Below are 57671 nucleotides of genomic sequence, written 5' to 3' on the forward strand. Positions count from 1 at the left end.
CTCTCGGAGCCGAGGGCGAGGGCGGCGGGTTCGATGACCTCGCCGAGCACCTCGGCTGCCTGCGCGAACCGCTCCTCCTCCAGCAGAGCGTCGGAATGCGCGTACGCCTCCTTGATGTCGTCGCGCAGCCGGGCGGGGACGGGTACCGGCGGAGCCCCCGGGAGGACGGCCGTCGGCGCCGGACCGCCGGGCGCCGGGGCCTGGGCGCGGGCGCGGGGCGCGAAGGGGTGACGGAACACGCCTGTCGGGTCGGGCGCGCCGGCCGGCCCGGCGTCCGCCGTGCCGGGCTCCTGGCCCGTCGGCGGGAGGAACGGCAGGAGCCGCGCGTACACCTCCTGCGTGTCGGCGGGCCGCGCCTCGGGCGCCTTGCGCAGCAGGTGCAGGACCAGCTCCTCCAGCGCCTCGGGGACGTCGGGCCGCAGCTTTCGCAGCGGGGTGGGGCCGGCGTTGACGTGCTGGTACATCAGCAGGTACTCGCTCTCCGCCTCGAACACGAGCCGCCCACTGAGGAGTTCGTGCAGCACACAGCCGAGCGCGTACAGGTCGGTCTGCGGGGTGATGCGTCCGCCGCGGACCTGCTCGGGCGACATGTACTGGTGAGTGCCGATGGGGCTACCGGTGGCGGTCAGCTTGGTGACGTCGGTCCGCAGCATCGCCGCGATACCGAAGTCGAGGACCTTCACTGTGCCGTCGCGGGCGACGAGGATATTGCCCGGCTTGAGATCGCGGTGGATCACCGGCACGTCGTGCGCGTACGACAGCACGGTCGTGACCTGCGCGGCGACGGCGGCTGCCCAGCTGACCGGCAGTGGCCGGTCGGGGTCGAGGTAGGCGGACAGCGGTACGCCGTCGACCAGCTCCATCACGAGGAACAGCCGCTCGTACGACGCGTCGAGCACCGCGTCGTACACCTGCGGCACGCCGGGGTGTTGGATACGCGCGGTGATACGGGCCTCGCGACGGAAGCGCTTGGCGAACTCCTCGGCCAGCTGCGGGGAGGTGACCGCCGCCTGCCGGATGAGCTTCACGGCGACGGGCCGGTCGAGGACGGCGTCGTAGCCGCGCCACACGTCGCCCATGCCGCCGTGGCTGAGCTCCTCCAGGAGTTCGTAACGGTCGGAGATCGCCTCCTGCGGCACCTTGCCCCCGGTGTGCGTGATGAACAGTCACGGTCAGGGGTCAAGTGTGACCGCTGCGTCAGGATGTCGTCCAGCGTCCGCGGTGCGATATGTGTATGGGCCGGCGGTGGGCGAAGGGCAGGAGGGTGCGGCGGCCGGCCTCCGGCCGCAAGAACAGTCCCGTGCTGCGGTCGGTGGATGGTGGGTGCCCAGGAGGAACCCCGGGCACCCACGGCACGACCGGCCCTGCGGCCGAATTGCCTCTACGTCGTCACTCCCTGTCCGCCGCCATGATGCCGACGCATTCTTCGAGCGCGGCGTACAACGGCGTTACGAAGGCGGCGAGTTCGGCGTCCGACGCCTTCCCCACCTCCAGTACGGCGCCGACGACCGTCACCAGGACAGCGGCGGCCTTCAGCGCGTGCGCGTCGGCCAACTCCTCAAGACGGCCGCCGGGGTGCGTGACCGCCAGGGCCTCCTTGCCGGTGGCCGGGTCGAGGCCGAGACTGCGCAGACGCGGCGTACTCGTGCTCATGCGGCGGCCTCCCACGGAACCGGAACGTAGTCCTGCCCCAGCGTCGCCAGGACCGCCGCCCTGCGCCGCTCGCGCTGAAGGCGGCGCCGGTCATGTTCGTCCCGCTCGCGCTCCCATTCGACGACGTACGGGCGGACCAGTGGCATGCCGTCGGCGGTGATGACGTCCGCCGGGTGCGGACACGTGATCACGAGCGGGGGTTCCGGGGCGGGCGGGCAGGAGATGGGGGGCAGTGGCGGCGGCGCTGCGGCGCGATGGGTACCCCGGGCGGGCAGGAACAGGGCCAGAATCGCGGCCAGTAGGCTGCGCATAGGTCGACTCCCAATCAGTCGGCTCAGCCCCGGCATGGAAGCTCTCACCCTTCCAGCCGGGGCGTTTCTTTGGGTCATGGTATCGCCTTGTATCGATTCGTCGCGAGACGTATCTCAAAGAGCGTGCATCAGTCGGCTTGCCTAGCGTCAAGTCCATGAACCCTGATGCTGAGATCGACCATGGCGCGCCGCTGACCCCGTACCGGCAACTGGCCGAGATCCTGCGTGGGCAGATTCAGCGCGGTGACTGGCAGCCCGGGCGGATGCTGCCGAGTGAGGCTCAGCTTGTGCAGCGTTACGGGATCGCGCGTACAACCGTGCGGCGAGGGCTCGGCCTGCTGGCCGACGAAGGCTGGGTGTACGCCGTGCCCCAGCGGGGGTGGTTTGTCACCGACCCCCTGCCGCCCTCCCCTGAGACCCCGGCCTAGCCCGAGCCGCAGCCACCCAGCTGAGCCGTACGTTTGTAACGCCCATGGGTGTCCAGTCGTACAGGCAGCTGGGCACCCACATCTTGCGCGAGCGGCAGAGACTTGAGGGAGTAGTCGGGCTGCGCACGTGGCAGAAGGACGGCGCCCCACCTCAGCCTTCCCTGTCGCGTGTCTCATCGTCCCCGCTCCGACGGCGCGCCAGCTCGGTGATCCCGCTGGAGATCTTGCCCTTTACCGAGCTGGCCCGATCCAGGGTCTCGTTGCCGAGATTCTTGGCGGCATTCACGCCCTTCGCTCCGGTCACGAGCGCCTTGTCTCTCGCCTCCGCGGCCGCATCTATCCATCGCTTCGCATCCGATGACTGGCGGCCGGTCTCAATCCCGAGCCGCCCATGGAAGTCAGAGATGCCGGCCGCGACATGGTTGCTCGCGTGGACCACAGCCGGGGACTTGGTCGGGTGCAGAAGCACCTTCGCGTTGGCTGTGTCAGCAGCCGCATTCATCCGGGCCACCAGACGCTCGGTGCTCCGCGCAATGAGAACCAGCCGGTTCTGTCGGGCAGCCCGAAGCCCGAGGCGATGCCGGTCCAGCTCCTCCGGAGCCGCGTCCAGCACTCGGTCGAGTTCGAGTACGGCGATCGCGTCCTGCAGTTGGAAACAACGGGCCAGAACAGCGAGCCACTCCTGAGCCTGGGCCTCTGCTTCAGCGGCCGCAGTCGCGAGATCGCCGATCTTGGACTTGCTCTTGCGCTCCACCTTCTCCGCGAGTGCGTCGAGCTGACGCAACGCGTACGCCTGGGTGTCTGCGATCGTTGCTGGTGCGGCCTGCACCTTCGACCACGTGACCTCGGAGACCCGGCCCACCTGCTCTCGGATGGTCATGGTCTCCTCGATCACGAGGTCCACTCCGATCATGCGGGCCACCACACCGTCTTTCTGGGCGCGGAGCACGTCGTCGACCTTCTCGTCGATCGTGGCGAGATAGTCGGTGATCTCGTCCATGGTCTGCTGCATCGCGAGCTGCGCCATGACCCCGGCGGCACCGGCCAACCGCGCCGGGTTGGTCAGAAAGGAGCCGGCCCCCTTCTCGATCTGGAGCCATGACCTGATCGATCCAGGTTTGCCCAGCATCACGTGGCTGACGCCCGGCGTCTTGCTTTCCATCAGCCCGAACTTCTTGACGCGCTGCGCGGACTCCTGGGTCAGTTTCACCCAGCGACCGGAGTTGGCGGCGATCTCTGAACCCGCCTGCGCTGCTGCGGCCCCGGTGCCCAAGGCCGACTTGAGCCGTTGCAGTCCGAGGTCCTTCGACGACAGCCCCTCCGACGCCAGGAAGCGTTCGACATCTGTCGCATTCCCGATGACCGCCAGCCCATCACCGTCACAGATCAGCTCGATCTCATTGTCCATCGCCCGCTCCTGAAGTGACTTTTCGCAGTTGAGAAGTAGTGGGGTGCGCACGGCGATCGCCGGGTCAGTCAGAGGCCGGTGTCTTCCTCCGAAGGACGCCCCGGCCGGCATGTCCGGCCAGGGCGTACGCATCAGACGTCGTCGTCCAGCCCCTCCTCGCGGCGGATCATCCGCCAGGCCGCCTTGCGGGCGCTGCGGTCCAGGCTGGACTTGAAGCTGTTGTCCGGGCCGAAGTACTGGCGGCCCATGCCCGCGATGGTGTCGATGTGGTCGGCCATCTTGTCCGCGAAGACGTTGTCGAAGACGAGGCCGAAGTTCTCCTCGTCGTTGACGACGGCAGCCGCCCGCACCTTCGGGTCGGCCTTGGCCTCCTCGAACGGGCGGATGACGTCCTGCTCGGTGAACTCGGTGCCGAACCGTTCGTTGAACTTCTCGATCAACTCGGAGAGCAGCGACTTCTCCGCTTCCTTCGCGCCGCCCGACCCGTCGCCGAAGCCCGGCATAGTCGCCGGCCCCTCAGGGGTCAGGGAGACGTCGTACTCGCCGGTCTTCTCCACCCGTAGATGGCTGAGGTCGACCTCGCCTATGTCCACCCCGCCGTCCGCGCGGCGCGGCAGCCGATTGAGGAGGTAACGGCCGTAGAGGTGCAGCCGTTCCAGCTCGGCGTCCCGGTAGGGGACGATCTGCGCGAGGAAGCCGTACTTCCTGACGTAGTCGTTGAGGTCGGCGCGGAAGCCTTCCGCCGTCTCTTGGTCGTCCTCGTCCTCGCTCTCGAGCAGAGCGGTGAAGCGGGCGACGGCGGGGGAGAGCAGCCGGTAGAGCTCGGCGTGCAGCTTCTCCCACTTGGACTGTGAGCCTGCCGCCTTCTCCTTGGCGGCGAAGTACGCGGCGGCGAACTCGTCCATCTCCTGCCCGGACAGGATTGCCGCCTGCATGACCCGGCTCTGCGCGGTGTAGAGCAGGTTGGGGTCGGAGGGGAGGGTGTTCGCCTCCTCGAAGTACGGGCGGAAGGACTCCTGTATGTCCTCGGCGTCGTTGACGAAGTCGAGGACCGCCAGGTCGGCCTGGGTCTTGCGCTCGGCGGTGCGGTTGAGCCGGGACAGGGTCTGGACGGCGGAGATGCCGGTCAGCGTCTTGTTGACGTACATCGTCGTGAGGAGCGGCTGGTCGAAGCCGGTCTGGTACTTCTCCGCCACGACCAGGATCTTGTACTCGCGCTGGCCCGGACCGCCAGCTCGGGCGGCCTTGTCGTCGGCGCGCGTGTACGCGAACGCCTTCGGCAGCGCGCTCTCCGACAGCCCGCCGTTCTCCTTAGGCTCGGTGGTCTCCTCGCCGTCGATGGTGAGCGATCCGGAGAAGGCTACGAGGACACCCAGGTCGGGGTACTTGGTGTCGTAGTCCCGGTCCTTGATGTAGCTCTTGATGGCGCGTGCCATCTGTACGGCGGACTGCCGCGAGGCCGTCACCACCATCGACTTGGCCCGCCCGCCGAGACGGCCCCGGCTGTGCGCCACGAAGTGCTCCACGATCACCTGGGCGTGCTGGGCGACCGTCGAGTCATGGGTCAGCGCGTACCGGGCGAGCAGGCTGTTCGCCTTCGACGGGTCGACCTCCCGCTCTTCGGGGTTTTGGTTCACCAGCTTCCAGTACGTGTTGTACGTGACGTAGTTGCGCAGCGGGTCGAGGATGAAGCCCTCCTCGATCGCCTGGCGCATGGAGTACGTGTGGAAGGGCCGGTAGGTCGCCTTGCCGTCGATGTCCTGGAGCGTGCCGAAGAGTTCGAGGGTCTTGGCCTTCGGCGTGGCGGTGAACGCGAAGTAGGAGAGGTTCGCGGCGCGGGAACGCTGCTCGGCCCGCTTCTTGAGCTGTTCGTCGAGGGTGGCGCCTTCGGCCTTGACCGTGGTCGCGCCCGCGTCGTCCGAGTCGGAGTCCAGGCCGAGGTCGCGCAGGGCGGACCGTACGGCGGTGGCGGCGTCGCCGGACTGCGAGGAGTGCGCCTCGTCCACGATGATCGCGAAGTGGCTGCCCTGAATCTCGGTGGGGTTGCGCTGGAGGTAGTCGAGCAGCGCCGGGAAGGAGTGCAGGGTGACCGTGACGATCTTCCCGGTGTCGCGGGAGAGGGCCTTGGCGAGCTGCTCGCCCTTCGCCCCGTGCTTCTCGTCGATCTTCACGACGAGGCCTGCGGTCTGCTCGAAACTGCCGATCGTTTCCCGGAGTTGGGCGTCCAGGTTGCGGCGGTCGGTGATGACGATGACCTTGTCGAAGACCGGCACGCCCGGCTTGAGACCCTTGGCGACGGCCTCGGGGTCGAGTTCGCGCGGATCGATGGGGGTGTGCAGGTCGCTGAGGCGGTGCGCGAGCCAGCCGATGGTGTTCGACTTGCCCGAGCCGGCCGAGGCCATGACCAGGTAGTCGTGTCCTGCACTGTGGGTGGCGGCGTGCATGGTGAGCTTCTTGACCACGTCCCACTGGTGGAACCTGGGGAAGATCATCGCTTTGGTGGTGCCGCCGCCGGGCGTCTTGCTTTTGTGTAGGTGCACGAACCGCTGGAGCAGGTCCAGCCAGTTGTCCGGCTGCCAGACCTGCTCCCAGAGGTAGGAGGTCGCGTATGTGCCGTAGGCAGTCGGAGCCGGGTTGCCCGCGCCGCCCGGCTGACCGGGGCCATTGGAGCCGGTGTTGAACGGGAGGAAGCGGGTGTTCTTGCCCTTGAGCTGGGTGGCGACGAAGACCAGGTCCGGGTCGACGGCGAAGTTCGCGACGACGCGACGCGTGAAGATCAGCTCGGTGGGGTCGCGGTCCGTGCGGTACTGCTCCTTGGCCTGCTCCACCCCCTGCTTGGTGAGCGGGTTCTTCAACTCGGCCGTGGCGACGGGGATTCCGTTGAGCAAGAGGGCGAGGTCGAGCCGGTTGCCCCAGTCGGCCTGCTTCGTCGCGTATTCGAATTCGCGGACGACGGTGAGGCGGTTGGCCCGGTACCCGTCGAGCACGGAGTCGTGGGCGACGAGGTTCGGCTTGAAGTAGGCGACGCGGAGCAGGACGCCTCGGTCCTTGACGCCGTTACGGAGGACGTCGAGGGGGCCGTTGGTGGCGATGGCCTGGTCGAGGCGCCCGGCGAACCCGCGCTGAGCCTCGTTCGGGTCACCGCCGTAGAGGGTGAGCAGCTCGCTCCACTCGTCGGGCTGGGTCGCCCCGATGAAGGTGAACAACTCGTTGGTGTCCAGACCGAGATCGGCCCGGTAGTCCTGCGGCCGCGCCTCGCGCCAGCCGCGCTCGACCATGGCGGCAACGATGGCGTCACCGAAGGCGGACTCCGTGTGGATGGGGCTCATGGCTACGCGGTGACTCCGTCCGTTACGTTGCGCCCGCTGGCAGTGGAGACGTCGAACTGCCCGGTTACAGCGGCGGTGATCAGAGCTTGGCGGCGTTCGGCAAGTAGTTCCAGCAACTGCTCTGCTCGATGCTGCAGATTTCGCGACTTCGCCAGCTGTGAGTCTAGGATCGCCAGCGTCGAATCCTGCCTCTCCCTGTCAACGAGAGGGACGAGTAGATTCCCGTACTTCTCTGCATTGACGTTCTGAATTGTAGCCTGGATGGCGCCTTCGTTAACTTGTTGCCAGTACGCGGCGGTTTGGCAGAAATACCAAATTAGGCGAGGCAGGGTGAGATTTCTGTTTACGCGCGCCCTGATCAAATAGCCTGCATGTGCAGCCGGGCCATACTGTGACTCGTAGACGAAGCTCTTCCCTACAGTAGCCCCACTGCGCACGAAGAGCAGATCTCCGTCACTCAACATGTAGTTGCGAGCAGCATCGAGCGGCAGCGAAGCGAACGTCTCGTCGCGTAGCGTACCGTCGTTAGCAATGTCCGTCGTCCGAATATATCGAGGCCAGTCGCGCCGATCATGTTCAGTTGACTCATTTGCGCCGTACGACATTGGTGCGGTCAACATGCGCTTCAGGCGCACACTTCTAGAAGAGGCATTGGACAGCGTCAACTCAATGACCACTCCTGCGCGCTCTTTCAGGCGTTCAATCAGGAGAACCTGAGTTTTGGCCATGTCGTCCAGTCGCGAGGTCTCTGCGTCGAGGAAGTCGGTGATGCGGCGCTGCTCTCCCAGAGGTGGGAGTGGCAGAGGAAAGCTCTGGATCTTGTTGCTATTGGTGGAAGCCAGGTTCGTGGTTCTCGTGCCTGTGCTCTCGAAGTAGTGGCGTCCGTAATGTGACTGGGTCAAGTAGGCGAGAAACCGGCCGTTGAGGCGCTGTGGAAGGGGGCGAATTGCGAAAACGTGGTTCTGGTGCAGGCACCCTTCAAGTTCGCCCTGCCAGACCGTCCCACGGCCCAGCTTGTCCAAGTCCCCCCCTTCGGTCATCAGGACGTCGCCGGGGCGAAGTGTGCTGCGACGCGCCACGCTTCGTGGCACGGTGATCTCCGTGACCGATTCGAGGCTGAGGCTTCCCGCTTGGACGTTGGCGACACGCAAGTAGGGTCGTGTGACGACGTCGCCTGTAACGTCTCGTTTCGCGTCGACGGTCAGCCCGTTCTGCAGGCGGGCGACATAGCCGAGGCGCACCAATTCGTAGGTGTCGGGGAGCCTGAGAGTACGCGTGTCGAAGACTGAGGTGTTCAACGGGCCACTTCTCCGAGTAGAGCCTGAATCTCCGCCTCCAGCGACTTCAACTCCGCGTCGATCTCCGCCAGCGGCCTCGGCGGCTTGTACACGTAGAACTGCCGCGTGAACGGGATCTCGTAGCCGATCTTCGTCTTCGTGTGGTCGATCCACGCGTCCGGCACGTGCGGCAGCACCTCCCGCTTGAGGTACTCCTCGACGTCCTCGCCCAGCGGAACGTTCTCGAAGTCGCGCAGGTCCGTGTCCGGCTCCGCCGCACCCTTGACCCTCTGGACCTCGCCCTCCGGGTCACGGACGCCGATCGCCTCCCGTACCGCCTTCGCGAACGGCGCCCCCGTGGGCCACGTCAGGCCGGCCGCGACCACCGCGTCCTTGAGCGCGATGAAAGCGACGGACTTCGTCGTCCAGGACGAGCCAAGCAGCGTACGCACCGCCGCCACGAACTCCTCACTCCGCTCCAGCTTCGCCACCGGCTTGGCCTCCTCCAGCGCCGCCAGCGTCTCCTCCGTCACCTCGAAGCGGAGCTTCAACGGCCGCTCCACCGTGATGCGCTGGTAGCCGAAGTCCTCGTTGGCGAAGACCTTGACCTTGCAGTGCAGCGGGTGCTCCGTGTCACCCGCGACCTGCAGCGCCTCCGCGTACAGCCGGGTGATGTCACCGATGTGGTCCGGGCGGCCGTTCGTCCCGTCGCCCAGCTCCTTGCGCTTGTCGCCGAGCGACTTGCGCATCTTCACCCACTGGTCGCGCGCGTCGAGCAGGACGACCTTGCCCTTGTGGTCCTTGTCCTTACGGTTCGTCAGGATCCAGAAGTACGTGGAGATGCCCGTGTTGTAGAAGAGCTGGTCAGGGAGGGCGACGATCGCCTCCAGCCAGTCGTTCTCCAGGATCCAGCGGCGGATGTTCGACTCGCCGGACTCGGCCGCGCCCGTGAAGAGGGGGGAGCCGTTGAAGACGATGGCGATGCGGGAGCCGCCCCCGCCGTTCACGTCCACCGGCTTCATCTTCGAGATCATGTGCTGGAGGAAGAGCAGCGAGCCGTCGTTGATGCGCGGCAGGCCCGCGCCGAAGCGGCCGGCGTCGCCGAGCGACTTGTGCTCGTACTCGACCTCCTCCTTGACCTTCTTCCACTCCACGCCGAACGGCGGATTGGCGAGGATGTAGTCGAACTTGCGGCGGGCGTGGCCGTCGTCGGAGAAGGAGTTGCCGAAGCGGATGTTCTCCGGGTCCTGGCCCTTGATCATGAGGTCGGACCGGCAGATCGCCCAGGACTCGGGGTTGAGCTCCTGCCCGTACACCTCGACCGTCGCGTCCGGGTTGAGGGCCTTGATGCGGTCGTCGGCGGCGCTGAGCATGCCTCCCGTGCCGCAGGCGGGGTCCATGACCGTGCGGACGACACCCGGCACGGTGAGGGCGTCCGCGTCGGGGGCGACCAGCAGGTTGACCATCAGCTTGATGACCTCGCGCGGGGTGAAGTGCTCACCCGCGGTCTCGTTCGACTGCTCGGCGAAGCGGCGGATCAACTCCTCGAAGATGTAGCCCATGTTGTGGTTGGGCACGACATCGGGATGCAGGTCGAGGTCGGTGAACCTGCCGATGACCTGGTAGAGCAGGTTCGCGCCGTCGAGCTTCCTGACCTGCTGGTTGAACTCGTACTTGTCGAGGACCTCGCGGGCGTTGTCGGAGAAGGCGCCGACGTAGATCTGCAGGTTCTTCGCCGCGTTCTGCGGGTCGGCCGCGATCTTCCGCAGCGTGAGGTCGCTCTTGTTGTAGAAGGAGTGGCCCGAGGCTTTGCGCAGGAAGTGGCCGGCGTCGATGTCCTGGCCCGCGAACCTGGCGACGGTCTCGACGACCTTGTCGCGCGTCGGCTCCAGGACGCACTCCAGGCGGCGCAGCACGGTGAACGGCAGGATGACCTTGCCGTAGTCGGACTGCTTGTAGTCGCCGCGCAGGAGATCGGCGACGGACCAGGCGTGGTTCGCCAACTCCGTGTGCTTGCTGCTGTTCAAGAGGTCCCGGCTTCCTTCCGAAGAGCGCCGTCCGGGTGGGGGACGGCAGGGATCCAGTGTGGTCGTACGCCGTGGGACGCGTGGGGCGTTTCAGACAGAACGGCTGTCCGGGGCGCCCGACGTATCCGGGCTGCCCGGGGGGCCCGGTGGCAGGAGTACGCCGGCGGTGAGGCCGGTGGTCAGGCTGGCCGCGGTGTCGGCGGCGAGGTCGGCCGTTCGGCGGACGGTCGCGCGCAACTCGTACACGCGGCGGAACGCCTCCCCGTAGCGCCGCTGTTTCTCCAGCGGCAGCAGCGGTACGCGCAGGCGGCCCGGTGTGACGTGCACGAGGGTGGAGCCGGTGGACGCGGAGGCGATGTTGTCGTCGGCACCGAGGAACCCGGCCAGGAACCACGGGTCGAGGCGGGCCGGGTCGGGGCGCAGGAGGTGGACGTGCTGTCCGAGCAGGGCTCCGGCGTCCCGGTCGTCCGCGACCCGGGTCATCACGGGCTCGCTGCCGCTGCCCGCGACGGCGCGTACCAGGACGTCCCCGGTGGCGACGGGCTGCGCGGCGTCGGCGTGGAGGTCCACGGCCCTACCGGACGGGGGGTTTCCCGTGGAGACGTCCTGGGCGGTGAGGACCGGCCGGTCCACGGCGGGGGCGGCGGAGCCCTTGGAGCCGCGGGTGCCGGGCGGCGCCGCCCGTAGCACGGTCAGGGCGCCGCCGCGCGCCAGGTCGGAGACCGTCGCCGTACGCCACTCGCGGGCCGAGGCTCCGGACGGCTGCCAGCCGCCGGACGCGGAGGCGGATGCCAGGGCGGCGACCTGCTCGGCCAGTTGGTCGTGCAGGTCGTGGACGCGCCGCGCTAGGGCCGCCGGGTCGATGTCGGCCGCGGTCGCCCGGACGTGGCGGGCCGGCGTGACGTCGACGACATCGTCGAGGAGGTCGACGACCGGCACCGCACGGGCGACACCGGGCTCATCGGCGTATGTGTCGGGGGCGGTGGTGAACGCGGCCCACTGGCCGAGGACCCGCTCCGACAGCCCCGCCCAGTCGAAGGTGGCGGCGGAGGCCGAAGAGGTGGTGGCGGAGGCTGCGGAGGAGGAAGGGCCGGACCGGCGGGAGCGCGAGCCGCCGCGGGAGCCGGCACCCGCCGTCGCCGTACCGATGGCGGACGGTGTGCCCGTGGCGCCGTCCCGCTGCTCGCCCTCCCCGTCGACGAACAGCACCGTCGTACGGTCTGCGCCGCCCGGCTCGGGGCGTTGCAACATCCAGATCTGCAGGCCGATGTGGAGCGGATACGCGGCACGCGCAGGAAGAGAGACGACGGCGCGCAGGGCCCCGCCGCGGATGAGTTCCGCGCGGACTCGGCGGCCGGAGGAGCGGAAGGCCAGCGCGGGCGGCAGCAGCATGACCGCGTGGCCGCCAGGCTCCAGGTGGGCGAGCGCGTGCTGCACCCACGCCAGTTCGGACTCGAAGCGCGGCGGGACCCCGTAGGCCCACCTCGGGTCGTACGCCAGCTCGTCGTGCCCCCAGTCGCGGTCGGCGAACGGCGGGTTGCACAGGACGGCGTCCACGGTCACGTCGGGGAAGGCGTCGGCGCGCAGGCTGTCTCCGACGCGGATCGTTGTCTCGGCCTCGGGTGCGGCGATCAGTAGCCGGACCGCGGTGCGTTGACCCTGGACGGGGAGTGAGTCCTGCCCGAACAGCTCCCGCGCGCCCTGCCGTGCGGCTGCGGCGAGGAGCGTTCCACTGCCGCAGGCGGGGTCGAGGACGCGGGACACGGCGGCGGGCAGGAGCTGTGCCATGAGCCGGGCCAGATCCTCCGGGGTCTGGTAGACGCCGCTGGCGGCGCCCTCGTCCAGTTCGCGTTCGGCGAGGACGTCGAGGGCGGCCTGGGCCCCCGCCTCACGGACGCAGCCCAGCAGCGCGCGGACCGCGCCCGCGTCGTCCGGGCCGTAGTGGACCGGCTCAGCCTCGGGCACGGTGGCCGGGAGCCCGCCCGCGGCCTTCTCCGCTCGGGCGATCAGCTGGTCGTCGGGCAAGGCGGCGAGTTCGGCCAGCTCCTCCTGCGTGCGGCGGGACGTGGCAGCCACCAGGGGGAACAGCCGCGCGGCCACACCCGAGCCGGGTCCCAGCAGCCGTAGCGCCGTACGCAGTTCCTCGGTCGGCGAGGCGGTGGCGGTGTGCCCGCGTCCCCGCAGCCATGCCTGGACGGCCGACAGGTCGTAGAGCGGACTGGCCTCCGTGCCTGCGCTGGGCGCGGGGAAATCGTCGTGGCGGCGGCGCCAGTTGCTGACGGTGGCGCGTGTGACGCCTGCGATGCGGGAGATCTCGGCGGCTGTCACGTGTGCGGAGGGCGCCGGTCGGGCTGGTGGCTGGGGCATGGCGTGGAGTTCAGCACCTCTCGGGCCAGGCGGACAGGGACAGTTAACAGGTTACAACAGCCGTCAAGCTCGTCAATCTGTTTGACAGTGCTTTCACGGCTATGCTTGTCTGGTCACGCTTCCGGATGGAAGCATGACGGTGACTCCGCAGCCTCACCGTGAAGCGTCCTGGCGCCGTACCGCGCCACGCATCCGATCTCTCCCGGTCCCTTCTCGTCGCAACGCCATACCTCGGGGCCGTGTCCACTCCGCGTCCATTCCGCACCGCAGTCGCCACCCACCGCACACACGGGAGGAACCCGCATGACCGTGACGGAACAGCCCCGGCAGAACCCACACCACCCCACAGACCCCGCCCGTCCGGCCCCGTCCGACCAGCCCGTGCCCGTGGCCGGTCTGGTGGAGGCCCGCCTGGCGGAGGAGGCGCTCACCGAGCCCGTGAAGGTGCTCCTGAAGGAGGCCTTGGGCGACGGCGAGCCCCGGGGGACCTCCCCTGTCCGCCGGATCTACCTCGAGTCCGTCGCCGTCGCCCGGTTCCGTGGCATCGGACCGCGCGCCTGGCTGAAGCTCAGCCCCAGACCCGGCGTGAACCTGGTCGTGGGTCGCAACGGCTCCGGCAAGTCCAGCATCGCCGAGGGCATCGAGACAGCCTTCACCGGCGTGAACATGCGCTGGCAGGGGCAGCACGCGATGCGCAGCAGCAACTGGCGCAACCTCCACGACACCGATGGCAGGCCGGAGATCGAGGTCAAGCTCGCCATCGAGGGCGACACCGGCCGCAGCACCCTTACCCGCACCTGGGAGGGGGACGACTTCGACGCCTCCCAGGCCGAGCTCAAGCGACCCGGGCACGGCCGCGTCCCCGTCGACCAGGCGGACTGGACGCAGGCCCTGCGGGACTTCCGGCCCTTCCTGTCGTACGTCGACCTCGACCGCATGATCAGTGGCAAGCCCTCCGAGATGTACGACGCCATCGCCACCATCCTCGGCCTGGGGCAGCTCAGCGCCGCCGACGGCCGGCTCCGCCAGGAGGCCAAGGCGCTCGAAGACGCGGACAAGGCGGCGAAGGCGGAGCTGCCGGGCCTCAAGGAGGCGCTGTACGAGTTGGAGGACGACGAGCGCGCGGTCCAGGCACTCGTCGCCGTCGACACGGCGGGAACCCCCGACTTCGCGACCGTCGAAGCCCTGGTCGCCGGTCTGCCCACCGACACGGACGATGGCGCGCTCGCCGGGCTGCGCGCCGAGGCAGAGGTGCAGGGACCCGAGATGGCGCAGGTCCACGCGGCCCTGGACCACCTGCGCAATGCTCTCGCCGATGCCGAGGACCTGCGCGGCACCGGCACCGAGGACGCCCTGCGGCGTGCGGAACTCCTCGAACGGGCTGTGGCGCACCACGACCGTCACCCCGACGCGGCCGCCTGCCCCGTGTGCGGGACCGACGGGATGCTGGACACGACATGGGCCGCGGACGCCATCGCCCAGATCGCCGCACTGCGGCAGGAGGCGGAGGCAGCCGCGGGCGCGGGCAGCGAACTCCGGTCGGCCGCGCGGGCCGTGCAGGACCTCGTCCACACGCCCCGACAGATCCCCGCCGCCCTGGCTGACCCGTGGCGCGCCTGGACCGCCTGCCGGACGATCAGTGATCCCGGCGAGCTCGCCCAGCACGCCCACAAGGCCGCCGCGACCCTGGCCGATGCCTGCGCCGCGGTCAAGGAGAACGCCGTCAGGGAACTGGAGAAGCGGGACGAACGCTGGCGCGGCCTCGTCACCCGCCTGGCGGGCTGGGCGGAGAGGGCCCGTGCCGTGGAGGCGAACAAGCCCCGGCTGCGGGACATCAGGAAGGCGAGCACCTGGATCAAGGCGCTGGCCGCCGAGTTGCGGGAACAGCGGATGGAAGGCTTTGCCGACCAGTCGCAGCGCATCTGGGAGCGGCTCCGACAGGAGAGCAACATCGATCTCAAGGCCGTGAGCCTGAAGGGCAGCGAGAAGGCCAACGTCCGCAAGCTCGTCATGGATGTCACCGTCGACGGCCATGAGGCCTCGGCTCTTAGCGTCATGAGCCAGGGCGAGCAGCACTCCCTCGCGCTGTCTCTGTTCCTGCCTCGGGCCGCCACCGCCGACAGCCCGTTCGGCTTCATCGTCATCGACGACCCCGTGCAGTCCATGGACCCCGCCAAGGTCAACGGACTCGCCCAGGTCCTGCACGAGCTCGGCGAGCACCGGCAGGTCGTCGTGTTCACCCACGACACCCGGCTCCAGCGGGCGTTCACCAGCCAGGGTCTGCCCGTGACGGTGTTCGAGGTCGAGCGGGCCAAGTCGTCCAAGGTGAAGGTGAAGCCGGTGACCGACCCGGTACGGCAGGCACTCGACGACGCGAGGGCCATCGCCAGTACCAGTGACCTGCCGTCGGCGGCACGGACCCACGTGCTGCCCAGCCTGTGCCGTATCGCCCTAGAGAACGTCTTCCTCGAAGCCGCCTGGATCCGGCATCACCGCTCCGGCGCGCCCGAGGACGAACTGCAGGCCGCCGTCGGCAGCGCCGACAAGCTCATGAAGGTTGCGGCACTGGCCCTATTTGGCGATGCCGGCCGGACCGGCGACGTCTATCGGGAAGTGCGCACCCTTTGCGGACCGCGTGCGGTGGACCTCCTCAAGGAGTGCCAGAACGGCGCCCACGCCACGGGAGCGCAGATCGCCGACCCCCACCGCTTCGTGGACGACATCGAGATCATGGCGCAGAAGGTGCGCAGGCCGGGGGTGACTGCGTGATGAGCACTCCCACCACCTCGGTCGAGGAGCTCCTGCTGACGGCGGATCAGCTGCTTGCCGCCCGTACGGCCGCCACGGCCGCCGGCCGGCACCGTGGAGCCTCCCTCGCTCTGCGGACCGCCCTGGAGCTCTCCATCGACCGCGTGCTCGACGCCGCGGTGCCAGGGCTCGCCGACACCACGATGCGGGCCAAGATGCTGTGCCTCCACTGCTACACCGCAGCGGAGACCGCTCGCCGCACCAACGCCGTCTGGGCGCACCTCTGCCTGGGATGCCATTACCACCAGTACGAGATCGGCCCCACGCACGACCAGGTTCGCGCCTGGCGGACGGAGGTCGGCGAGCTGGTCGGGACCTTGACCACCTGACTGTTTGTTATCAGCAGGTCTCTGATAGTTATTTCGGCGGGGCCGGGCGTATGCCCGTCGCAGCGTCCTCCGGGGTGCTGCAAGGGGAGGGGATGTACATGGGCACCAACACGCGCAACGAGATCATCGCCATGGAGCAGAAGGCGGTGGACCGCGCCTACGACTGCTATGCCGCACGGCTGGCCGAAATGACCGCGGGGTCAGTCGCCATGGCCTCCGCCAGCGGCAAGGACAGCGTCGCCAACCGCATCGTGGCCGAGGAACTGGCCGCGGCATACGACGGACTCGGCAACGAGTCGCTGGTAATCAGCCACATCGATGTACAGGACGAGCACAGGCCCTGGTACGTGGGACGACGTGGCGTCAGCGACCCCGCGACCAGCGACCGTGTGGTCCTCTTGTGGACCAGCCTGCTGGCCAAGAAGTGGTTCGAGGCACTGCCTGATGCCCCGGGCGAGGTGCTCCTGCGGCGGCGACTGCGCTGTGTACAGCGTGACGTTAAGGACTACTTCGACGAGATCACTGCCACCGCCCCCGCCCCGCAGCCACGGCCGGCGGTAGACGGCGCTCAGCGGGAGCCCCAGCCCGCGGAGCCGGCCACCGTCACGCAGAAGGAGGGAGCACCGAGCTCGCCCGTCCCAACGCCCGCCGACATCGCCCGCGTCCAGCGTCAGAAGCCGCTTCAGCCCGACGACTTCCTCCTGCGCGAGCTTCAGCGCTCTCGCCGCGGCAGCATGCGGGACATCGTCGAGACTATCCGCCGCGACCAGATGGCCCTGGTCACCGGCTCGCCTTCCGACATCCTCGTAATCCAGGGCGGCCCGGGTACCGGCAAGTCGGCGGTCGGCCTGCACCGCGTGACCTGGCTCGTCAACAACGAGCACTTCAAAGCCCAGGACATTCTCGTCATCGGCCCCCATCAGCGGTTCCTGGACTACGTGAGCCAGGTGCTGCCCACGCTCGGCACCCGGAACGTCAACGCCGTGCAGGTGACGCGCCTGTGGGACGGCGAGATCCTCGGCACCGACACCCCCACGGCGCGGATGGTGAAGTCCCATGAAGGCATGGCGGCCGTCCTCCGGCGGCGCGTCGAGATCGAGTGCCGCCCCGAGGCCGTCGACGAGTTCACCACCACCCCCACCTACGAGGGGGCCAAGCCGGAGTTCACCGTCACCGTCGGTAGCACGACGCTGCGGATCCCGCGCTCCGAGGTGATCGCCCTCCTTGAGAACGTGCGCCAAGGCGACGGCTCCTACCGTGAGCGCCGCGACCGCTTCCGCGGGCTGCTCGTCGACCGCCTGCTGCGGGAACTCGTCGCCGTCGCCCCTCGCCGCAGCCGCGACGACACGATCCGCCGCGACCTGGAACGCAACCGTCAGGTCGAGCGCCTCATTGAACGTGTCTGGCCTTCGCCCGGCGCCAGGGAAGCCCTCCGCACCCTCTACGACTCCGAAGACCTCCTGCGTACCTGCGCCGAGGGCATTCTCGACGCCTCAGAGCAGGCAGCTGTGCGTCGTCCTCGGGCCGACACGGCCGACGCCGATCCTTGGACGCTCGACGACCGGGTCTGCCTCGAAGAACTGCGGTATCTCATCACTGGGGAGACCCCGCAGCGATACGGGCACATCGTGGTCGACGAAGCGCAGGACCTGACACCCATGCAGGCCCGCTCCCTGCGCCGGCGCTCCGCCGCGCAGGGCTCCATGACCATCCTCGGCGACCTCGCACAGGCCACCGGCCCCCAGGCCTACGCCGACTGGGACCGCCTCGGCACCCTCCTGTCCGACCACGGCGACTGGCGCGTGGCCGAATTGAACACCAGCTACCGCGTGCCCGCCGAAATCATGGAGTTCGTCGCCCCGCTGGCCCGTACCGTCGCCCCCGCGCTGCCGTACCCGCAGGCCGTGCGTGCGGCGGGAGAGGACGCTGTACGGACGGCCGCGACGGAGCCGTGGAAGCTCCTCGACGACACCGTGGCGGAAGCCATCCGCCTCATCGGCACCAGCGACGGACAGACCCTGCGCTCCGTGGCGGTCATCGTCCCCGACGACTCCGGCTGGCTCGACGAGATCAGCCGCCAGCTGGTCCTGGCCGAGGGCATCACCGAGCAGGGACGCGAGGCGGTGTCCGTGCTGGCTGCCGCCCAGGCCAAGGGCATGGAGTACGACCATGTGCTCGTCGTCGAACCCGCCACCATCGCAGACCGCGGCCCGGCCGGACTGCGCCAGCTGTACGTCGCGCTCACCCGCAGCACCCAGAGCTTGACCGTCCTGCACACGTCCCCGCTCCCGGAGGCACTCACGAGCACCGACGGCGGCGGTACCGAACGAGCACCCGCCGAAGGCGAACCGGGCATCGCGGACGGCGAAATCCCCGAGATCGGTACGGACGTCCGAGTCCGCGTGACCGGCCGGGCACCCGGCGGCCGGTACAAGGCCGAGGCCCTGTCTCCCAGGATCGACATCCCTCTGGTCCTGACCGTCCGCCACGGCTCGGTGCCCCCGCGCCCCGGCGACGAACTGGACTGCTGGGTGTTCGCCCACGAGACGAACCACTGCCTGCTCACCGCGGACCAGCGCGGTCGCCAGCCCATATCGCCGAGAATGGCGGAACGCTACCTGGCGGCGCTCAGCGTTCTCGACGAACTGACCAACGGTGACGGAACCGTTCCGGAGAACGCTCGTGATCGTCTGTCCGAGCTCAAGGGCATGGCCAACCGCGTCCTCCGCCGCGATCAGGCGGACTGGGTGGACGTGCGTCGCGTGCTCGGATCCCCGGACAAGCACCGTCTCAGCCTCCTGCGCGACCTCGCGGCGCAAGCCAACCGCATGCTCAAGGACGGCGACCCGGACCTGAGCCGCCTCCAGCCGGACCTGGCACGCGCCGGCTGGGCCCAGGCCCTGCACGAAGCCCGGGAAGCCCTCCAGCAGCGGGTCGCCACGGGCGAAACCGAAACCAACGACGCACCCGCCCCCGCTGAACAGCACTCCGAGCAGAAGGAATCCGAGCCTGTGACCTCCGTCGAAGACCTGCCAGCCACGCTCGCGCCAGCGCAGGGGCTTCTGCACTCGCTGGAGAGTGCGGCGACCGCCGACCGCACGTGCAGAAAGCACGAGGCGGTGCGGCATGCTCTCAAGGCCGCCCTGCTCTGGGAGGACCTGCAGCCGACCGACTCCCCGGTCGTCGACGTCAGCCGGATCGCAGACGACGGCCACTTCCTCTACGAGGTTCTCGGTGCTGGCCGCTCCACCTACGCTGACCTCCGCGCGGGAGCCACCCGCCTCCTGGAGATCAACCACACCCTGCCCGCTCCTGCCGACCGCCTCTACCTGGTGCTCTCCGAACCGCCCGCTGAGGACTGGTCGGCCGACACCGTGTTCGGTGTCTTCGGGGTTCAGGTCCTGTGGCGCACCCCCGACAGTTGGGGCGGCCACGAAGCGGAAACCGCCCTGGGCTCTGGAGAGGCGTAACCCCTCTCGGTGGAAGCGCGGTTCTTCCGTGCTTGCTCGTGCGCTCCTGGGTGCCTGGAGCGGAGCCAGAGCCCGATGGCCCGTAGAAGACCAGGCCGGAGTCCGCGCAGGAGGATGCTTATCCGCTGGAGAGAATTCGTGGATCGACTCTCCGTCCGCTCACGCAAACGGCCCCGGACAAGGAGTCCGAGGCCGAGCGGAGGCCTCCCTAGGGGAGAAGTCCCAGGTCGGAGCGAGCTTCCTTGGCGCTGGGGTGCTGGTGAGCACGCTGCAGTGGCGTTGCCGCTCACCAAGACATCCGTTTGCAGCCCCGGAGGCCCCGTGTCTCCTTAGAGGAGATCGGGGAACGCGCGGAGCCCATGAACGTGGCGCTGGAGTTTGCCTCTGGGACGCGGACATGGTCACGGTGGATCGACGATTTCCGCATCATGAGCCCGATGACCGATCACCCCGCATTCCGGCTACGACCGGACGATATTTGGTCTGCTATAACGACTTGGTCCTCGATTGAGTTTTGGGCGTGCTGGCCTGGCGGGTCGGCTGGTGGTTGATCAGCAGGCAGCCTGCCGGGCGAGCACGAGCTCTGTGCTCGGCTTGCAGTGGGTCGGTCGGCGAGCCGAATGGTCCGAAACCAGTGAAGCGATCCCATGGTGGGTCGCGGCATAGTCCTCGCGTGGGCCGGTGTAGCGCTGGAGCGGGCGCCACTGCCGCAATTCGGCGTTGGCGTGTTCGACGCAGATCCGCTGCGAGGACTGCCGTCGGCGCATCTCCCGCCAGGCGTACTGCTCGCTGAGCGGCGCGTCGTCCTTCGGCTTCTTCGGAGGGGCGCTGATCTGGTCAGGGAACTCGTTGGCCAGCCCCCGGTAGCCCTCGTCGACCTCGGCCGTCACCTTCGGGCGGAGCCGGAACTGCTCGGCGATACCCTCGGTGCGCATCGCGGTCTGGTCGTGCATGCGGCCCGGGCGGTCCGCACCCGACCACAGCAGACGGCCCTGGCCGTCGCTGATGGTGGTGGTCTTGATGGTGTTCTGCTTCTTCTTGCCAGAGATGAAGGCCCGCCGTCCGGGCCTGCCTGCCTTCGGGTGGCGAACCTGGGTCTCGGCGCCATCGATCCGCAACCGGATCCCCGCGGCCTCTGCGTAGGCGAACACGTCCGCCAGGGTCCGAAGCCGCGCGCCGGAGTGGTGGTCGGGGACTGTGAAGCCACGCATGGCCAGCAACGGGCGGGTCTCCCCGATGGCGCGGGAGATCGTGGAGCGGGCGATGCCGTACAGCGCGGCGTGCGGGAGCCCGGTGCGTAGGTGGACCAGGGTGACGAGCAGGCGGTCGGTGAAGACCAGGTTGTGCTTCGGGCCGGCACCGGCCTCCCGCTGCCGCTCGGCACCGCGCCGCTCACGAAGCTCCGACTCGCACCGTACGAGCCACAGATCGGCCAACTCTTCGATCAAATCGCCGAGATGCGCACGCGAGACGCCGCAGAAGGCAGGATGGGTCAAGGCCGCACGGGCCCACTTCTTGGTCACACTCGAAGAACCCGTGCGGCCACCGCCACGTCACGGCTGCCTGTCGATGATCGATGGGTGTGGCTCTTCTGCGGGAACTGTCCGAGCTGGGAACTTTCCTGCAGAAGAGCAAACGCAGCCGACGAAGCACCGAGCATCAGGGCCTCAGCAGTCCGCCCACCCACCAGTCGTGCGGCTTGCCATCGTTGGCGATGCCGCGATTGCGCAGTGTCCCTTCGACGGTGAAGCCGAGTTTCTCAGCGACGGCACGCGAGCCGGTGTTCCCGGCCATGGCCCACCACTCGATGCGGTGCACGTCGAGCGTGGCCCAGCCCCAGTCGCACAGGGACCGAGCGGCCTCCGCCGAGTACCCGCGTCCGCGCTGCTCCTTGACCGCCCAGTAACCGAGCTCCCAGACGCCACGGCTGATGAGGGTCAGGCAGTACGAGCCGACCAGGGCGCCGGTGTCCTTGCGGAACGCGCCGAGCGTGTAGTCCCTGTCCTCGGCCCACTGAGCAGGCAGCTTCTCGCCGACGAGCTTCTCCGCGTCCGCACGCCGGTACGGCACCGGCACCGGGGTGTAGAACTGGATGTCTTCGTCCTGGCAGGCTTCGTACACTGCATCCACGTCGGCAGGTGTGAAGGCCCGCAGCACCAGACGGTCCGTCTCAAGAGTCACTGGATCCATCGCGGCAGTATGGCCACCGTCAACAAGCGGCGACCAGCGAATATCCCGACCGAACACCGCCCATCGACACCCCAGATCAGCTGCCCCCGAGACGGAGCTACACCCACCATCAATCGCGGACCGAGCCGTAATTGTCCGCATCCGTCGCCTCGTCAGTGCCCGCTCCTGGTCGGACTTGGATCAGGAGCGGTGTTCGTGCCCTCACGCTGTTCCCCGCTCCTCCCAGCGGTCTCGGAACCACGTCAGAGTCCCGGCGAGCCGTTCCCGGTTGTGCTCCTGCTCCAGCACTGACAGACGGACGTTGGGGCGCAGGTCCAGCTTGCCCTCCGGGATGTCCACGCCCTCCAATTCGTTGAGGCGGGTGAGGAGTTCGGTGCGCAGCGCTCGGTCCGTGAACGGTTCCCGTGCGGCCATGTACTGGAAGACAACCTCCGCCGTGCCGCCCCGCCCGCCGCCCGGGTAGAGCGTCATCGGCCAGATACCGCGGCCCGGTGCGCCCGCCTCCCCGAGCATGAGGAACGCGCTCGTCGTGACCTGGCCCGCCCCGTGTCCGATCCAGCCTCCGAGCTTCTCCCAGTGGGCGAAGAGCGCGCGGACCGCCTCGACTGTCTCGGGGGAGTCGTCTGCCGCGAGCTGGCGGAAGAACCGGTCGGCGCGAGTCTCCTCGCCCTGGCTGCCGCCCGGTGGCCGCTGTGCGGGGACCTGGCCCTCTGTCCGGTCGTCGTCCTCGGCGACCAGCAGCGCGAGGTCGTCGGCGGTGAGGCGCTGAACCGGATCGGCGGAACCGGCCACCGTGAAACGGACGCCGTCGGTGGTCAGCCGGGAACGGACATCCCCGCCCTCGTCCTCGGACGGCCAGCGGAATCCCTCGGAGACCCTGCCCTCGGAGGTGAGCACTCGGTGCGCGTTGGCCACCCCTGGTGTTCCCGCGAGGTGGTTGCCCACGGCCTGGGCTCCCGAGCCGAGGAACGCGGCGAGGTCGCCGTACGACGTCCATGTGCCGTGGGGGAGTGCCGCGAGCACCTGGTGCGCCAGATGCCAGTCCCGACTGCGCTCCGCACGGCCGACTCCGCGCAGCGGGGCCGGCCACAACGCGACGGCACGGTCCGCGAGTTCGTCGGCGCGGGCGAGGATCTCCTTCGCGCCCCACCGCTCTGTGGCGGCGATGCGGCGGTTCATCTCCAGGTGGCTGCCTTGGAGAAGGCCCTGTTTGCGCTCGAAGGGGTGGTTCGACAGCTCCGAGTTGACGGCGGTGAGCGTCAGGTTGCCGAGGGTGTGCTGCAACCGAGCGTGCAGGTCCTCCGCCCGCTCCCCGTCGGCGACATCCTCGCTCAGCATCCGGAGCCAATCGTCACCGGGCGACTGCGGCATGACGTGCTCGATGGTGAGCTGCGCGGCGGCGAAGTCCACCGGTTCCGGATGCTCGTAGCTCTCCTCCAGTCGCCGTAGCACCATCTTGCGCTGCTGTGGGCGTCCGAACTGGTAGAAGGGGGCCTTCCGGATCTTGTCGCGCAGCTCGTCGTCGGACGGCCAGAACCGGTTGTCGGCGGAGAGCAGTTGGTGCAGGCCGTCCGCGACCGGCACGTCGAGAGGGAGCTGCCCGGGCACGGCCTGGAAGATCCGGCTGAGGCTGTTGGGCGGCACTCGGCAGATCATCCGGCGTACCAGGAAGCTCTCGATGTACGACATGGCGCGGGCCGTGTCCGACGAGTCGAGGGCCCCCCGCTCACGTCGGTCGAGCAGCAACATCAGTGCGGGATAGGTGACCTGGGCCTGCCAGACGTTCATGCGGTGCAAATGGGCGCGGACGGATGTGTCCGGCTCCTCCTCGGGGTGCAGCAGGCGGCGGAAGAGAGCAGCACTGCGGTGCAACTCCCTGATGTAGCCCTCGATGTCCTCCTCGGTCGCCTTGCCACGCTCGAAGCGGTGCTGCTGCGCTGCGTAGAGGTCCTGACGGCGCACCCGGTCGTCACCGTCGAGGACCAGTTGCAGCCACATGAGCTGTTCCAGCTCTTCGTTGCTCAAGCTGCCTTGCAGCGGCAGCCAGTAGGTCTCGTAGATGTCTTCACCGCGTGTGGGCAGCTTCATGAACAGGTAATTGCGCAGCAGGTCCGCCTGGCTGAGCTGGCGTCCGGTGTTGTTCAGCGACTCGAAGATGCGGTGCACGTTGTCACCGCGGTCGGCGGTCACCGCCACCAGCGTCAGACGAGAGGTGATGGCCTGCTCGATGCGGAACACGTCCTGTGGGGCGGCGGGATCGGCCGCCTCCACCAACTTGCGACGGAAGAAGCTGTAGGCAGCCCCGACACCGCTGCCGGCGGCCTGTTCCGTGAGCGGGCCGCGCACATGTGCCGCGAACTGTGGTCGGTCCGCTTGGGTCGGCAGCAGTCGGAGGTGGTCACTACCGGTCTGCCATTTGTTGATCAGGTACTGCTCGTCGATGCGCTCGGCGTCACGCGGACTGGCGTCCCTGATGTGATCGCGGATCGCGGCCAGGGCGAGGGAGAGTGTGGTCAGCCTCTGCTGGCCGTCCACGACGAGCCAGCGGGCGAACGTCACATCGTTCTGCGGTGACGGTGCGAGGACGACGGACCCCAGAAAATGCGTGTTCGCCTTCTCCCCACGCTCGATCAGCTCGGCCTGCTCCAGGATGTCGCTCCACAGCTGCCTGAGCTGCTTCTCCGTCCAGGAGTACGTCCGCTGGTAGAGCGGCACCTGGAACTGCTGGGCTTTCCCCTGCACAAGGTCGGCGAACAACGTCTCTTTGGCCTGCAACCTGGCCCCCCTTGACAGTTGATGGCTTCGTGCCGCGTCGGAACGACCATAGGGCCTCCCGCTGAGTGCGCCACGATCAGGTGAATCCGCCCGGTTTGCGAAACCGTGTGAGAGCCGGTGCGTGTCACACCCCTTGCACTGCACGTCACACGACTCAGGGGGACCATGAGCCAGCAACAGTATCCGCCCCAGCAGCCCGGATGGGGCGGACCCCAACAGCCCTTCGGGCAACCGCCGTTCGCGCCACGACCACCGAAGAAGGGCGGGGTGGGGAAGGTCATCGGGCTGGGGTGTCTCGGGCTTGTCGGGCTGTTCGTTCTGATCGCTCTCGTCGGTGCCGTCGTGAGTGGTGGCTCCAGCTCCGACGGGTCCAAGAGCGCCGACGACAGCAAGGCCGGGCACTCCACGTCGAAGGGTGACAACGCTGCCGACACCTCGCGAGACAGTGAGAAGAAGGCCGGCAAGAAGGTCGTTGTCTTCAAGGTGTGGGGCACCGCACCCGCCGGTGCCCTCGGATCGCTCAACATCACCTACGGGTCCGACTCCGACAACCGCGACGGCACCTTCAAGGACGGGGAGTTCAAGGCCACCCTGCCCCTCGACGAGGACGCCCTGTACTTCGACGTCACCGCTCAGCTCCAGGGGTCCGGCGACATTCACTGCTCCGTCACCGTGGGTGGGAAGACCGACAAGGGACACGCGGCCGGTGACTACAACATCTGTAGTGCCCAGCTCAGTGCCGGTCTGCTGGGTGGGTGGAGTTGACGATGGACGAGAACGTTGCTCGACCTCCCGCCGCCCCGCCGCCTCCCGCCTTCCCAGCACCCTGGCCTATCGAGCCACCACCTCTCCCGCCGAAGCAGCGCCGCACCAACGCTGTCATCATCGGTTCGGCCGTCGCCGTGATTGCCGCGATCGTCACCACGGGCATCGTGGTCGGGGCCACCAAAGGGTCCACCGACGACGGCAAACCGTCCTCCACCGCCGCCGCCTCCGGCGTCACGGACGACGACCCTGTCGTCCCCTTCGACGAACCGGACCCGGAGCCGACGTACCCCCAAGTCGACGCCGACAGCTTCTCCATCGACCTGCGCACCACCCAACGCCAGTGCTTCGGATCGGCCGGCTGCAATGTGACTGTCGAGCCGGAGCTCACCTATCTCGGCAGCAGCTCGGACCTCGACCCGGACGCCGTCTACGAGATCACTTACGAGATCCACGGTGACGAGTCCGGGCCGGTCATCCAGACTGCGGAGCTGACGAACCAGACCAGTCTGAGCTACAGGCCTTCTCTCATCAGCACCGCTTCGGCGAGTACTGAGCTCTCTGTGGAGATCACCGACGTCACGTCAGGGTGAGTTCCAGGACCGTGACCGACAGGGGCGGCAAGGTCGTGGTGAAGGTCCCTCCCGCTCCCGTCACCCCCGTAGTCCTCGGCACCAGCGTCATCGGCTCCGTCAGGGTGTTCGTCGCCGTCCCGGACGGCCCCGTCAGAACCGTTGCCGTCGCCGACTTCTTCACCCCCCTCGCCAAACCCCTCAACTCGATCGGCACAGCCAGCTTCGCCGTCCCGTAGTTCACCGCCGCCAAGTACACGTGCTTACCGGTGCGCGTCACCACCGTCGCCAAGCTTGGCAACGCCCTTGCCGTCGCCGGCAGTACCAACTCGCCCAGCTTGCTCGTCAGCATCTGCTGGGCCCAGTAGCTCGGCGAGACGTAACTCGTCAGGTTGTCGTAGGCGATCAGGTTCGTCGCCCAGACGTTGTTGTTGACGTTGGAGAAGAGTGGGGCGTAGCACTCCATCAACACCTGGTCGGAGTTGCGGATCAGGCCTGCCAGCCAGGACGCGTCGCCGAGTGCCGCGTTCAAGTCCGGGGTGGGGCGGCCCTCTTGAGCTGCCCATTCGCCTACGAAGACCTTCGTCGACGACCGGTCCCTGTTGTCGTACTTGTGGGTGGCCGCCTGGGCCGCCGACGGGGCCAGGTAGTAGTGCTCGTCTATCAGGTCCGGCGTGCGGCTCGTCACCGTCGTCGTCGCTATCAGCTTCAGGTGCGGGTACTTCGCCTTGATCGCGTCGTAGAACGCGGTGAAGCGCGCGTCGTACGAGCCCGAGCCGTCGAACCAGTCCTCGTTGCCGATCTCCACGAACTCCAGCGGGAACGGCTTCGGGTGGCCGTCCGCCGCGCGCTTCGCACCCCACGTGCTCGTCACCGGGCCCGTCACGTACTCGATCTCGTCCAACGCGTCCTGGACGAAGGGCTGGAGGGCGTCGCCCGTGACGTGGTCGCCCCTCAGGGTGTAGCCGGCGAACACTGCCAGGACCGGCTGGGCCTTCATGTCCTCGACCCACTCCAGGTACTCCAGCAGGCCCAGGCCGTCCGTCGACCAGTAGCCCCACGCGTCGTCCATGTGGCCTGGGCGTTCCCAGACCGGGCCGATCGTGTTCTTCCAGTTGAAGCGCGTCGCGATCGTGTTGCCCTCCAGGAAGTTGCCGCCCGGGAAGCGCAGGAACTTCGGCTTCAGGGCGATCAACTTGTCCATCAGGTCCACCCGGAGACCGTTCGGGCGGTTCTTGTGCGTGGGCGGGAAGAGAGAGACGTGCTGGAGCCACAGCGTCTCGCCCGCGGCCTTCGGGTCCGAAGTCGTCACCGTCAGTACCGCGTTGCCCGTCACCGGGGCACCCGCCCCCGTCCGCAGGGTCAGTTCGTACGGACGGTCCGGGAAGGTCGTACCGACAAAGGAGACCCGCGCCGACGCGTACACCGTCCCCCCGTCCGCCGATTCGATCGACACCGTCAGCGGGCCCAGCCTGCGCGACGCCTTCGCGAACAGGCGGGCCGTGTACGTCGTTCGGGGGCGGACCGGGATGCCCCAGAAGCCGTCGTTCGAGACGCCCGCCCGGCTCCCGGCGCCCGTGCCGCTCGGCAGCGCCACCTTCAGCGAGCGGTTCAGCGCCTCGTTCAGCGGCGTCGAAGTGTCCAGGGAAAGGGTCGACCCACCCACCGCCGACCAGTGCACCGGCGCCGTGTCGCTCGCCATCATCGAGCGGTTCTGGACCAGTTCGGCGTAGATGCCGCCCTCGCCCGAGTGGTTGATGTCCTCGAACATCAGGCCCGGGAGGATGGGGGAGACCGCGTGTGCGGGGGTCGACACGTCCACGCTGAGGAGGGGGGTCGTCGAGTCCACCGGGACGCCCGCCAGCGTGGCCACCTGGTCCGAGGTGAGGGCCGTGGGGAAGAGTTGTACGTCGTCGATCTGGCCGTGGAACTGGTCCACCTGGCCGCCGCCGTACAGGGCACGGCCGATCGCTGTGGCCCCCGTGCCGGCCCAGCCCGCCGCATACGCCGTCTCCCCTTCCAGTACGCCGTTCACGTACAGGCGGGTGACACCGGCCGAAGGGTCGTACACGCCGACCAGGTGGGTCCAGGTGCCCACTGCCGGGGCGGACGCGGCCGCCGCCACCGCCGCACCCTGCGTCGCGTCGGACGCCAGGCGGGCGAAGGCGAACGTGCCCGTGTCGTCGCGCAGGCCCAGGTAGAAGGCGCTGACCACCTTGCCGTCGATGCTCACGGCCGTCTGGTAGCCGCCCAGTTGGGCCAGGTTGACCCAGGCGGACACCGAGAATGCTGCGGAAGTGTCCACCACGGGGGCGGCGGTCGTTGCGTTGCCGCCCGCCGCCAGGTTCAGGCTGTGCGCGCCCACCTTGCCGGTGCCCCAGCCTGCTGCGCCCTGGAGGGTCGCCGTGTGGGCGTTGCCGGAGGTGTCGGCGGCCGTGGTGCCGCTGCCCTCGTCGAAGGTCCAGTGGGCCGAGGGGGTGGGGAGGGCGACGGGGGTGGCCGCCGCTGCGGGAGCGGCTACAGCTCCGGCCAACGTTCCGGCCAGGGACGCGACACCGATGGCGGTCAGGACTGTTCTGCGGGACGGCCCGGCTTCTGAGGGCATGCGCGGCTCCTTTGTTCGTGACGTCGAAGTTCGTGACGTCGAAGTTCGTGACGTCGAAGTTCGTGACATCGAATGAGGGGTGAGGTGGGGTGAGGGACTACGGCGCGATGTTCCACTGCTGGCACGTGTTGTCCAGCTGCTGCCACTGCCGTACGACCGTCCCGTTGGCCGTGCCGCAGTTCGTCACGTCCAGCGTCATACCGGTGTTGACGTTGGAGATCGTGTAGTGGCTGCCGACCCGCGTGACGTCCCACTGCTGGCAGGTGTTGCCCAGCGACGCCCACAACTGGACGGCCGTACCGTTGGACTGGCCGCAGTTCTTGTCGTCCAGGACCGTGCCGCTGTTGACGTTGGTGATCGTGTAGTGGCCGTTGCCCGCGCTCGCGAACTTCCACTGCTGGCAGGTGTTGCCGAGCGAGGCCCACAGGTCGATCGAAGTCCCGTTGCCCGTACCGCAGTTCACCGCGTCCAGCACCTTGCCGGAGTTGGTGTTGGTCAGGCGGTAGGCGGTGGCGGTGACCGGGAAGGTCGGGGTCGGGGTGGTGTAGCCGACCGAAGTGATGTCGGCCTGAACGGCGTTGTCGGCGGCGTCCGTCGGGTAGCCCGCGGTCATCACGCCCTCGAAGAAGGAGCCGTCCGAGCCGTTGCTGTTGTCCCCGCCGGTGCCGAGGACGATGGCGCCCTCCTTGTGCATCGGAGCGTATCCGCTGGTCGTGGGCAGCGCCCCGTTGTAGAAGGTGTTCAACGACCCCGACTGGGCGTTGCCTCCCTTGATCGCGTACGTCGACGTGCCGTTGTTCTTCTCCATCGCGGTGACGTACTCGCTGGAGATGCCCGTGTTGCCGGAGTAGGCGCCGTTCGCACCGAAGAACAGGCCGTTCTCCAGGTCCGCTTCGACCCACGGCCCGGAACCGGTGCACGAGAACCAGCACTCCGTACCGAAGTTGATCGCGTCCATGTGACCGTTGCCGGTGTCGTTGCCGGACGTCTCGGCGTTGCCGTAGTCGAAGCAGCAGCGGTTGTTCACGTGATGGCCGCTGGTCACCATGTACGCCCCCTCGGGGGAGCTGCCGGTGGCGATGCCCGTGGTGCTGTTGTCGCGGTAGCCGACGCCGGCCGACACGAAGACGCCGTACGCCGCGTGCCCGCCCACCGTGACCGGAAGGGCGTCGGCGATCGCGCCCACGTCCTGGCCGCCGTTGCCGCCGGGGCCCTCGATGGTCAGGTTGTTGTGGTTCGGACTCTGGTCGTAGATCTCGGTGATCGTGCAGGTCGTGCCGGAGCAGAAGGAGTCCTGGGCCGCCGCGTTGGCGTAGCCGCCGGTGCTGAGCACGCCGATGTTCGTGGTCGCGCCGTCCGAGGCGCGTTTGACCTGGTAGAGGGGGCCGCTGTACGAGGCGTAGAGCGCCCGGGTGGTGCTGTGGGCCGCGGCGCAGGGGGTCCCAGCCGAGGCGTAGATGTCACAGGGGAGGGACGAGGCGGCTGCTGCCGTGCCGGCCGTGCCCACCACTCCGGTCAGGATGCCGGCGAGGAGGGTGAGGGCCGCGCCGACCGTCAGCAGGAGCCCTCTCAGACGTCGGTGGGCTGTCACTCGTGTCACTCGACCTTTCACGGTGAACCTCTTCCGTCGTTCGTGCGGGTGCCGTGTGCTCCGGAGAACAGGGATGTGGGCGCTAACAAACCCGGGGCCCTCACGAGGCGTCGGTCGCGGCGCAGACGTGGGGGAGGGTGGGGGAAAGAGGGTGGGGAAGGGCTGACCTGCGCACACGCCGTCCACGTGTGATCGGTCAGGAGGGAGCGTTCGCTCTCGCGGCTCCGTCTTTTTACGGCCGTATGAATACCGGGTCAACACGGTGGCACGGTCAAGAGTCCGGAAACAAAAGCTGTGCCGTCTGTTTACCCGGGTTCACAGAATCGCCGCCAGTGATCTCTGGGTGGCCAATAATCGCTGCTCAGAGCCGACTTGACGAATTCGCGACGCGTGGCGATTTCGGTCCTCGCGGCGTTCGGATCGCCTTGACCCTCCAAGAATGTGTGCGCTAACAATTCGTCACGTCGTATCCAGCGCACGACGTATCCAGCACGACGTATCCGGCACAAGGGCGTGTGAGGAGGCAGGACGTGGACGGAGAGCGCGCCCCGGTGATGGCCGACGTGGCCCGGATCGCGGGTGTCTCGCACCAGACCGTCTCCCGGGTCCTCAACGACCACCCGAACGTACGGGACCGCACCCGGGAGCGGGTCCTCGCCGCCGTACGCGAACTCGGTTACCGGCCCAACGCCGCCGCCCGCACCCTGGCGACCCGCCGCACCCGCACCCTGGGTGTCATCAGCTTCAACACCACGCTCTACGGCCCGGCTTGCATGCTCTACGGCATCGAGCAGGCCGCGAGGGAGTACGACTACTTCGTCACCGTGGCGGCCGTCGGCACCCTCGACCGGCGTTCCGTCCTGGACGCCGTCGACCGGCTGCGGAACCAGGGCGTCGCCGGGATCGTCGTCATCGCACCGCAGACCGCCGCGGTCGGCGCACTGGCCAACGTGCCGAAGGACGTGCCCCTCGTCGCGGTCGGCTGCGGCGCCCACACCGCGCTGGTCTCGGTCGCCGTGGACAACGAGGCCGGTGCCGGACTCGCCACCTCCTACCTCCTCGACCTCGGCCATCGCACCGTGCACCACCTGCTCGGACCGCGCACCTGGCTTGACGCCCAGGAACGCGAGGCCGGTTGGCGGGCCGCCCTGGAGAAGCGGGGCGCTCCGGTGCCCGAACCCCTGGCCGGTGCCGACTGGACGGCCCGTACCGGATACGAGCACGGCCGCAGGATCGCCGACGACCCCGGGGTCACCGCGGTGTTCTGCGCCAACGACCACATGGCCCTCGGGCTGCTGCGGGCCCTCCAGCAGGCCGGGCGCCGGGTGCCGGAGGACATCAGCGTCGTCGGTTTCGACGACATGGCGGAGACCGAGTACTTCGGCCCCTCCCTCACCACCGTCCGCCAGGACTTCGACGAACTCGGCCGCCGTGCCCTGCACGCGCTCATCGAGATCGTCGGTGATCCGGACTCCGGGATCCCGGCGTCCGGCCGCAGACCCCACATCGTGATACCGCCCAGCCTTGTCGTGCGGGCCTCGGCGACCCGCCCGCGACACCGAACAGAGAGCCCGACATGACCGACGCCAAGTAGTCATCGGTTCAGCAAGTTCCTTACCAGCAGCACCTGTTGCGAGCGCGCGCCGCACGAAGCGCGGGACTCGCCCCCGGCCCACCGCTGCAAGCGGTCGGCGCCCACGCGGCCCTGACCTCGAGTCCGGCACGCCTCCCCGCCCACACCTGCACCGGTCTCCCGACATACCGGCATGCCCGGGCACGCACGCCTTGCGCCCCCGCCTCACCCATCCACCAACACCAAGTAACCGCCTCCAGAAGGGCGTTGATCAGTCATGCTCCGCACCAGAAGGTCCCGCACCCTGGCCACCGCGACCGCCGTACTCCTCTCCCTCGCCGCCACCGGCTGCTCCAAGAGCGCGGGCGGCTCCGACACCGCGGGTTCCGGCAGCGGCACCAAGGCCGCCGCCCCCATCACCCTGGCCGGTTCGGTCACCTTCAACCAGGCCAACCTCGCGAAGCTCGACGCGGCGCTGAAGTCCGCGCTGTCCGGCAAGGACCTGTCCAAGGTCGACATCGCGATGGTCGTCAACGTGGCCGCCGACTACTGGAAGGCCGGCCAGGTCGGCTTCCTCAAGGGCTGCTCCGACCTCGGGATCGCGAAGAGCAAGTGCACCTACTTCGCGCCGCCCAACGGCAAGCTCACCGAGCAGAACTCCGAGCTGGAGACGCTGCGTTCGCAGGGCGTCACCGGCTACTCGATCTCCGCGATCGACCCGACCTCGGCCGCCGGGACCATCCACACCGACGTCCAGAAGGGCATCAGCGTCCTCGCCATCGACTCCCCGCTGCCCGGCACCGACGCCGCCTCGCTCTACCTCGGCACCCCCAACTACACCGCCGGTTTCCAGGCGGGCACCGCGATGAAGCAGGTCCTCGGCGGCAAGGGCAAGGTGGCCATCCTGGTCGGCTCGCTCACCGCGTCCAACGCCACCCAGCGCATCGCCGGATTCGAGGCCGCCCTCAAGGGCACGAAGATCGCGGTCGCCCAGAAGGTCAACGACAACCTCCAGGCGAGCACGGCCACTTCGGACGCCGAGACCATCCTCGCCAACAACCCGGACGTCAACGGCCTCTACGGCGTCTACTCCTACGACGGCCCAGCACTGGCCCAGGCCGTCACCTCGGCCGGCAAGACGGCCTCCGTGCACATCGTCTCCGACGACTCCGACGCCCAGACGCTCAAGTTCATCAAGTCCGGGGTGATCTCCGGGACCGTCGTCCAGATGCCGTACCAGCAGGGCTACACCGGGGCGTACATCCTGGCCGCGGAGAAGGTGCTCGGCAAGGACAAGACGATGGCGCTCGTCAAGCCCTATCTGGAGAAGGACGGTTCGACCCTGAGCTCCGGCGTCGGCCTGGTCACCAAGTCCGACCTCGGCGCCTACCAGTCCCTCGAGTCGCAGCTCGGGATCGGCTGAGCATGACCGCCACCGATGAAACCCCGGACCGCGCGGTCACCGCGCGGCTGCGGGGCGTCCACAAGTCGTACGGCCCGGTGCGCGTCCTCGATCTGCCCGAACTCGACCTCTACGCCGGGCAGGTGATCGGCGTGGTCGGCGAGAACGGGGCCGGGAAGTCCACCCTGATGGGCACCCTGGCCGGATCGGTGCACCGGGACGGCGGCGAGATCCTCGTCGACGGGGAACCGCTGGCCCCCGGGTCCACCGAGGCCGCGGGACAGCTCGGCATCGCCATGGTCTCCCAGGAGTTCCCACTGGTCGGACAGCTCTCGGTGGCCGAGAACCTGCTTCTGGGCCGCCGCCCGCGCGAGTCGAAACGACGGCTCCTGGTGGACCGTACGGCACAACGGGCCGAGGCGAAGGCGATGCTCGCGGAGATCGGGCTGTCCGCCGAGACGATCCCGGTGCACCGGGAGGTCCGCACCCTCCCGGTACCGACCCGGCAGATGATCGAGATCGCCAAGGCCTGGGGCCGCGAACCCAAGCTGCTGATCCTGGACGAGCCGACGTCCTCGCTGGGCCCGGTCGAGGCCGGCATGGTGCTGGGCCTGGCCCGCCAACTCGCCGACCGCGGCGGCACCGTGCTGTTCATCGGGCACCGGCTCGACGAGGTGCGGGAGATCAGCGACCGTGTCCTGGTGCTGCGCAACGGCCGACTCGTCGCCGACCTCGAACCGGCCGAGGCCACCGAGGAACGGCTCATCCGGGAGATGGTCGGCGGCGAGGTCGCCCAGGGCGAACCCAAGGCACCGCCCGCCACCAACCCGGTCCTGCTCCAGGTCGAGGGCCTGACCGCGGACGGCCTCGGACCGGTCGACCTCGACGTGCGCGAGGGCGAGATCCTGGGCGTGGCCGGGCTGATGGGCTCCGGCCGCAGCCGCCTGGTCCACACCGTCGCCGGCGCACAGCCCGCCACCGGCGGCCGCATGCTGCTGGGCGGCCAGCCCTACCGGCCGCGCGGCGCCGGGGACGGGGTGGCGGCCGGGATCGCGCTGATCCCCGAGGACCGCAAGGAACAGTCGCTCGTCCTGTTCGCGTCGATCCGGGCCAACGTCGTCGTCTCGGTGCTCAAGCGGATCAGCACCCGGGGCCTGCTCGGACCCGGCCGGGAACGCGCCGAGGCACGCAGGATCACCGACAACGTCAACGTACGGATGCAGTCGGTGGAACAACCCATCGGCTCGCTGTCCGGCGGCAACCAGCAACGCGCCATCTTCGGGCGGGCGTTCGCCGCCGAGCCGCGCCTGCTGCTCCTCGACGAGCCCACCCGCGGGGTGGACGTCGGAGCCAAGGCGGAGATCTACAAGCTCATCGACCAGGCCGCCGAACAGGGCATGGGGATCGTGGTCGCCTCCTCCGAACTGGAGGAGCTGCTGTGGATCTGCCACCGCGTCGCGGTGATGAACCACGGGCGGGTGGTCGAGGTCATCGACCGGGCCGACGCCACCAAGGAACGGATCATGACGGCCGCGGCCGGAACCGCCTCTCTCGACAACCGTCACGTGACGAACGGAGCCACAGCATGAGCGCGCAGAGCACGCTCGCCCCGAACGAGGTCGCGCCGCCGCGCCGTTCGGCCGCGTCGACCCTCGCCCGCAGACTCGCCGCCTCCCCGGAGGCCGGTGTCATCATCGCCTGCGTGGTGGTGTTCGTGGCCATCGCCGCCAACGCCGAGACGTACACGGCGGTCGGCAACCTCCAGGTGATGGGCCGCGACCTGTCCCAGGTCGGCATCCTCGCGATCGGCGAGTCCCTGGTCATCCTCACCGGGGGCATCGACCTGTCGGTGGGCGCCCTCGCCGGTCTGGCGGGCATCCTGGCCGGCTGGATGAACGTCGACGAAGGCTTGCCGGCCCCGGTTGCCATCCTGCTCACCCTGCTCATCACCGCGGGCGTCGGCCTCTGGCACGGCGTGATGGTCACCCGCCTCAACGTGCCGCCCTTCGTGATCACCCTGGTCACCTACACCGTCGCCCAGGGCACCGCGCTCGCCATCACCAGCGGCTCGCCCATCAACAACCTCGACCCGCTGTTCAGCAACCTCAGCCAGTACTACATAGGCCAAGTCCCGGTACCGGCACTGTTCTTCGTCGGGGCTGCCGCCGTCGCCTGGTTCGTCCTGGAGCGCACGTACGTGGGCCGCCAGATCTACGCGGTCGGCGGCAACAAGGAGGCCGCCCGGCTCGCCGGCATCCCCACGGGCCGCCGGATCACCTCCACCTACGTCGCCAGCTCCGCCCTCGCCGGTCTGGTCGGCGTCCTGGTCATCGGCCGTATGAACGTGGCCGACCCCTCGGTCGGCGCGGGCTGGGAACTGACCGCGATCGCCGCGGCGGTGGTCGGCGGGATGTCCCTGTCGGGCGGCGAGGGCCGTATCGCCGGCATCGCGGCGGGCGCCATCCTGCTGGAGTTCATCACCAACGGCCTGCTCGCCCTCAAGGTCAGCCCCTACGACCAGCAGGTCGTCCAGGGAGCGGTCCTCGGCGTCGCGATCCTCCTGGACCGGGCCCGGGCGCGGTACTTCGGCAGGAGCCGGAGCTAGGAGCGGGTCTGTGACGGGGTCCATGAACGCACCGGCACGATCGACTTGAACGCACCGGCACGATCGAGATGAACGCACCGGTCCGATCGAGCCATCGTGAGACGCGCCCGAAACCGGCGGGGCGGGTGAGGCCCTTACGATTTGCTCACCATGCTGCGGTTGAGAGTGCTCGGGTCCGTCGAGGCCGATGTGAACGGCGTGCGGGTAGGGCTGGGAGGACCACGGCAGCGTGCCGTGCTCGCGCTGCTGCTCTGCGCACGCGGCAGGGTGCTGTCCGCCGACCGGATGATCGAGCAGGTGTGGGAGGGCAGGCCGCCGACGCGTGCCCTCGCCTCCTTGCAGGCGTACGTCTCGAATCTGCGGCGGATCCTGGAACCGGGCCGGGCGCCCCGGGCCCGTGCCGAGATCCTGGTCAGCGACGCGACCGGGTACGCCGTGCGGGTACCGGACGAGGCGGTGGACGCCTGGCGTTTCGAGAACGCGGTGTGCCGGGCGCGCGAGGCGACCTCGGCGCGCGAAGCCCGGGAACTGATCGAGGAGGCGCTGGGCTGGTGGCGCGGACCCGCCTACGCGGAGGTAGCCGACGCCGAGTGGGCCCTCGCCGAGGTCGCGCGCCTCGATGAACTGCGCCTGAGCGCACAGGAGTTGCTGATCGACGCGCTGGTCCGTGACGGGCGGTGGAGCGAGGCGGTGGCATCGGCCGAGGTGCTGACCCGGGAGCACCCGCTGCGCGAGGAGGGCTGGCGGCTGCTGGCCACGGCGCTGTGGGGCGCGGGGCGGCGGGGCGACGCGCTGGATGCCCTACGGCGCAGTCGGCGCATCCTGCACGACGAGCTGCGCCTCGCTCCCGGACCCGCGCTGGTCGAGTTGGAGCGGGCGATTCTCGGGCGGTGGGAGGACCGTCCCCTCGGGCAGCGGGAGGACCGTCCTCTCGGGCGGCTGGAGGACCGTCCGGCGCAGCGGATGCCCCGGCCCGACGACCGGATGGCAGTGCGGGAGACGCCGCCGGGGCCGGTCCACGCGACGAGACCGTCGGGGCCTGCCCCCGCGAGGAAGCCCCTGGGTCCCGCCCCTGCGAGGAATCCGCTGGGACCCGCCCCTGCGAGGAAGCAGCCGGGACCCGCCCCGGTTGGGAAGCCGCCCACCGGCGCCCCCGCCCCGGGCACGGACGGCCCCCGCCACCCCTCCGCGACGGCCCCCCGGACGGCACGCGACGCCGACACCGGGACCGCCCCGTCCGCCCCGTCCCTCACCGATCACCCGGCGCCCCGCGCCGACGAGCTCTTCGTCGGCCGGGACGACGAGCTCAGGACGATCGAACGCGCCGCTCGGGAAGCCCGCCTGACCGGAGGCGTCGTGCAGGTCACGGGCGAGCCCGGCGTCGGCAAGACCCGGCTGCTCGGGCGGGCGGTCCAGTGGCTGCGGAGCGAGGGATGGCAGGTCGTCGTGGGACGCTGCCCCGAGTTCGACGGGGCCCCGCCCGCCTGGGCGTGGGTCGAGGCGTTGCGGGACCTGGCCCGGCGGGTGCCGCCGCAGGACCCGGAGGCGGTGGCCGCGCTCGTCGGTGAAGGAGCGGACGGTCCGGGCGGCCCGGCCGACGCCGTGGCCGGACGGTTCTCGCTGCACCGGGCCGTGGCGGCCTGGACCGCACGGGCCGTCACCGAGGCGGGCCCCCTGGCCGTCGTCCTGGACGACCTCCACCGCGCCGACATCGAGACCCTCGCCTTGTTGGAACACCTCACCGCGACCGACGGACCGCCGCTGCTGGTGCTCACCGCCCACCGTCCCACCGAGGCCGCGCGGCGGCTCACCGGCACGCTCGCCCAGCTCGCCGCCAGGTCACCGCACCGCATCGCCCTCGGGGGACTCGCCGACGACGACGTACGGGCCCTGGTGGCCGCCGTCTGCGCCGCACCCGTCGACCGGCACACCCTCGCCGCGCTCACCGAGCGCACCGGCGGCAACCCCTTCTACGTGCGCGAAAGTGCCCGGCTGCTGGCCAGCGAGGGCTCCCTGGTGGCGCTGTCCGAGGTGCCGCAGGGCGTCCGGGACGTGCTGCGCCGGCGCCTCGCGCGACTGCCCGTGTACGCCTTCGAGGTGCTGCGGCTCACCGCCGTGGTGGGCCGGGAGGCCGAGGTGGAGGTGCTGGTGCGTGCCTCCGAGGCCGGCGAGGAGGCAGTCCTGGAAGGACTGGAGGCGGCGGTCGCGGCCGGGCTGCTCGTCGAACCCGGGCCGGGCCGGGTCCGGTTCGCGCACGCGCTCGTCCGCGACACCCTCTACACCGACCTGACCCGGCTGCGGCGCGGGCGCACCCACGCCCGGATCGCCGAGGCCCTGGGCGAACTGCGCCCCGCCGGCTCGACCGCCCTCGCCCACCACTGCGCCCGCTCCGGTACGGTCGCCCTGGCCCCCCTCGCCGTCGAACACGGCCTGCGCGCCGCCGAGTTGGCCGAGCGACGCTACGCCCACGACGCCGCCGTACGGATGCTGGAGCAGGTCGTCGAGTCCTACGAGCGCATACCGGCACCCGGCGGCGACCGGGACGCCCGCCGGGTCGAGCTGCTCGGGAAACTGCTGCGGGCGCAGGTGCGCGCGGGCACCACCCTCGCCGCGCGGCGGACCAGGGGACAGGCGATCGAGATCGCCGAACAGGCCGGTCGGGAAGACCTGTTGACCTCCGCCCTCACCGGATGGCAGGTGCCCACACCCTGGCAGACGCGCCCCTACGGCTTCGTCGACCGGCCCCTCGTCGCCGCCCTGGAACGGCTCCTCGCCGCCGACCGCACCGACCTGGGCACCCGCTGCCTCCTCCTCGACACCCTCGTCGCCGAACTGGCCGGCGAGGACGACGCCGCGCGGGTGGTGACGGCTGCCCGCGAACTGGTCGCCGTGGCCCGGCGGACCGACGACCCCGCGCTGCTCGCCCTGGCACTGGCATCGGCGGCCAAATGCCGCTCCTACGAACGGGCCGTCGCCTTCCGCGCCCGCACCTCCGCCGAACTGCGCCCCCTCGCCGAGCGGCTCGACCTGCCGGTCTACCGGTGGGTGTGCGAGTTCATCGACGGCAGCGTCGCGGGCGCGCTGGGCGACCCCCACGCGCTGCGACGGCACGCCGAGGCCGGGCTCGACCTCGCCCGCCGCTACCGGCTCGTCGAGCCGGAGGCCGTGCACCAGGCCAGCCTCGCCATGCTGGCGCACGTCCGGGGCGACTTCGACGAGGCCGTACGCGGCTACGACGAGGTCGGCGCCCTGATGCACCGGCACGGCATGATGCACGCCCAGAACTTCCACGAACTCGGCCTGATCACCGTGGGGTTGGGAAAGGGTCCGGGCCTGGAACCGGGCACGGAGGCCGCGGAACTGGCCCGCGAGCGCTACGAACGCAACGGACCCATCGACGGGGACACCTACGCGCTGGTGCTGGCCCGGCAGGGCCGCATCGCAGAGGCCCGCGCGATCCGCCGCGCCCCCCTGCGCCACGACCACCACCACACCCGCAACACCGGCATCCGGGCGGAACTGGCCGCGCTGCTCGGGCTGCGGGCAGAGGCACCGGAACTCATCCGCCAACTCCTCCCCGTGCGTGACCAGTTGTCCGGAGCCGCCTACACCGTCTTCGCGATGCGGCCGGTGGCGCACTACCTCGGCCTGCTGCACCGGCTGACCGGCGACGAGCAGGCGGCCGTGCGCTCCTTCGAGCGGGCGGAGACGGTCGCGCGGCGGTGGGGTGCGGAGCACTGGGCCGCCGCCGCGCGTGACGAGCGGGATCGGTAGGCCCCGGGGGCCCGTCCTCGGGTGGCGGTCAGCGGGTCACGCCTTGCCCCACTTCTGGTTGGCGGTGCCCCCGCACGACCAGAGCTGGAGCGCGGAACCGTTGGCCGTCAGCTGGTCCTTGACGTCCACGCACTTGTCGGCCTTGACGCTCACCAGGTCGTGGGCCGCGTTGAGGCGGAACTGCTGCGCCTGGTTGCCGCTGCAGTTCGCCAGCTGGATCGCCGCCCCGTTCGCCGTCGAACCCCAGGACACGTCCATGCACTTGCCCATGGAACGGACCGTGCCGTCCGGCATGAACTTCCACTTCTGCCAGGACGCTCCCGTGCAGTCCCAGATCTGCAAGGGGGTGCCGTCCTTGCCGGAGCCGCCGGTGACGTCGATGCAGCGGCCGGAGGCGTAGCCACGGATCGCCACGGCGGTGACGGTGGCCGTGGGCGCACCGCCCCCGCTCTTGCCGGTGCCGGAACTCGTGCCTGAGGAACCGGAGTTCGACTTGCTGCCCGAACCGGTCGACGATTGGCTGGACTTGTGCGGGGAGGACGGCTTCTTCCCCGGGGACGATCCGCCGCCGGAGCCGGCAGCCCCGGCCTGTCCAGCCTGTCCGGCCGCTGGGGCCGCGCCGGCGCCCGGGCCCACGGCGGCCTTCGAACCTCCCTTGCCCTGAACGTCGTTGTCCTTCGCGCCCGCCGAGACATGCCCGCCGGGGGAGGGGCTGGCGGTGCCGAAGACGCCCGGGATCTCCTGGTCGCCGGGACCGCCGAGGACCGTGTCGGCGAGGGTGTCGGCCCGGCCGGCACGGTGCTCCTCCCCGCTGTCGGTGCTGACGAGGAAGGGCGCGGCGATCAGCAGGGCACCGGCCATGGCGGCACCGGCGAGGAGCGCTTTGCGGGGGCGGGCGGGGTCGGATTCGGCGGCGGTGTCGGCGTGTGCCTCCTCGTCGGGGTGGGTGTCGACGTCCGTGTCGGTGGAGGTGTCGGTGTCGGGCGAGGGTTCCGTATCCGGGGCCGTCTGCGTCGCGGATGCGGGCTCGGGTGCGGACTCGGACGTGGACTCGGCGCTGTCGGGTTCGGTGACCGCGCCGACCGGCGGTTCCGGCGTCGGCTCCGCCGCGACCACCACGTCCGGCTCGCTGGCGTTGCCGGTAGCGCTAGCGGTGGCGGCAGCGGTGGCGGTTGCCGTCGGCTCGGGAGAAGCGGCCGTCATCGGGTCCCTCCGGGTCGGATCGGTGGTCATGCGGTGCTCCACTTCTGGTTGCCGCCGCCGTTGCACGACCACAGCTGGAGCCGGGCCCCGTTGCCGGTGGCCACGTCCTTGACGTCGACGCACTTGTCGGCCTGGACGTTGACGAGGTCGTGGGCCGCGTTGAGACGGAACCGCTGGGCGCCGGTCCCGTTGCAGGTGACCAGCTGGACGGCGGCGCCGTCGTCGCGTGAGCCGCCGTCGACGTCCATGCACTTGCCCAGCGCCCGGACGGTGCCGTCGGAGGCGAACCGCCAGCTCTGCCGGGCGGCACCCGAGCAGTCCCAGATCTGGAGCGGGGTGCGTTCGGCGGTGCTGCCGTCGGTGACGTCGATGCAGCGGCCGGACGCGCTGCCGCGGACACGGACGCCGGCGGCGGGCTTGGAGGCCGACGCGGAGGGAGCCGTGTGCTGTCCTGGCGCGCTGCTCGTCGTACCGGTGTCCGTCGGGGCGCCCTTGTCCGGCTTCCCGGTCTCCACGACCTGACCGGTGGCCTGGTTCGCCGTGGAGTGGGGGGTGGGGGAGCCACCGGAGGGACTGGCGGTGCCGAAGGTGCCGGTGCCGTCGCCGGTCCAGTGGTCGCCCAGGGCCGTGTCGCCGGTGCTGTCGACCCGGGTGGAGCTCTCGTCGCTGTCGTCACCGGTGACCAGGAACGGCACGGCGATCAGCAGCGCCCCGAGTAGGGCGGCGCCGGCGAGGAGGGCCTTGCGGGGCCGGCCGGGGGCGTGCGGGGCGGTCTGCGGGGCGGTGGTGACAGTGGGGGCGGACCAGGTGCTCGTGCGCGTGTTCCGGGAGCCGGCTGCGGCGGTTGCCTGATCCGGGGCCGGATCCGCGGCGGTGAGCGCCGCGAACTCCGCTGCCGCAGGCGAGAGCGGGGGTGCGATCTCGGCCGTGTCGGCATTCGCCTCGGAGGTGCCGGACGGCTCCTCGGCCTGGGAGCGCGCGACGGCGGCGGAGGCTTCGGCGATCGCCGACGGCCCCCGCTGACGGCGCGGGAGCGAAGGGGTGGTGGCGGACTCCGCCGAGGTCTCGGCGGCAGGTTCGGGGAACGACTCCGTCATTCGACACCTCCCACTGCACCGGAGTCGGAGGTCGAACCGGAAGCCGGGCCCGAGCTGGCGTCCGATCCGAAAGTCGGGCCGGAGCCGGAGCCGGAGCTGGAGGTTGAGCCCGAGCCGGAAGCCGAGCCGGAGCCGGCGTCCGAGCCGGCGTCCGGGCCCGAAGCCGCCTCACCCGCGGCCGCCGCCTCCAGCACCTCCTCTGCCGTCACCACCAGACAGGCCGGCCCCGCCGGATTCACCGTGAGGGTCACGCCATAGGCGGCCAGGGCCGTCGCGGGCAGGGTGGCATGCGTCAGGGAGAGGGCGAAGGGCTGGTGGGCGTCGGACGTGAACACCGGGACGGTCGCGGTGCCGTCGGGGGAGGTGAGCTGCTGAGGTACGCCGTCCCCGGTGCGGAGGAAGCTGACCTCCGCGCCGGCCAGGGCGCGCACGGCCTCCACGACCGGGGCGTACCCCGTGACCGCCGCCTGGACGGCCGCGTCCACCGGGTCCGTCGGCTCGGGCCAGCCGAGCGAGACGGGGGAGGGGCGGTACTCCTCGTTCGGCTGCCACTCCTCGACCTCGCCCGAGAGCCCGGACCGCCACTCGCCGACCACGGCCCAGTGCGGCGGCGGCCCCTCGCCCCGCCAGCCGGGGTCGACGACCCCGAGCCAGTGGTCGGGGGCGAGCCGGGCCGCCTCCCGGACGTCCTCCGGCAACGGCGGTGCGTTCGGCGGGAGTTGGGAGGCCCGCCCTTCCTCGCTGCTGATCACGTACTGCTCCTGCTGTTCCTGCTGGGTGATGGGTCGTCATGGAGTCCGGGCCGGTCCGGCGGCGGTGCCGACCGGACCAGGTCCCGGGGGATCGCCGGCGGTTCGGCGACCGGCGCCGGACCCGGCGCGGGGGTGTAATGGACCAGGCGTGCGGTGTCGTTCTCGGGGCGGAAGCGGATCAGGGGCTCGCCGTCCGGGCCGTGCGCCGCCACGATCTTCTGGAACACGCCCTCGCTGTACGGCGATCGGGGCGCCCGCCAGTACAGGTGCGCGCCGTGGGTGACGGCCATGTCGTTGTGGGTCATCGCCTCGACCGTCTCCTCGTACGTCGGCGTGTCCAGCCGTCCGCCGCCCGGAGTCGCCAGGCTGAAGACGTCGTGATCGCCGGTGAGGGGCTTGAGCGGACCGTCCGAGGTGCCGCCCTCGTGGCCCAGCACCAGCCCGTCCCGGACGTGGAACCGGTCCTGGTCCGCCAACTCGCGCATGGTGGGCGCCAGTTGCTGGAATTCGTCCTGCCGCTGGGCGTACCGGTCCGTCAGCCGTGTCCAGGTCGCGTCGTCGTCGGAGTCCGCACGCTCCGGGAGGACGGGGCTGAAGTAGCCGACCAGGCCGACGTTCCCGGGCTCGGCGCCCAGCCGGACGTCGAGTTCGTTGATCGTCTTGGCCTTGATCTCCTTCGGTTTCGGCAGCATGCCCGCGTCGAGCCACTTCGCCGCCGTCGGGTTGGTCGGGCGGACGTCGATCACGAGACCGCGCTCGCGAGCCAGGCTGCGGAACTTGCCGAAGTGCTTCTCGGGCATCCCGAACCGCCGCCGTGCCGTCTCCGGTGTCACCGCCGGGCCGAGTCGATGCCCGACCCGCTGGAACAGCTTGCCCAAGTCCTCCGCCGCGAGGCCCAGTTCGCGGACCGGGAGCGGGGTGTCCGGGGTCAGGGCCCAGGTCGTGGTGGCCGCGCCGCCCACCGCGAGTCCCTTCGTGTCCTCGGGGGTGACTTCGAGCGACTGGAAGTCCGGGTCCTCCGGGCGGATACCAACCGGGGGCGCGGGCGGCCGGGGACGGGCCGGGAGGAAGTCCCCGCCGCGCTGGTGGAGGGTGATCGTGCGGTCGCCGGACGGGCGCCCGGCCGGCGGGAAGGAACGGGTCGAACCGTCCTCGGCGACGATCCGCACCGTGGCCCCGGTGGCGTCGGCCGCCATCCGGGCGGCGGTGCCCGTCGTCGCGGTGTTCCAGCGGCGGGCGGTGCGCACCTGGGTGCGGATCAACTCGCTTTCCTGCGCCGGGGTGAGCGGGACGTCGTCCGGGATCCGGCCCGCCGTGGCGTGGAACCGTGCCACCGGCCGCCCGTCGTGGCCCAGACTCTCCCCGGCGTCGGAGAGTTCGGCCGCGGTGAAGGGCGCCGTGCGGTCGAGGGCCGCGCCGGACGGCAGCGGACCGGCCCAGGCGTGAGCGGCCCTCGGGTCCTCGGCGGCCAGCGCGGCCCAGAAGTTGTTGCCGTCGCCGGTCGGCTCCACGAGGTCGTGGACCGTGCCGTCGGGGGCGGTGAGCGTACCGGGCCCGGCGGCCGGATCGCGGCGCCAGCCGGCGGACCCGGGACGTGCGGACCAGGGAGCGGCGGTGTGGGCGGGGCGGGTGTGCGTGCGGGACGTCTCCAAGGGGACCGTACGGCGGCGCGGGGCGGCTTCCGGTGCGGGCAACGGAGAACGGTCGACGCCGGACTCCGCCACAGCCAACCGGTAGTGACGGTCCCTCAGATGCAGTACGACACGTTCGGCGCCGCCCGCTTCCCCTGGCGTCGGCGTGAAGTCCTGGAACCCCCCGTCCTCCCGTACGACCGTGACCGTGACCCCGAAGTGCCGTGCGGCCAGGGCCGGGAGGAGGTCGGCGGCACCGTGATCCCACCCGGCGTCGGACGCCGACGTACCGGGACGGCGGATCTGCGCGGCGGTGAGGGCGAGGCGCTCGGACTCGGACAGGGTGCCGTGCAGGGGAAGGCGTCCGTTAGTGTCGGCCAGTTCTCGGGACTCGGGTGTGTCAGATCCGAAGTCGACTCCGGCGGCGGCCAGTTCGGCGTCGGTGAAGGTGTCCTGCCGGTCGGGAACGGTGAGCGCCGACAGCTCCGGGTGGGCATCGGACTCCAGCGCAGCGGCGAGATCCTCGCGCAGGGCGGTGACGAGGCCGGCTCGGTCGGTCAGGGGGAGATGACCGGGCAGACCGGCGTCCGTGCGGTGCAGCCCCTCGGCGAGCGCGTGGTAGAAGCCGTCGCCGTCCTCCGGTACGTCGAGGAGGGTGTACGGAGTGCCGGAGGGGGAGGTGAGCGTGCCGTCCTCGGCCTCGGTGTAGCGGTCGGGCGAGGCCTTCGCCGTGGCCGCGGATGTCTCGAGCACAGGCACGGCAGGCTCCTCGACCCCACCCCGCACCTCGGCTCGGCCCGGCGTCTCGGCTCGGCCCGGCATCTCGGCTCCGCTGCCGCCCGGTTCCGTAGCGCCGACGGTCCGCTCCGCGGGCAGCCGATGCCACCGCGTCAGCCGATCCGTGGCCGCCCGCACCCCGTGGAAGGCCGCCGCAGCTTCCTCGGCCGCCGCTCGCCGGGGCGCCAGGTCGGCCCACAGCACGCGCATCTCCTGTACGGCAGCCCGCAGTTCGGCCCGCGCCTGCCGCACGTCGGCCCGCAGCGGCTCCAGGGAACGCCCGCCCCCGGCTGCCGTCCCGCGCACACCCGCCTCGGCCGCCCCGCGTGCATCCGCTCCGGCCCCCGCCCCGCGTGCATCCGCCCCGGCCGCCGCCCCACTTGCATCCCCCCCGGCCCCCGCCCCGCGCACATCCGCCCCGGCCGCCGCCCCCCGTGCCTCCACGGTGGCCCCGACTCCTGGGGTGGCCCCGACCCCTGGGGCGGCACCGACCTCTGGGGTGGCCCCGCCCCCTGAAGCGGCCCCGGCCGCCGTCTCCGGGTCTGCGCCCCTGCTGCCCGCCTCCCCCGCGCGTGCCTCCGCCAACGCCCGCCGGGCGGACCTCAACCGCCCCCGCGCGGCCGCATGCCGCTCCCGGGCCTCCCCCAGGGCCCGCCGGGTCGTCCAGTACGCCTTGTCGGCGTCGGCCCAGGCCGTGCCGGCGGCCGTGACCCGGGACCAGGCGTCGGAGACCTTGGCCGGGAAGGTGGTGTCGGTGATCAGGCCGAGCTGCCGGGCCACGTCCTCGCGGACCCAGGCGAGCACCTGCCCCCGGGTCTCGACGGCCCGCGGTCCCGGCCGGACCCGTCCGAAGGGGCCGAGTGCCCGGCCCACCAGAGTCGCCACGGCGCTGTCCTTCACGTCGTGCTCGACCTCGGCGACCCCGAGCCAGTCCGTCGGGATCGCGAACAGGAACGACCTCCCCGTCTTCGGCTTGACGTTGGACTGGACGCCGTCGGCGCCCGCGGCCTTCGCCGTGTCGGTGTCCGTCGCGTTGCCCACCGTCCCCGAGGCCCCCGGGACCACACTGCCCGCGGCACCCGCGGTGACCACGGCCTGCCCGCTCAGCGTCGAGTCGTGGACCTCGGTGCGCCCCGCCGACACCTCGGAGGCGTCGGTCTCCCGCTCGGCGCTCTCCACCGTGCTCTCGGGCGCCACCGTCAGCAGCGTCGCCCCGGTGAAGTCGGGACGGGCGTACAGCCGGAACTCGCCGTGCGCTCCGGCGAGCGACGGGTCCACGAGCCCGGCGACCTGGTGTCCGGCCGGGGTGAGCGCGTCGCCGAAGAACGCGGCCAGGGAGGCGTCCGCGGTGCCGCCGTCCAGGGCGAGGGCGGAGGCGCTGCCGGGGCGGGTCAGCGGGGTGCGGCGGGCGGCCGTACGGGCGTCGGTCAGGCCGTCGCCGGACAGCCGCCCGGAGCCGACGGCGCCTTCCGTGCCGTACGCCTTCGCCACCGCCATCTCCGCGACGGCGTGCACGGTGTCCCGCCCGACCAGCCGGCGCACCTGGAAGCCGTTGGAGGGCAGCGAGAACCCGGGCCCGGCGGCCCGCCACGCGTCGACCGCTTCGGGTGTCACCGCACCGGAGCGCCAGACGGTGACCTCCGGGGTGCCGGAGGACAGGTCCGGGGGCGCGAGGGGATCGGAGGCAGCCACACCGGTGTCCGCCGGCTCGGCCGCCCCCACCGGGGCCGGAACCGGCACCGTCAGACTCAACGGCACCTGCTCCCGCAGCCGTCCGACCTCCTTCACACTCTCCGCCACCCGCCCGTCGTCGAGCGTCAGCGTCAGCCGCATCCGGTAGGGCGTCACGAACTCAGCGTGCGGCTCGTTCGGGTAGAAGACGTACGACTTCCAGCGCGTCGAGGACCGCGCGGTACCCGTCGTCCGGTCCACCGACCCCGACGTGGTGAGCGCCGGTCCGGACGCGGGTGCTCCGCCGCCCCCCGTGCGGATGCCCTCGCCGACCGTCAGCCCCGCGCCCCAGCCGCGCCCGGCCACCGTGCCGCTCTCCACGGTCTCGGCGGCGACCCGGGTGTCCTGGAGGGTCGTGCTGTGGTCGAGTCCGTCGAACTCCTCTTTGCCCTGGATCAGTTCGACCTTGAGCGCACCCGTGTGCCCGCCGAAGTGCACCTTGCCCAGGTTGAGCCGGCCGATCCGGGCCGGTGCGGCGGCCCCCGAGGGGGACGTCATACGGTCCCGCAGCGCTCGTACGGCCCGCGGGGTGAGCAGGGAGCGCACCCGGGCGCGGCTCGCGTCGTCGGCGTTCAGTGCGAGCAGCTGGGTGTCGAAGTCGGTCAACACGGCCGTGGTGTCGAGGGCGTTGACCGGGTAGGAGCCGAACGGGTTGTCGCGCAGCCAGCCGGGCCGGGACCACGTTCGCGCGGTGTACCGGGGGACCTCGCCCAGTTTGTCCCTGAGCAGGCCCAGCCGGTGGGCGGCCTTCTCGGGCAGGTGGCCCAGCCAGTCCGCGGCGAAGGTGACGCGCTTTCCGACCCAGCCGCCCCGGAAGCGGGTCGCGAGGTCGTGGACCGGGGAGAGCACGCCGTCGGCGCGGGAGGAGGCGAGGATCTCGTGCCGGGTGTCGCCGGACACCAGCACCTTGAAGTTCTCGTCGTCACGGTCGAGTTCGGAGGTCACGGTCCGGGTGACGGTGTGCGTGGTGCCCCGTGAGCGGCCCCAGCGGCCGAGGAAGCCGTAGGACCCGGCGAGGGACGGACCCGCGGGGTGCGTGGTGCCGTAACCGCCGCCGCCCGTGACGGTGAAGGACGTGCTCGTGGTGACCGCCCCGGAGGACTGGGTGTCGCTGCCCAGGGTCTGTTCGGTCTCCACCTTGACCGGCTTGGACACGACGACCGGTCGGACCACCCGGGTGCGGTGCACGAGGTCGCCGAGCCGGTTGAGGTAGGGGCCCTTGCCGAACAGCCCGCCGGTGAGGGAGCCGCCGGGGCCCGAGGTCTGGTCGAACTCGGCCGCCAGGTACTGGGGTTGGAAGGGTCGCACCATCGCGTCGTGAGCGGGGGCGCCCGGGTGGGCGAAGTGCCAGGAGCCGCCCGACGCGGCGCCCATGACCTCCTCGGCGAGCTCGCCCAGCCTCTTGTGCCCGCCGACGCTCACCGTCTGGTACGGGTGGTCCCCGAACGGATCCTCGTGCGGCGCGCTCCCGGCGGCGAGCTCTGCGGCCTCCGTCCCCGTCAACTCCTCGATGTCCGGGGCGGTTCGGGGGGCCGAGGGACCCGAAACCGGGGTGTGCTCGTCCGGCACCGACAGCAGCACCCGGCCCCGTACCGCCGCGCCCGCCCCGCCGCCGACCAGGTCGGTCTCCGGCTCCCCGCGCACGAACAGCCCGGTGCCGAGCAGCCCGAAGGAGGGCAGCCCGCGCCACAGGGTGCGCGGCCGCCAGTAACCGCCGCTCTTCGCCGTCAACTCCAGCTGGTAGCTGTGCAGATGGGAGGGGAGCGCGCTGACCGCGAGTCCCTCGTACGACGCCGTGGAGCCGTAGCCTGTCTTGCGGCCCTTCTGCCAGGCCCAGCGGGGGCCGGCCGTGAGGTTGCCGAGGTTCTTCGGGGCGCCGAGCTTGTCGCGGCCCTTGTCGCGGAGGGCGAGGCCCGCGTCGAAGCCGGTCTCCAGGGTGCGGCTGCCGCTCTGCGAGCCGTCGAGGCGCTCGGTGCCCGGGGAACCGCCGCGCAGGATCAGGTCGTTCTGGGTGCCCTCGTAGCGGCGGTCGGTGAGACGGCCGTCGATCCACAGGTAGCGGTGCGAGCGGCCGAAGCGGCCCGTGCCGGTGAGGGGGATCCGCAGACCGGTGGTGACGACGGCCTCCAGGCCGCCCGCCACGCTGTGGTGCGAGAGGGCGTCGACGACGGCGAGGGTGTTGGCGAGGGCGAGCCGGTAGCGGTCGGGGTCGCTCCACCGCCCGGACCGCGCCTCCAGTTCGGCGAGCGGGGCGATCAGGCCTGGGTGGCGGCGGGCGGCCGCCCGGATCACCTCGTCGGTGAACTCCTGGAGCAACGTGGGGGAGTCCCCGGAGTCCCCCGAGGTGAACGCCTCAGGGCGGGCCATGCCCAGGACGGCAGGGTCCTCGTCGGTCAGGTAGACGGGCGGCAACGGCTCGTTGCCGTGCCGCTTGCGCAGGGTCGTGCCGTCGTCCCAGCCCGCGAGCCGGCGCGCCTCGGTGCGGGTCATCCGGTCCAGGCTCCACGTCTGGAACGGCGTGGCCTGCTGGTCGCCGGTCCGCCGCACCCAGACGGTCTTGTGGACCTTGTACAGCTCGGTCGGCACCTTCTTCGCCCGGCCCACGATCTTCCGCCCACCCGAGCCGCCGAACACCTGCCCGGAGGTGATCCCGCGCGCGTACCGGCCCACCGCGCCCGCCAACAGCCGTACCGAGAAGGGCCCGTTGTTCGCGAGGTCCACGCTCGGGCCGATGCTGCCGCTGACCTCGAAGCCGTACGACTTGGTCAGTCCGCGTTCGTTCTTCACGGTCTGCTGGACGGTGTTGCGGAGTTCGGCCGCCTCGGTCTCGGTCAGCAGCTCCGCACGGCCCGGGACGACCTTCTCCACGACGAACGCGCCGAGCGGTGAACGGGACTTGTCCTCGCCCAGCAGTTGCCGGGTGGGGACCTTGCCGCGGGCCAGGCGGTCGGCCATGCGGTGGAAGGTGTCGGTGCTGAAGAAGCCGGAGAGCTCCTGGTGGGCGCTGCTGCCGGGCCGGGCGCCGGTGCGGTCCAGCGCCCACTTGCGGATCGCCTCGACCGGGCCGTAGCCCTCGGTGTGCACCAGCCGGTAGTCGCTCCGGGGGCCCAACGACAGGGTGCGCGGCACCGGGCCGGGCTCCCCGGGGCGGGTCTCGCCCTCGGGCAGGCGCAGGGTCAGTCCGTTGCGCACGCCGAAGGTGAAGTGCCCCTCCCCGGTGGCGAATCCACGCGGCAGCCGGTCCTTGCGGGTGGCGGTCGGGGCGCCCTCGAAGGACACCTCGTACTGCACGTCGTCCAGGTGGAGATGGGAGCCGTCGAGCCGGCGGGTCTCCACCTGGCTGAGGGTCTGGTCCTGCATCGCGTAGTCGTACGACCGCCCGTAGCTCACCGCGCCGCCGACCCTGCCGTAGGCCACCGGGCCCGCCGGGGGACCGATCGGGAGCGAGCCCGCGAGCCGCTTGGTCTGGGCGACTGTCCGGCTCGGGCCCGAGGTGACCTGGCTGCGGTGCCCGGCGTCCACCTTGACCGGCACGCCGTGTGCGTCGGTGAAGCGTTCCCACACCCCGTGCGGGCGGGTCCGCACCCGCATCACCCGGGTCCGGCCGCGGGAGTCGGTGAACGGCGGTGACAGCCAGCCGTCGCCGTGGAAGGCCTGCGGGGTGGCCCGCAGCGCCCGCTCCAGCCGGACCCGGACGTCCTCGGGGAGCGCGGCACGCTCGCCGATCTCCCGCACCACCTGGTCCGTGCCGCGCAGGCGTGCCCGGCTGTGGCCGTACGCCCCTTCGTCGAGGTGGGAGGGGAGGGCGCTGCCGTCGGTGAAGGTGACGGTCCTCCCGGCGGGCGGGGGCGGCAGCAGCGAGCGGTCGAGGCGGGGCGGGCGGTGGGTGTCGAGTTCCGCCTCGATGTCGGCGAACGGGTCGACAGTGGTGGGGAGTTCGGTGGCCGGGTCGCGGGGCGGCGGGGGCGTCTCGCCGCGGGAGGCGCGGAGGGCGGCGAGGGTGCCGGGGGTGAGGCGGCTCAGGCCGTCGAGCGTGCGGTTCGTGGTGTCCGGGACCTGGGCGCGGAGGAAGGCGACGAGGTCGGTCAGGTCCTGGGAGGTTGCGGAGTCCAGGATGTCGTCGTGGTCGGTCACGGGCGCGACGGCTTCGGGGCCGGCCGGACTCGGCGGCGCCTCGGTCGTACCGTCACCCTCCGCGGGGGCCAGCGCCGAGTAGTGGTCGACCCCGTTGTAGAGGACGTGGACGGTCCTGGTGCCGTCCGGGTTGTACTCCTGGTCCGGGCCGCCGTCGCTGCGGACGACCACCAGCCGTACGCCGAGCGCCCGCGCCACCAGGCCGGGGGCGTGGTCGAAGAAGGGCGTGTTCCACAGGTTCACGTCCCGCAGGGAGTCGGCGACGAGATCGCCCACCCCGTGCCTGCGTACGGCGTCCAGCCGCGGGCCGGTCAGGGCCCACCTCGGGTAGCCGACCTCCAGGAGCGTGCGCCACGCCGTCTCGGCGGCCGGGCCGCCCTGCGTGAGCCGCTCCTGGAGCAGTGGCCGCAGGATCTCGCGCCGGGCCGCGTCCATGAGCCGGTCCCGGTCGGCGGCCGGAGCGTCGGCGGGGTCGGGGCGGTAGCCGGGCAGCAGGGCACGGACCGCCGCTCGGGGGAGGTCGGCGAGGACACCGCTGTCGGCGGCGTCGGTCCGGCGGCGCAGCTCCGCCCGGTACATGGCGTCGGTGAGCCGCTCCTCGATCCTCGCCAGGACCGGCGCGGGCAGAGGGGGCAGCGGGCCGCCCATGATCCGGCGCAGTTGGGCGGTGCTGAGGTCGCGGGTCAACTCCTCCAGCGCGTCGTGCCGGTTGAGGAGGGTGTGCTCCGCCGTGCCGGTGAAGGCGTCGGCCGCCCGGTTCCGCAGCTCGCGCACGTTCTCGCCGAGCGGGGCGGCCTGCGGGTCCTGGAGCCGTGTGCTGTCCAGGAGCGCCCGGAAGAAGCAGTCGCCGTCCCCGACGACAGGAGACTCGTTGAAACGCCGGTGGCCGCTGGTGTGCACGGTGCCGTCGAGTCCCTCGGTGACCGCGCCGTGGACCGGGGTCTCGGCGTCCGTCGCGGGGGCGGGGGTCAGCAGAGCGGTGACGATCTTGTCGATGTCCGGGGTGCTGAAGCCCTTGGTCGTCTGCTCCTGCTGGGACTTCGTGTGCCTGCGCACCTCGTGGCCGGCCCGTACCCACGCGGGGTGCTTGAAGTCCTCGGCCAGGCCGTTGAGTTCCTCCTTCTGGCTCGGGGTCGGCGTCTTGCCGTGGAGTTCCTTCCTCTGCTCCCACACGGCCCGCGCCTCCAGCACGACCCGTCCGGACAGCGTGGGCGGCCGGTCGAGGACGATCCGCTCGTAACCGGTCTTCAGCGTGGCCTTGGACTTGTCGTTGTCGCTGTTCCACTTGGCCATGCGCTCGCCGCCGAAACTGTTGGGCTCCTCCAGGTAGTTGACCCGGTGGCCGGACAAGGCCATGGCTTCGAGGTTGCCGCTGCGGAAGCCGAGGTGCTTGAGGTCGCCGCCGCTCTGCCGGTTCAGGTACTCGAAGAGCCGCAGCTGACCGGTGCGGGTGTCACCGCCCCAAGTGGCCACGCCCTCACGGTCGTTCCAGAAGTCGGTGAGGTCGTGCACGGCAAGACCGGCGAGTTCGGGGTCGCGGACCAGGTCCGGATAGCGCGGGCGGCGCCCGTCGTCGACCCGGGCGTCCCCCGTGATGACGACGAGCGGTCCGGGCCGGTCGTCCTTCGTACGGTCGCGGATGCCGCGCAGGATCTGGCCCATGCCCTTGTAGCTGGTGTCGTGCTCCACATGGACGTCCCCGCGCTTGCCGCTGAAACGGGACCACAGCACGATGACCTTGCGGCCGGGCTCCACCTGGACACCCTTGGTGGCGAGCCAGGCGGCGACCTTGTCCTGCTCCTCCCCGGGGAACCCGGCGTCGTCCAGCCGCCAGCCCGCGCGGACCTGCTCCCGCACCTCCGTGGAGAAGTTGTCGGTGATCCACTCCGTGCCCGCGCCCACCCCGAGGACGAGGCTTTTGAGCTTGGACTTCGACAGGGGCTGCCGGTCCCTCAGAACCTCGGAGTTGAGCTCGTCGAAGATCCGCTTGGCGTGGGCGTCGCCGTCGGTCTCGGGCGTGACCTCCACTTCGTGGACACGGCTGGCGTCGATGCCGCTCGCCCGGTAGAACTCGGCGATGTTCGTGCTGCGGTCACGCCCGTTCAGGGGATCCCTCGCGACCACGACGTGCAGGTTCTCGTCGGCGAGAAGGTAGGCGGCGATGCCGAACTGGTCGCCGGTCGCATAACCCGGGTGGTGCAGCACCTTCTTCAGACCCGGGTCGGGGTCCGCCTTCTTGGCGTGGAGGGCGGCCTTCTCCTCCTTGGACAGCTTGGACGAGGAGGCGCCGGACCCGCTCGCCTTCTTGCTGCCGTTGCCGCCGCCCTCCCAGAGAGGGTCGCGGGCGGGGCCGCCCTCGTCGGCGCCCGGCCCGGTCCCGTGTGCGACCCCCGCGCCGCCCGCCGGTGCGCCCTGGACGGGCAGCCGGTCGGGCGCCGTCCCCGGGGCCGCCGTGACGGCGGCGGCGAGGACGGCACGGTACTGCTCCGGGGTGGGTCCGACCGTGTCGGGCAGCCGGAAGGTGCCGCGGGTGATCCGGGTGAGCAGGTCCGGGGTCATCCGGGCGTCGGTGTAGCGGGGCGGGGCGTCGCGGTGCCAGCGCAGCCTCTCCAACGCGCCGAGGCCGCGCAGCAGTTCGTGGTCGGAGCCGGTGTCGAGGCCGGTGGTGCCGCGCAGGGTGCGGACGAACTGGAGGGTGCGCAGGGCGGCGAAGGGGTCCGGCTCGCCGTCGCCCTCGTGCTGCCCGGCCGCGCGGGCCAGTGCGGTGAGATCGGGGCCGGACGGCTCGGGCAGGAACAGCCGCCAACGGCCCGGTTCGACCTCGCCGGTCTCCGACTCGACGTCGAGGATCGGCCGGACCCGGCCCGAACCGTCCAGCGCCGTACCGACCTTGGTGGTCGGCGCGTACACCGGGCGGCCCGTCACGTTGGCGACATGCTGGGCGACCGGCAGCCCGCCGTGGGTGGGGGAGGCGCCGGTGGAGCAGGAGTAGAGGACGATCGGCTCACCGTCGGGGCCGAGCCCGCCCCAGCGGACCATGTAGCGGCCCAGTTCCCGCCCGCTGACGGTGACCGTGTGCACCCCGTCCTCCTGGGGACGGCCGTCCTTGTAGCGCTGGTCCAGGGCGAGTTCGACCCGGGTCGGCTTGCCGTGCGCCGCGAAGAACGACACCTTCTTGTTCTTCCAGGGCACGTCCTTGGGGCCGCCGACGAGCACCCCGCGCTGCGGGCGGTGGTCCGAGTAGTCGTCCGTGGTGGTCACCGTCGGGTAGCGCCTCTCCCGGCGCGACCAGTCGGCGGGGGTGAAGGAGGCCTGGCCCCGCGCCTCGCCTAGGCCGTAGCCATTGACGGCCGAGTCGGGCACGTCACCGGCGGCGAGCGTCCGGAGTTTCCCGCCGCCGGTGACCGGGCGGCTCACCAGGCGGGTGGGTTCCGGGCGCGGGCCGCCGACCAGGTACTTGGTGATCTCCTTGACGTCGTCGTCGTGGAAGCCCCTGTTCCCGGGGTCCTTGTAGGGCTTCTCGGCGCCGCGCCTGTTGTTCTTGCCGACGACCCAGGCGGGGTGCTTGAACTCCGTCTCCAGGTTCTTGAGTTCGTCCTTCTGGCTTGGGGTCGGCGTCTTGCCGTGCAGTTCCTTGGTCTGCTCCCACACGGCCTGCGCCTCGACGGCGATCTGCCCGGAGAGCGTGGGCGGCCGGACGATGGTGATGCGTTCGTAGCCCGTCTTCACGGCGGACTTGGAGTTGACCGCGTGCCACTTGGCCATCCGCTCGCCGCCGATGGAGCCAGGCTCCTCCAGGTACCTGACCTGGTGGCCGGAGAGCGCCATCGCTTCGAGGTTTCCGCTGCGGAAGCCGAGGTGCTTGAGTTCGCCCTCGCTCTGGCGGTTCAGGTACTCGTAGAGCCGCATCTGGCCGGTGCGGGTGTCGCCGCCCCAAGTGGCCACGCCCTCCCGGTCGGTCCAGAAGTCGGTGAGGTCGTGGACGGCCAGGCCGTTGTTCCAGTGCTTGGCCGTGAGGGCCGGATAGTGGTCGGGGCGCCGGGGGTTGACCTTGGCGTCGCCCGCGATGATGACGAGCGGTCCGGGCGGGTCGTCCTTGGTGCGCTCGTGGATGCCGGTGAGCAGCTGGTCCATGCCGGTGTAGCTGGTGTCGTGCTCGACATGGATGTCGCCGCGCTTGCCGCTGAAGCGGGACCACAGGACGATCACCTTGCGGCCGGGTTCCACGGTGATGCCCCGGCCGGCGAGCCAGGCGGCGACCTTCGCCCGGTCCTCCGGCGGGAAGCCGGCGTCGTCCAGGCGCCAGCCCTCGCGGATCCTGTCCCGCAGCGGATGGCTGAAGTGGTTGCCGATCCAGGTGGTCCCGGTGCCCACCGGGACGCTGAGGGCGCTCAGCTTGGTCTTGCTGAGCTTGTCGAAGTCCTCGGCGCCCTTGTTGATCTCCCGCACGATCTCCTCGGACCGCTCCTTCGCGGTCCTGTCGTGCGGGCCCTGCTGGAAGTGGATGCGTTCGGGCGCGATGCCGCTGGACCGGTAGAACTCGGCGATCTCCGGGCCCTTGTCCCGGGAGTCCGTGCCGGGTGCGGCGCTGTCCACCAGGACGTGCAGGTTCGGGTCGCCGTGCAGGGCGGCGGCGATCCCGAACTGGTCGCCGGTGGCGTAGCCGGGGTGGGTGAGGACGGTCTTGTAGGCGGGACCCGGGGCTGAGGAGGAGGACTCGGTGGCGGGCTTTCCACCCGTTCCACCCTTTCCACCCTTTGCCCCCTTGCCGCCCTGCCCGCTGGTGCCGCCTTTGCCGCCTTTGCCGCCCGGCGGGTTGTTCGGAGGCTTGCCCTTGCCCTTGGCACCCTCGGCACCTTTGGCGCCCTTCGCGCCCTTGCCCCCGCCGCCCAGCAGCGCGTCCACGGTCGTGGAGCTCAGGGTACGCAGCCGGTCCAGGGTGCGGTCCTCGACGTCGAGGCCGTCCTGCCCGCGCAGGAGGGCGACCAGCTCCTCCGCACGGTCGCTGCTGGTGGTCGCCGGCCGCACGAAGGGCTCCTCGGCGGGTGCCTCCGGGGCCGGGGCGGGGGCGGGGGAGTTCTCGATCGCGGAGTAGTGGTCGCGGCCGTTGTAGTGGAGGTAGACCGTCCTGCCCGCACCGGAGTTGACGGGCGTGCCCCAGGTGTTGCCGTCCTCGTGCTGTACGACGGTGAGATTCAGGCCGAGCGCGTGGGCGACCTCGGAGGGCGCGTAGTCGAAGAACGGCGTCGCCCACAGGTCCGTGCTGCGGATCGAGTCGGTGACCAGGTCGCCGAGCCCGCGGCCCCGGAAGTCGGCCAGGTGGGGACCCTGCCGGGCCCACCGGGGGTAACGCGTCTCCAGCAGCCGGTTCCAGAGCCGTCCGGCGAGCTCGGGGTCGTCGCCCGTCAGTGCCTCCCGGAGCTGGGCGCGCATCGCGATCGCCTGCTGTACCTCGACCAGTGGCTCGCGGTCGGCAGGCGGCACCCTGCGCACGTCCGGCTGGTATCCCGGCAGCAGGGCGCGGATCGTGGCCCGGTCCAGGTCCGCGAGGACGGCCCGGTCGGCGGGGGCGAGGCGTTGCCGGAGTTCGTCGCGGTAGAGGTTGTCGCGCAGCTGGTTGTCGACGATCTCGTTCTGCCGGCGGGACAGGAGCGGGGGTGGTGTGTTCAGGACCACCGACAGCATGTCAGCGTCGAGGTCCTGGACCAGGACGTCCAGGGCGTCCCGCCGGTTCAGCTCCTGGTACCGCTCGGACCCTTGGAACCTGTTCGCCGCGTGCTGCCGCAGCTCAGGGACGTCCATCGCGGTCAGTGCAGAGCCGTGGCCCTGGTGGTGCAGGCCGGCGAGCAGCGAGGTGAAGAAACAGTCACCGTCACCGACGACGTCCAGCACACGGAGGCCTTCCTCGTGCCCGGGGAACGGGACGGTCTGAGTGACGGGGCGGGGTTGGGAGGCGGTGGGGGAGGGGCTCACCGGAGTTGCGGAGACAGGGGCCGCGGAGGCAGGGGCCGCGGAGGCAGTGGTGGGTGCGGGCGCCTGGGTGCCGGTCGTCGACGAGGGCGTCGGGGCGTGGGAGGCGGTCGCCGTCACCGGTGTCGGGACGGTCTCCGAGGTCGGGTCGGTCTCCGGGGTGCCGCTCTGCTCGTCCCGGCTGAGGGTGGGCGTGTGCCGGGGCTGGGGCGAGGTGCTCGGCGCATGCGGCCGGCCGCCCGAGGAAGTGGACGTCGGGGCGGTCAACTGGCCCTGCTGTCCCGTGTCTTCGCTTCCGCTGCCCTCGCTCTCGCTGAGGACGTCGTGCACCGGGGACTCTTCGGTGTCGTCCGCCTTGGCCGTGTTCGCGCTGGTCGTCGGTATGTTCCTGGGCTGGGGTGAGGGAGCCGGCGCACCGGAGGAGCCGCCCGAGGAGACCGGCGCCGGAGTCGTCGACCGGGCCTCCTGGCGGGCCCCTTCGCCCTCGGACACCGTGTCGTGGGCCGGTGTGTCCTTCGTGCCAGGCGTGCTCACCGCCGCGTCCGCGTCCAGCGCCCGTACGTCGTTGATCGCGTTCGTGTCCAGGTGGATGTTGAACTGCGACCCGAACTTCGCCACCCCGGCGAACACCATGCCCATGAACAGCGCGCTGCCGGTCGCCGTCAGGAACGTGTCGCCGCTGAGCGCCCAACTCCCGGTGAACAGGCCGACGGTGACGAACTCGCCGAAGGTCTCGGCGGCCCCCTCCGCCACCGCGTCCCCGATGCCGTCGCCGAAGCCGCCCCGGTCGTGGGTGTCCCGGTTGCCGAGATCCCTGTTGCCGAGATCCCGCTTGCCGATGTCCCTGTTGCCGAAGTCCCGGTTGTTGGCGGACGACGGCAGGTCCGCCCGCCCCCGGTCCACCTTCGTCAGTACGTCCTCGTCGAACTTCTTGAACACCGTGTCGTCGAGATGGCTGCGCCGGAAGAAGTTCCGCAGCCGGTCGGCGACCCCCTCGAACACCCCGTGGAACATCCCGGTGAGGCCGCCGAACACGGCGTCCTGGAGGATCTGCGACCAGTCGAACCCCTTCGGCCGCCGCCCGTCGGGACCGAACGCGATCAGCGCCAGCCGTACG

Annotated in this window: 28 protein-coding genes (2 of these 28 cut by a window edge); 11 read left to right on the plus strand and 17 right to left on the minus strand. The window is 70.7% G+C overall.

Features of this window, described 5'->3' with window-relative positions; genetic code table 11:
• The 3 genes from AQJ54_RS09720 to AQJ54_RS46655 all read right to left on the minus strand — a co-directional run.
• Positions 1-1139: the 5' portion of a serine/threonine-protein kinase gene (locus tag AQJ54_RS09720; protein ID WP_062236012.1), read on the minus strand. It extends 448 nt beyond the left edge of the window; only the first 1139 of its 1587 coding nucleotides appear in the window; the start codon lies at positions 1137-1139; its stop codon lies off the left edge, out of view.
• Between the two features lie 250 nt (positions 1140-1389).
• Positions 1390-1653 carry a hypothetical protein gene (locus AQJ54_RS09725; RefSeq protein WP_062236015.1) on the minus strand — a complete coding sequence of 88 codons (264 nt, stop codon included), beginning with the start codon at positions 1651-1653 and terminating at the stop codon, positions 1390-1392.
• The gene (locus AQJ54_RS46655) at positions 1650-1964 is read right to left on the minus strand and encodes a hypothetical protein (protein WP_248845333.1); all 315 of its coding nucleotides are present in this window, start codon (positions 1962-1964) and stop codon (positions 1650-1652) included. The genes AQJ54_RS09725 and AQJ54_RS46655 overlap by 4 nt, the downstream gene beginning before the upstream one ends.
• A 155-nt stretch (positions 1965-2119) precedes the next feature.
• Here AQJ54_RS46655 and AQJ54_RS09735 point away from each other — a divergent pair, with 155 nt between their 5' ends.
• Positions 2120-2392: a GntR family transcriptional regulator gene (locus AQJ54_RS09735; protein ID WP_005485930.1), complete on the plus strand. Its 273-nt coding sequence runs from the start codon at positions 2120-2122 to the stop codon at positions 2390-2392.
• Positions 2393-2543: 151 nt separating this feature from the next.
• Here AQJ54_RS09735 and AQJ54_RS09740 read toward each other — a convergent pair whose 3' ends face one another.
• The 5 genes from AQJ54_RS09740 to AQJ54_RS09755 form a co-directional block, all read right to left on the minus strand.
• Positions 2544-3800: a hypothetical protein gene (locus AQJ54_RS09740; protein WP_062236018.1), complete on the minus strand. Its 1257-nt coding sequence runs from the start codon at positions 3798-3800 to the stop codon at positions 2544-2546.
• A 131-nt stretch (positions 3801-3931) separates the two neighbouring features.
• The gene (locus AQJ54_RS09745; RefSeq protein WP_062236020.1) at positions 3932-7129 is read right to left on the minus strand and encodes a type I restriction endonuclease subunit R; all 3198 of its coding nucleotides are present in this window, start codon (positions 7127-7129) and stop codon (positions 3932-3934) included.
• Positions 7130-7131: 2 nt separating this feature from the next.
• Positions 7132-8427 (minus strand): restriction endonuclease subunit S, encoded by a 1296-nt coding sequence (locus tag AQJ54_RS43370; protein WP_079069799.1) that lies wholly within the window; start codon positions 8425-8427, stop codon positions 7132-7134.
• A complete protein-coding gene (locus AQJ54_RS09750) occupies positions 8424-10433 on the minus strand; it encodes a type I restriction-modification system subunit M (RefSeq protein WP_062236023.1) in 2010 nt (669 codons plus the stop codon). Before AQJ54_RS09750 ends, AQJ54_RS43370 begins: the two co-directional genes overlap by 4 nt.
• A gap of 90 nt (positions 10434-10523) precedes the next feature.
• Positions 10524-12761, minus strand: coding sequence for an N-6 DNA methylase (locus AQJ54_RS09755; RefSeq protein WP_062236025.1), 2238 nt, complete (start codon positions 12759-12761; stop codon positions 10524-10526).
• A 342-nt stretch (positions 12762-13103) separates the two neighbouring features.
• Here AQJ54_RS09755 and AQJ54_RS09760 point away from each other — a divergent pair, with 342 nt between their 5' ends.
• The 3 genes from AQJ54_RS09760 (at position 13104) to AQJ54_RS09770 (ending at position 19407) form a co-directional block, all read left to right on the plus strand.
• Positions 13104-15569 carry an AAA family ATPase gene (locus AQJ54_RS09760; protein WP_062236029.1) on the plus strand — a complete coding sequence of 822 codons (2466 nt, stop codon included), beginning with the start codon at positions 13104-13106 and terminating at the stop codon, positions 15567-15569.
• Positions 15569-15937, plus strand: coding sequence for a hypothetical protein (locus tag AQJ54_RS09765; RefSeq protein ID WP_062236033.1), 369 nt, complete (start codon positions 15569-15571; stop codon positions 15935-15937). Before AQJ54_RS09760 ends, AQJ54_RS09765 begins: the two co-directional genes overlap by 1 nt.
• 98 nt (positions 15938-16035) lie before the next feature.
• Positions 16036-19407 (plus strand): HelD family protein, encoded by a 3372-nt coding sequence (locus tag AQJ54_RS09770; RefSeq protein WP_211278516.1) that lies wholly within the window; start codon positions 16036-16038, stop codon positions 19405-19407.
• Between the two features lie 551 nt (positions 19408-19958).
• On the opposite strand, the gene AQJ54_RS09775 is transcribed toward AQJ54_RS09770, so the two are convergent.
• The 3 genes from AQJ54_RS09775 to AQJ54_RS09785 all read right to left on the minus strand — a co-directional run bounded on the left by AQJ54_RS09775 (position 19959) and on the right by AQJ54_RS09785 (position 24372).
• Entirely contained in the window at positions 19959-20930 is a 972-nt protein-coding gene (locus AQJ54_RS09775; RefSeq protein WP_062236039.1) for a transposase family protein, read from the minus strand.
• Between the two features lie 136 nt (positions 20931-21066).
• Positions 21067-21597, minus strand: coding sequence for a GNAT family N-acetyltransferase (locus tag AQJ54_RS09780; RefSeq protein WP_062236042.1), 531 nt, complete (start codon positions 21595-21597; stop codon positions 21067-21069).
• A 201-nt stretch (positions 21598-21798) separates the two neighbouring features.
• Positions 21799-24372, minus strand: coding sequence for a GmrSD restriction endonuclease domain-containing protein (locus AQJ54_RS09785; protein ID WP_062236045.1), 2574 nt, complete (start codon positions 24370-24372; stop codon positions 21799-21801).
• A 165-nt stretch (positions 24373-24537) separates the two neighbouring features.
• Between AQJ54_RS09785 and AQJ54_RS46660 the strand changes: the two genes are divergently transcribed.
• Together AQJ54_RS46660 and AQJ54_RS09795 are read left to right on the plus strand one after the other, a co-directional pair.
• Positions 24538-25137, plus strand: coding sequence for a hypothetical protein (locus tag AQJ54_RS46660; protein WP_248845334.1), 600 nt, complete (start codon positions 24538-24540; stop codon positions 25135-25137).
• A 2-nt stretch (positions 25138-25139) separates the two neighbouring features.
• Positions 25140-25730: a hypothetical protein gene (locus tag AQJ54_RS09795; protein WP_062236048.1), complete on the plus strand. Its 591-nt coding sequence runs from the start codon at positions 25140-25142 to the stop codon at positions 25728-25730.
• Here the strand turns inward: AQJ54_RS09795 and AQJ54_RS09800 are convergent.
• Both AQJ54_RS09800 and AQJ54_RS09805 read right to left on the minus strand, forming a co-directional pair.
• Entirely contained in the window at positions 25717-28314 is a 2598-nt protein-coding gene (locus tag AQJ54_RS09800) for a LamG-like jellyroll fold domain-containing protein (RefSeq protein WP_062236051.1), read from the minus strand. The two genes, AQJ54_RS09795 and AQJ54_RS09800, sit on opposite strands and share 14 nt — an antisense overlap.
• 97 nt (positions 28315-28411) lie before the next feature.
• Positions 28412-29914 (minus strand): arabinofuranosidase catalytic domain-containing protein, encoded by a 1503-nt coding sequence (locus AQJ54_RS09805; RefSeq protein WP_428843774.1) that lies wholly within the window; start codon positions 29912-29914, stop codon positions 28412-28414.
• 545 nt (positions 29915-30459) lie between these two features.
• Between AQJ54_RS09805 and AQJ54_RS09810 the strand changes: the two genes are divergently transcribed.
• The 5 genes from AQJ54_RS09810 to AQJ54_RS09830 all read left to right on the plus strand — a co-directional run bounded on the left by AQJ54_RS09810 (position 30460) and on the right by AQJ54_RS09830 (position 39259).
• Positions 30460-31485, plus strand: a complete 1026-nt coding sequence (locus AQJ54_RS09810; protein ID WP_062025319.1) for a LacI family DNA-binding transcriptional regulator — start codon at positions 30460-30462, stop codon at positions 31483-31485.
• A gap of 270 nt (positions 31486-31755) precedes the next feature.
• The gene (locus tag AQJ54_RS09815; RefSeq protein WP_062236058.1) at positions 31756-32901 is read left to right on the plus strand and encodes a substrate-binding domain-containing protein; all 1146 of its coding nucleotides are present in this window, start codon (positions 31756-31758) and stop codon (positions 32899-32901) included.
• A gap of 2 nt (positions 32902-32903) precedes the next feature.
• On the plus strand, positions 32904-34469 hold the full coding sequence (locus AQJ54_RS09820) for a sugar ABC transporter ATP-binding protein (protein ID WP_062236061.1): 1566 nt from the start codon (positions 32904-32906) through the stop codon (positions 34467-34469).
• Positions 34466-35485 carry an ABC transporter permease gene (locus tag AQJ54_RS09825; protein ID WP_062025091.1) on the plus strand — a complete coding sequence of 340 codons (1020 nt, stop codon included), beginning with the start codon at positions 34466-34468 and terminating at the stop codon, positions 35483-35485. Before AQJ54_RS09820 ends, AQJ54_RS09825 begins: the two co-directional genes overlap by 4 nt.
• A 150-nt stretch (positions 35486-35635) precedes the next feature.
• Positions 35636-39259, plus strand: coding sequence for an ATP-binding protein (locus AQJ54_RS09830; protein ID WP_062237088.1), 3624 nt, complete (start codon positions 35636-35638; stop codon positions 39257-39259).
• Positions 39260-39295: 36 nt separating this feature from the next.
• Here the strand turns inward: AQJ54_RS09830 and AQJ54_RS09835 are convergent, their stop codons facing one another.
• The 4 genes in view from AQJ54_RS09835 to AQJ54_RS09850 are tightly spaced (each overlapping or abutting the next) and all read right to left on the minus strand, a layout consistent with a single transcriptional unit that may run on beyond the window.
• Positions 39296-40492 (minus strand): RICIN domain-containing protein, encoded by a 1197-nt coding sequence (locus AQJ54_RS09835; protein WP_062236064.1) that lies wholly within the window; start codon positions 40490-40492, stop codon positions 39296-39298.
• A complete protein-coding gene (locus AQJ54_RS09840; RefSeq protein ID WP_062236067.1) occupies positions 40489-41559 on the minus strand; it encodes an RICIN domain-containing protein in 1071 nt (356 codons plus the stop codon). Before AQJ54_RS09840 ends, AQJ54_RS09835 begins: the two co-directional genes overlap by 4 nt.
• The gene (locus tag AQJ54_RS09845) at positions 41556-42311 is read right to left on the minus strand and encodes a type VII secretion system-associated protein (protein ID WP_079069800.1); all 756 of its coding nucleotides are present in this window, start codon (positions 42309-42311) and stop codon (positions 41556-41558) included. The genes AQJ54_RS09840 and AQJ54_RS09845 overlap by 4 nt, the downstream gene beginning before the upstream one ends.
• A protein-coding gene (locus AQJ54_RS09850; protein WP_062236071.1) for a hypothetical protein crosses the window boundary here: on the minus strand, positions 42308-57671 show its 3' portion. Its footprint extends 545 nt past the window's final position; the window shows 15364 of its 15909 coding nt (coding positions 546-15909); its start codon lies off the right edge, out of view — the gene reads right to left on this strand; the stop codon is at positions 42308-42310. The genes AQJ54_RS09845 and AQJ54_RS09850 overlap by 4 nt, the downstream gene beginning before the upstream one ends.

This window comes from Streptomyces griseorubiginosus (assembly GCF_001514195.1).
Taxonomy (GTDB): Bacteria; Actinomycetota; Actinomycetes; order Streptomycetales; family Streptomycetaceae; genus Streptomyces; species Streptomyces griseorubiginosus.

Coding starts and splice junctions, on each gene's coding strand:
- AQJ54_RS09725 (WP_062236015.1), bottom strand. CDS start 1,653: ATGAGCACGAGTACGCCGCGTCTGCGCAGTCTCGGCCTCGACCCGGCC.
- AQJ54_RS46655 (WP_248845333.1), bottom strand. CDS start 1,964: ATGCGCAGCCTACTGGCCGCGATTCTGGCCCTGTTCCTGCCCGCCCGG.
- AQJ54_RS09735 (WP_005485930.1), top strand. CDS start 2,120: ATGAACCCTGATGCTGAGATCGACCATGGCGCGCCGCTGACCCCGTAC.
- AQJ54_RS09740 (WP_062236018.1), bottom strand. CDS start 3,800: ATGGACAATGAGATCGAGCTGATCTGTGACGGTGATGGGCTGGCGGTC.
- AQJ54_RS09745 (WP_062236020.1), bottom strand. CDS start 7,129: ATGAGCCCCATCCACACGGAGTCCGCCTTCGGTGACGCCATCGTTGCC.
- AQJ54_RS09760 (WP_062236029.1), top strand. CDS start 13,104: ATGACCGTGACGGAACAGCCCCGGCAGAACCCACACCACCCCACAGAC.
- AQJ54_RS09765 (WP_062236033.1), top strand. CDS start 15,569: ATGAGCACTCCCACCACCTCGGTCGAGGAGCTCCTGCTGACGGCGGAT.
- AQJ54_RS09770 (WP_211278516.1), top strand. CDS start 16,036: ATGGGCACCAACACGCGCAACGAGATCATCGCCATGGAGCAGAAGGCG.
- AQJ54_RS09780 (WP_062236042.1), bottom strand. CDS start 21,597: ATGGATCCAGTGACTCTTGAGACGGACCGTCTGGTGCTGCGGGCCTTC.
- AQJ54_RS46660 (WP_248845334.1), top strand. CDS start 24,538: ATGAGCCAGCAACAGTATCCGCCCCAGCAGCCCGGATGGGGCGGACCC.
- AQJ54_RS09795 (WP_062236048.1), top strand. CDS start 25,140: ATGGACGAGAACGTTGCTCGACCTCCCGCCGCCCCGCCGCCTCCCGCC.
- AQJ54_RS09800 (WP_062236051.1), bottom strand. CDS start 28,314: ATGCCCTCAGAAGCCGGGCCGTCCCGCAGAACAGTCCTGACCGCCATC.
- AQJ54_RS09810 (WP_062025319.1), top strand. CDS start 30,460: ATGGCCGACGTGGCCCGGATCGCGGGTGTCTCGCACCAGACCGTCTCC.
- AQJ54_RS09815 (WP_062236058.1), top strand. CDS start 31,756: ATGCTCCGCACCAGAAGGTCCCGCACCCTGGCCACCGCGACCGCCGTA.
- AQJ54_RS09820 (WP_062236061.1), top strand. CDS start 32,904: ATGACCGCCACCGATGAAACCCCGGACCGCGCGGTCACCGCGCGGCTG.
- AQJ54_RS09825 (WP_062025091.1), top strand. CDS start 34,466: ATGAGCGCGCAGAGCACGCTCGCCCCGAACGAGGTCGCGCCGCCGCGC.
- AQJ54_RS09830 (WP_062237088.1), top strand. CDS start 35,636: ATGCTGCGGTTGAGAGTGCTCGGGTCCGTCGAGGCCGATGTGAACGGC.
- AQJ54_RS09835 (WP_062236064.1), bottom strand. CDS start 40,492: ATGACCACCGATCCGACCCGGAGGGACCCGATGACGGCCGCTTCTCCC.
- AQJ54_RS09840 (WP_062236067.1), bottom strand. CDS start 41,559: ATGACGGAGTCGTTCCCCGAACCTGCCGCCGAGACCTCGGCGGAGTCC.